Annotated in this window: 50 protein-coding genes and 1 pseudogene (1 of these 51 running past the window's edge); 39 read left to right on the top strand and 12 right to left on the bottom strand. The window is 49.7% G+C overall.

All coding sequences use genetic code 11. The features are described 5' to 3' along the window. From FFM79_RS00245 to FFM79_RS00210, 8 genes are all read left to right on the top strand, one after another. Positions 1–648, top strand: partial view of a glycosyltransferase family 2 protein gene (locus FFM79_RS00245; protein ID WP_137641479.1) — the 3' portion only. 297 nt of this gene lie to the left of the window's left edge; 648 of the gene's 945 nt are visible here — the last part of the coding sequence; its start codon lies off the left edge, out of view; it ends in the stop codon at positions 646–648. Between the two features lie 361 nt (positions 649–1,009). Beyond that, positions 1,010–2,134 (top strand): UDP-galactopyranose mutase, encoded by a 1,125-nt coding sequence (gene glf, locus FFM79_RS00240; protein ID WP_137641478.1) that lies wholly within the window; start codon positions 1,010–1,012, stop codon positions 2,132–2,134. A gap of 27 nt (positions 2,135–2,161) precedes the next feature. After that, the gene (locus FFM79_RS00235) at positions 2,162–3,262 is read left to right on the top strand and encodes a polysaccharide biosynthesis protein (RefSeq protein WP_137641477.1); all 1,101 of its coding nucleotides are present in this window, start codon (positions 2,162–2,164) and stop codon (positions 3,260–3,262) included. A gap of 14 nt (positions 3,263–3,276) precedes the next feature. Further along, on the top strand, positions 3,277–3,897 hold the full coding sequence (locus FFM79_RS00230; RefSeq protein ID WP_137641476.1) for a polysaccharide biosynthesis protein: 621 nt from the start codon (positions 3,277–3,279) through the stop codon (positions 3,895–3,897). Next, positions 3,884–5,143 (top strand): polysaccharide biosynthesis protein, encoded by a 1,260-nt coding sequence (locus FFM79_RS00225; RefSeq protein WP_225424337.1) that lies wholly within the window; start codon positions 3,884–3,886, stop codon positions 5,141–5,143. Before FFM79_RS00230 ends, FFM79_RS00225 begins: the two co-directional genes overlap by 14 nt. Before the next feature lie 13 nt (positions 5,144–5,156). Then, positions 5,157–6,233 (top strand): hypothetical protein, encoded by a 1,077-nt coding sequence (locus FFM79_RS00220; RefSeq protein ID WP_137641475.1) that lies wholly within the window; start codon positions 5,157–5,159, stop codon positions 6,231–6,233. An 11-nt stretch (positions 6,234–6,244) separates the two neighbouring features. Further along, positions 6,245–7,309, top strand: coding sequence for an acyltransferase family protein (locus tag FFM79_RS00215; protein WP_137641474.1), 1,065 nt, complete (start codon positions 6,245–6,247; stop codon positions 7,307–7,309). 160 nt (positions 7,310–7,469) lie between these two features. Continuing rightward, positions 7,470–8,246, top strand: a complete 777-nt coding sequence (locus FFM79_RS00210) for a DUF4422 domain-containing protein (protein ID WP_137641473.1) — start codon at positions 7,470–7,472, stop codon at positions 8,244–8,246. Positions 8,247–8,426: 180 nt separating this feature from the next. Here FFM79_RS00210 and FFM79_RS00205 read toward each other — a convergent pair whose 3' ends face one another. Beyond that, complete coding sequence (locus FFM79_RS00205; protein ID WP_137641472.1) at positions 8,427–9,842, bottom strand: flippase; 1,416 nt, start codon at positions 9,840–9,842, stop codon at positions 8,427–8,429. 381 nt (positions 9,843–10,223) lie between these two features. Continuing rightward, on the bottom strand, positions 10,224–10,892 hold the full coding sequence (locus tag FFM79_RS00200; protein WP_170177331.1) for a sugar transferase: 669 nt from the start codon (positions 10,890–10,892) through the stop codon (positions 10,224–10,226). A gap of 501 nt (positions 10,893–11,393) precedes the next feature. Between FFM79_RS00200 and FFM79_RS00195 the strand changes: the two genes are divergently transcribed. Continuing rightward, positions 11,394–11,699, top strand: coding sequence for a hypothetical protein (locus tag FFM79_RS00195; RefSeq protein WP_137641470.1), 306 nt, complete (start codon positions 11,394–11,396; stop codon positions 11,697–11,699). 60 nt (positions 11,700–11,759) lie between these two features. On the opposite strand, the gene FFM79_RS00190 is transcribed toward FFM79_RS00195, so the two are convergent. The 3 genes from FFM79_RS00190 to FFM79_RS00180 all read right to left on the bottom strand — a co-directional run bounded on the left by FFM79_RS00190 (position 11,760) and on the right by FFM79_RS00180 (position 12,920). Further along, positions 11,760–11,987 carry a DUF2922 domain-containing protein gene (locus FFM79_RS00190; protein ID WP_137641469.1) on the bottom strand — a complete coding sequence of 76 codons (228 nt, stop codon included), beginning with the start codon at positions 11,985–11,987 and terminating at the stop codon, positions 11,760–11,762. A gap of 26 nt (positions 11,988–12,013) precedes the next feature. After that, positions 12,014–12,226 (bottom strand): DUF1659 domain-containing protein, encoded by a 213-nt coding sequence (locus FFM79_RS00185; protein WP_137641468.1) that lies wholly within the window; start codon positions 12,224–12,226, stop codon positions 12,014–12,016. 145 nt (positions 12,227–12,371) lie between these two features. Continuing rightward, complete coding sequence (locus FFM79_RS00180) at positions 12,372–12,920, bottom strand: sigma-70 RNA polymerase sigma factor region 4 domain-containing protein (RefSeq protein WP_137641467.1); 549 nt, start codon at positions 12,918–12,920, stop codon at positions 12,372–12,374. 285 nt (positions 12,921–13,205) lie between these two features. On the opposite strand from FFM79_RS00180, the gene FFM79_RS00175 reads away from it, so the two are divergent. The 6 genes from FFM79_RS00175 to FFM79_RS00150 all read left to right on the top strand — a co-directional run bounded on the left by FFM79_RS00175 (position 13,206) and on the right by FFM79_RS00150 (position 18,371). Continuing rightward, positions 13,206–13,919 (top strand): competence protein ComK, encoded by a 714-nt coding sequence (locus FFM79_RS00175; RefSeq protein WP_137641466.1) that lies wholly within the window; start codon positions 13,206–13,208, stop codon positions 13,917–13,919. 126 nt (positions 13,920–14,045) lie between these two features. Next, on the top strand, positions 14,046–14,849 hold the full coding sequence (recX, locus tag FFM79_RS00170; RefSeq protein ID WP_137641465.1) for a recombination regulator RecX: 804 nt from the start codon (positions 14,046–14,048) through the stop codon (positions 14,847–14,849). 97 nt (positions 14,850–14,946) lie between these two features. Continuing rightward, entirely contained in the window at positions 14,947–15,495 is a 549-nt protein-coding gene (gene ntdP / locus FFM79_RS00165) for a nucleoside tri-diphosphate phosphatase (RefSeq protein ID WP_137641464.1), read from the top strand. A gap of 190 nt (positions 15,496–15,685) precedes the next feature. Then, a complete protein-coding gene (locus FFM79_RS00160; protein ID WP_137641463.1) occupies positions 15,686–16,063 on the top strand; it encodes a helix-turn-helix domain-containing protein in 378 nt (125 codons plus the stop codon). Positions 16,064–16,205: 142 nt separating this feature from the next. Then, a complete protein-coding gene (locus tag FFM79_RS00155) occupies positions 16,206–16,400 on the top strand; it encodes a type II toxin-antitoxin system Phd/YefM family antitoxin (RefSeq protein WP_137641462.1) in 195 nt (64 codons plus the stop codon). Positions 16,401–16,607: 207 nt separating this feature from the next. Beyond that, on the top strand, positions 16,608–18,371 hold the full coding sequence (locus tag FFM79_RS00150; RefSeq protein WP_137641461.1) for a putative glycosyltransferase family protein: 1,764 nt from the start codon (positions 16,608–16,610) through the stop codon (positions 18,369–18,371). A 489-nt stretch (positions 18,372–18,860) separates the two neighbouring features. Here the strand turns inward: FFM79_RS00150 and FFM79_RS00145 are convergent, their stop codons facing one another. Further along, a complete protein-coding gene (locus tag FFM79_RS00145; RefSeq protein WP_137641460.1) occupies positions 18,861–19,781 on the bottom strand; it encodes an L-lactate dehydrogenase in 921 nt (306 codons plus the stop codon). 198 nt (positions 19,782–19,979) lie between these two features. On the opposite strand from FFM79_RS00145, the gene FFM79_RS00140 reads away from it, so the two are divergent. Together FFM79_RS00140 and tagD are read left to right on the top strand one after the other, a co-directional pair. Beyond that, positions 19,980–21,164, top strand: coding sequence for an AI-2E family transporter (locus FFM79_RS00140; protein WP_137641459.1), 1,185 nt, complete (start codon positions 19,980–19,982; stop codon positions 21,162–21,164). Positions 21,165–21,503: 339 nt separating this feature from the next. Next, positions 21,504–21,905 (top strand): glycerol-3-phosphate cytidylyltransferase, encoded by a 402-nt coding sequence (gene tagD, locus FFM79_RS00135; protein WP_137641458.1) that lies wholly within the window; start codon positions 21,504–21,506, stop codon positions 21,903–21,905. A gap of 70 nt (positions 21,906–21,975) precedes the next feature. Here the strand turns inward: tagD and FFM79_RS00130 are convergent, their stop codons facing one another. Genes FFM79_RS00130 through gnd form a run of 3 tightly spaced genes read right to left on the bottom strand, consistent with a single transcriptional unit; the run spans position 21,976 to position 25,811 of the window. Further along, positions 21,976–23,331, bottom strand: a complete 1,356-nt coding sequence (locus tag FFM79_RS00130) for a gluconate:H+ symporter (RefSeq protein ID WP_137641457.1) — start codon at positions 23,329–23,331, stop codon at positions 21,976–21,978. Between the two features lie 42 nt (positions 23,332–23,373). Beyond that, positions 23,374–24,900, bottom strand: coding sequence for a gluconokinase (locus FFM79_RS00125; RefSeq protein ID WP_137641456.1), 1,527 nt, complete (start codon positions 24,898–24,900; stop codon positions 23,374–23,376). Between the two features lie 14 nt (positions 24,901–24,914). Next, on the bottom strand, positions 24,915–25,811 hold the full coding sequence (gene gnd / locus FFM79_RS00120) for a phosphogluconate dehydrogenase (NAD(+)-dependent, decarboxylating) (RefSeq protein WP_137641455.1): 897 nt from the start codon (positions 25,809–25,811) through the stop codon (positions 24,915–24,917). A 478-nt stretch (positions 25,812–26,289) separates the two neighbouring features. Here gnd and FFM79_RS00115 point away from each other — a divergent pair, with 478 nt between their 5' ends. From FFM79_RS00115 to FFM79_RS00105, 3 genes are all read left to right on the top strand, one after another. Next, on the top strand, positions 26,290–27,867 hold the full coding sequence (locus tag FFM79_RS00115) for a peptide chain release factor 3 (RefSeq protein WP_137641454.1): 1,578 nt from the start codon (positions 26,290–26,292) through the stop codon (positions 27,865–27,867). Positions 27,868–28,397: 530 nt separating this feature from the next. Next, the gene (locus tag FFM79_RS00110; protein ID WP_137641453.1) at positions 28,398–29,252 is read left to right on the top strand and encodes a GRP family sugar transporter; all 855 of its coding nucleotides are present in this window, start codon (positions 28,398–28,400) and stop codon (positions 29,250–29,252) included. A gap of 152 nt (positions 29,253–29,404) precedes the next feature. Next, the gene (locus FFM79_RS00105) at positions 29,405–31,237 is read left to right on the top strand and encodes a hypothetical protein (RefSeq protein ID WP_137641452.1); all 1,833 of its coding nucleotides are present in this window, start codon (positions 29,405–29,407) and stop codon (positions 31,235–31,237) included. 122 nt (positions 31,238–31,359) lie between these two features. Here the strand turns inward: FFM79_RS00105 and FFM79_RS00100 are convergent, their stop codons facing one another. Next, on the bottom strand, positions 31,360–32,385 hold the full coding sequence (locus FFM79_RS00100) for a MucBP domain-containing protein (RefSeq protein ID WP_137641451.1): 1,026 nt from the start codon (positions 32,383–32,385) through the stop codon (positions 31,360–31,362). 136 nt (positions 32,386–32,521) lie between these two features. On the opposite strand from FFM79_RS00100, the gene FFM79_RS00095 reads away from it, so the two are divergent. The 10 genes from FFM79_RS00095 (at position 32,522) to FFM79_RS00055 (ending at position 42,285) form a co-directional block, all read left to right on the top strand. Then, entirely contained in the window at positions 32,522–33,397 is an 876-nt protein-coding gene (locus tag FFM79_RS00095) for a LysR family transcriptional regulator (RefSeq protein WP_137641450.1), read from the top strand. 228 nt (positions 33,398–33,625) lie between these two features. After that, complete coding sequence (locus tag FFM79_RS00090) at positions 33,626–34,471, top strand: sulfite exporter TauE/SafE family protein (protein ID WP_137641449.1); 846 nt, start codon at positions 33,626–33,628, stop codon at positions 34,469–34,471. Continuing rightward, a complete protein-coding gene (locus FFM79_RS00085; RefSeq protein WP_137641448.1) occupies positions 34,471–34,848 on the top strand; it encodes a DUF1634 domain-containing protein in 378 nt (125 codons plus the stop codon). Before FFM79_RS00090 ends, FFM79_RS00085 begins: the two co-directional genes overlap by 1 nt. A 384-nt stretch (positions 34,849–35,232) precedes the next feature. After that, a complete protein-coding gene (locus FFM79_RS00080) occupies positions 35,233–36,882 on the top strand; it encodes a peptide ABC transporter substrate-binding protein (RefSeq protein ID WP_137641447.1) in 1,650 nt (549 codons plus the stop codon). A gap of 139 nt (positions 36,883–37,021) precedes the next feature. Next, a complete protein-coding gene (gene opp3b, locus FFM79_RS00075; protein WP_137641446.1) occupies positions 37,022–37,951 on the top strand; it encodes an oligopeptide ABC transporter permease in 930 nt (309 codons plus the stop codon). A 3-nt stretch (positions 37,952–37,954) separates the two neighbouring features. Next, a complete protein-coding gene (locus FFM79_RS00070) occupies positions 37,955–38,989 on the top strand; it encodes an ABC transporter permease (protein ID WP_137641445.1) in 1,035 nt (344 codons plus the stop codon). Between the two features lie 13 nt (positions 38,990–39,002). Beyond that, on the top strand, positions 39,003–40,082 hold the full coding sequence (locus tag FFM79_RS00065; protein WP_137641444.1) for an ABC transporter ATP-binding protein: 1,080 nt from the start codon (positions 39,003–39,005) through the stop codon (positions 40,080–40,082). Positions 40,083–40,088: 6 nt separating this feature from the next. After that, on the top strand, positions 40,089–41,042 hold the full coding sequence (locus FFM79_RS00060; RefSeq protein WP_137641443.1) for an ABC transporter ATP-binding protein: 954 nt from the start codon (positions 40,089–40,091) through the stop codon (positions 41,040–41,042). A gap of 503 nt (positions 41,043–41,545) precedes the next feature. Further along, positions 41,546–41,719: a hypothetical protein gene (locus FFM79_RS12575; RefSeq protein WP_170177330.1), complete on the top strand. Its 174-nt coding sequence runs from the start codon at positions 41,546–41,548 to the stop codon at positions 41,717–41,719. A gap of 173 nt (positions 41,720–41,892) precedes the next feature. Next, the gene (locus FFM79_RS00055; protein ID WP_137641442.1) at positions 41,893–42,285 is read left to right on the top strand and encodes a MarR family winged helix-turn-helix transcriptional regulator; all 393 of its coding nucleotides are present in this window, start codon (positions 41,893–41,895) and stop codon (positions 42,283–42,285) included. 303 nt (positions 42,286–42,588) lie between these two features. Here FFM79_RS00055 and FFM79_RS00050 read toward each other — a convergent pair whose 3' ends face one another. Then, entirely contained in the window at positions 42,589–44,811 is a 2,223-nt protein-coding gene (locus FFM79_RS00050; RefSeq protein WP_137641441.1) for an ATP-dependent Clp protease ATP-binding subunit, read from the bottom strand. A gap of 514 nt (positions 44,812–45,325) precedes the next feature. Between FFM79_RS00050 and ykzS the strand changes: the two are divergent. From ykzS to FFM79_RS00020, 7 genes and pseudogenes are all read left to right on the top strand, one after another. Then, positions 45,326–45,505, top strand: a pseudogene (gene ykzS, locus FFM79_RS12570) (protein YkzS); the annotation flags it as partial. A 151-nt stretch (positions 45,506–45,656) separates the two neighbouring features. Continuing rightward, the gene (locus FFM79_RS00045) at positions 45,657–45,923 is read left to right on the top strand and encodes a phosphocarrier protein HPr (protein ID WP_137641440.1); all 267 of its coding nucleotides are present in this window, start codon (positions 45,657–45,659) and stop codon (positions 45,921–45,923) included. Continuing rightward, positions 45,923–47,653 carry a phosphoenolpyruvate--protein phosphotransferase gene (gene ptsP / locus FFM79_RS00040; RefSeq protein ID WP_137641439.1) on the top strand — a complete coding sequence of 577 codons (1,731 nt, stop codon included), beginning with the start codon at positions 45,923–45,925 and terminating at the stop codon, positions 47,651–47,653. The genes FFM79_RS00045 and ptsP overlap by 1 nt, the downstream gene beginning before the upstream one ends. Positions 47,654–47,970: 317 nt before the next feature. After that, positions 47,971–49,149 (top strand): glycosyltransferase family 4 protein, encoded by a 1,179-nt coding sequence (locus FFM79_RS00035; protein ID WP_137641438.1) that lies wholly within the window; start codon positions 47,971–47,973, stop codon positions 49,147–49,149. An 11-nt stretch (positions 49,150–49,160) separates the two neighbouring features. Next, a complete protein-coding gene (locus FFM79_RS00030; protein ID WP_137641437.1) occupies positions 49,161–50,189 on the top strand; it encodes a glycosyltransferase family 4 protein in 1,029 nt (342 codons plus the stop codon). Beyond that, positions 50,186–51,244 carry a lysylphosphatidylglycerol synthase transmembrane domain-containing protein gene (locus FFM79_RS00025; RefSeq protein WP_137641436.1) on the top strand — a complete coding sequence of 353 codons (1,059 nt, stop codon included), beginning with the start codon at positions 50,186–50,188 and terminating at the stop codon, positions 51,242–51,244. The genes FFM79_RS00030 and FFM79_RS00025 overlap by 4 nt, the downstream gene beginning before the upstream one ends. Positions 51,245–51,289: 45 nt before the next feature. Beyond that, positions 51,290–52,534, top strand: coding sequence for a D-alanyl-D-alanine carboxypeptidase family protein (locus tag FFM79_RS00020; RefSeq protein WP_137641435.1), 1,245 nt, complete (start codon positions 51,290–51,292; stop codon positions 52,532–52,534). A 402-nt stretch (positions 52,535–52,936) separates the two neighbouring features. On the opposite strand, the gene FFM79_RS00015 is transcribed toward FFM79_RS00020, so the two are convergent. Further along, complete coding sequence (locus tag FFM79_RS00015) at positions 52,937–54,109, bottom strand: pyridoxal phosphate-dependent aminotransferase (protein ID WP_137641434.1); 1,173 nt, start codon at positions 54,107–54,109, stop codon at positions 52,937–52,939. Positions 54,110–54,298: 189 nt separating this feature from the next. Between FFM79_RS00015 and FFM79_RS00010 the strand changes: the two genes are divergently transcribed. Both FFM79_RS00010 and FFM79_RS00005 read left to right on the top strand, forming a co-directional pair. Next, on the top strand, positions 54,299–54,535 hold the full coding sequence (locus FFM79_RS00010; protein WP_137641433.1) for a YkuJ family protein: 237 nt from the start codon (positions 54,299–54,301) through the stop codon (positions 54,533–54,535). Between the two features lie 161 nt (positions 54,536–54,696). Further along, positions 54,697–56,904: an LTA synthase family protein gene (locus tag FFM79_RS00005; protein WP_137641432.1), complete on the top strand. Its 2,208-nt coding sequence runs from the start codon at positions 54,697–54,699 to the stop codon at positions 56,902–56,904. Positions 56,905–57,671: the final 767 nt, after the last annotated feature.

Raw genomic sequence — 57,671 nt, 5'->3', positions numbered from 1 at the left:
GAACCGGACTATTTCGAAAAGCTCATCGATTACCAACAAAACCACCCGGAACGGGCCATTCTTACCGGGAGCGTCTACGTGGCCGATGGCCGGCTACAAGCCGACCAGCGTAATCGTTTTAAGAGTTGGAGCACTTTTCAAACCAAGGCGGTGCCAGCTAGCGAGTACGCCGGCAACTTTGAATTTGACCAGTACACTTTCTGTGGCGTATTCCTTAAGACAGCAGTGCTGCGTAAGGTGGGAATCGCCGACGCTGGTTTCTTTATCTGGTGGGACGATTGCGAATACGCAGTCCGCACGGCCAGATTAGCCAAACCGGTTAATGTGAGTGCGGCTAAGTTAATCCACAAGACCTACTTACCATCATTGGATTTGAAAGAGAAGTTCATTCCGGATTGGCGACTGTACTACGGGTTACGCAACCGGTTTATCACGATTCGGCGCTGGCGGGCTAACGGGCTAGTTAGTTTAATCTGGCTGATCCTGTTCTATGGGCGCTTAGGACTGAAACTTTGTGGCCCATTTTACCGCGGCTATCGCGGGATGGTTGTTCGCGCCTACTATGAGTCATTCCGTGACGCACTTAAAGAGCGGGAAGGTTTAAATCCGCACTTTATGCCGGGACAAAAGTTTCCTAAGCACCAATAACTTAAAAAGATGAACTAAATTAACGACTTTTAGGGGTGACAGCTCCTAAGAGTCGTTTTTTTGCGCTTAATTACCAACATAATAAAATTTAATTTCTATATTATTGAATTAATACGTGCTTGTAAAAATCGTCAAACGCAATTGTTCTTTAAAAGGCTCCTCAGTTAGTTGAATTAAGTTAAGTGCTGAATTATCGACGCTTGTCAAATATTAGGATTGTTATTATTTTGATAATAAAGTTAATTTAACAGCGGCTTAAAATCAGCTAAATCAAGGTTAACCCGTACGCCACTGGGTTATTTCGCGATAATTGTTTGGTATAATTCATGCAAGTAAAGTTGATTTTTTGGGGGAAACTAACATGGATAAACAATATGATTACCTAGTTGTCGGCGCGGGCCTGTTTGGGGCGGTCTTTGCCCACGAAGCCGCCTTACGCGGTAAGCGGGTTAAAGTGATCGAAAAACGCGCGCACGTGGCTGGGAACATCTACACCAAGGAAGTCGCGGGCATTCAGGTGCACCAGTACGGCGCGCACATTTTCCACACGTCTGATCGTGAGGTCTGGAACTACGTCAATCAGTTTGCGGAATTTAACCGCTACACCAATAGTCCGGTGGCCAACTACCACGGCCACATGTATAACTTGCCGTTCAATATGAACACCTTCAGTGAACTCTGGGGGGTGCGGACGCCGGCCGAAGCAGCCGCTAAAATTGCCGAACAAAAGGCGGCCGCCAAGGTCAGTGGCCAGCCACGTAACCTGGAAGAACAGGCAATTGCCTTGATTGGGACGGACATTTATCACAAGTTGATCAAGGGCTACACCGAAAAGCAGTGGGGGCAAAAGGCGACCGAATTGCCCGCGTTTATTATCCGGCGCCTGCCAGTCCGGTACACCTACGATAATAACTACTTCAATGACACTTACCAGGGAATTCCAATTGGCGGTTACACGCAGATTGTCGAAAAGATGTTGGCCCATCCGGAAATTGACGTTGAAACTAACACCGACTTCTTTGCTAACAAAGCCCACTATTTAAACGCGTACCCGAGGGTGGTCTTTACCGGGATGATCGACCAGTTCTTCAATTACCAGTTGGGCGAACTCGCCTACCGCTCGTTACGGTTTGAGACCGAAACGCTCCCAGTTGGGAACTACCAAGGGAACGCCGTGATTAATTATACGGATGCTGAAACGCCGTACACCCGAATTATCGAGCATAAACACTTTGAATTCGGTAAGGGGGACCCGGAGCAAACGGTGATTACTCGTGAATACCCGGCCAACTGGCAGCGCGGCGACGAACCGTACTATCCAGTTAATAACCAGACCAATAATTCACTTTACAAGCAGTATGCAAAGTTAGCGGCGCAGGAACCGAACGTCATCTTTGGCGGTCGGCTCGGTCAGTACCGCTACTACGATATGCACCAAGTGATTCACGCGGCACTGGTGACGGTGGCGACCGAGTTTGATAAATAATCTTCAGAAAACGAGTGATGGTCCTTTATGAAAAAATGGCTTATCTGTGGGGCGGTGGCGTTACTGGGCGTTGTGGGTTATTCACTGTATGCGGCCAGTATTCAGCGCGGTCAGGACACCGTGGTGACGGTGCGTCAGCGTGATCAAAACGGGACGCCGATTAATTCGCCGGACCCGCTCCAAATTGTCAGTAAGGCCGGCCACCGCAACTTGTTTGATCCGACCATTACTGGTTACGAGCTAACGACGCCCAACCCGATGAAACGGCTACTACCACGTCACAACCAAACGGTGACGTTGCGGTATCGCTCAACGTGGTCAAAAGCGCAAGTTCGGCACGCCTTGGCCCACGCCCGCTATTTACAAGCGGGTACGCAGGTCACCGCGACCCCGTTTTTTAACGATACGCAAGTACAAAAGCAGCACGCCGGGTACGGCCGGATTAGCACTAGTCAGGATGGCTTGACTTGGAGCAAGTTACCCATCAGCTATCCTAACGTCGCACTAACCGCACCCAGCGTAGCTTATCACCACGGGCAGCTGACCCTGTATGACGGCCAGACACAGTACGTGACGAGCGACTTTGTCCACTGGCGCAAACACCCACTCAAATGGACTAACGCACCGTTCAAACGTGGGCAAATTGTCACGCCTTACCAACAAACGGATGGCCGGCTAGCTTTAATTGTCAAGACGCCGCAGTACCGTTACTACGTCGGTGAACTTCGGGGACACCAAGTTAAAACTTGGACGGCGCTCCGGTTACCACAGTCGCGGCGCGACCCGGTCATTGGTGTCAGTGCCGTGGACGGCCACGTGATGGCCGTGCAACAACGGCAACATCACGTTAGCTTGTATCGGGCCAGTGATCCAACGGCCCGCTTTCACCTGGTCGGCCACGTTAGCGTCCAACGGTCCCGTCACGAGCAGCTTAGCAATGCTGGCGTGCTGGCGCTCAAACACGACCGCTACCGCCTCGTCTTTAACTTGAAGCACTCGTCTGGAACGCAGGCGGGAACCTTTTACCGGGAGTTAACCGGGGCGTTTTCGGCGACCGGCTCACAGAAACGGTTAGTTCCCGACTACGTGTGGCGGACGTTTCAGTTAAGTGACGGTCAGCGCGAATGAAGGGGGCCCGCAGCATGAAATATACACCTAAGCAACGGTTGCGCTTGGCGTGGCGTTGGCTCCCGCTTGAATTGTTGGTTTTGGTGGCGTGCATCGCGGCTGGTTGGGGGATCAGCCAAGTAGGTGCTAAGCCAATCTACCACGCGCAGGTCGAACTTGCGATTCAACAACGGGTTAAATCGGGGACGAATAAAAATCAGCGCCAACGCAAACATCGTCAAGATGTGCGCAACGTCAAACAATTCATGGTTATGCCGCATCAAAGCGCGGTCCTTTACGCCGCTAGTACGTATGCTTATACGCACTATGGCACTTGGCAGGGCGTTCAGGATCTGAGTGAATCGGTCGTGGCCGATACCGTAGCCCACCAACCAATTTTACGGGTGACGGTTGCCAGCTCGTCGGCGCGGATTGCGCGTCAAAACGCGCAGGCGTTCAACGTTAGTATCAAGCAAGAATTACGGCGGACATTGAAACATTACCGCGTTAAGACCGTTCAAACGACGGTTCAACCAGCGGCCAACGCGATGCGGATGCCAGTTTTAAAACTGAGCGTCATGGTCGGCGGGCTGCTGGCGGTTTTAACGCCGTACCTGGTTGAAATGGGTCGTCGAAAGGAGCGTGAGCCGCATTAACACAAAGATTCAACGGGGCTACGCTTGGTTAGCTACTCATTTAGAAACATACTATTTGGCCGTTTTCGGGCTGTACTTGGCTTCGGTCACCTTGCAAACCACGACGTTTAACGTGTATTACCCGCACCGAATCGGGGTGGTCATTGAATTACTCGTCATGGGACTGCTGGTTATTAAACTGATTGGGTTTCAGGAGCTGACCCGCCGACAGATTGTGGGGACGGCGGGACTCCTAGCCCTCGTTGGTCTAGTTACGCTGATGGCCAAGCTACCGTACTTGGCCGTTACGGGCCTCTTGGTAGTGGGGGCGCGGGGAGTTGATTTTTGCAAAATTGTGCGCGTCTACCTCGTCATTGTTGGGGGAATTTTACTAGTCGCGTTTGTCGCTGCGGAATTGGGATGGATTCAAAACATCACTTTCCACACGACGGACGGGCTTCGCCAATCGTTCGGGGTCGTTTACACGACCGACTTTGCCGCCCACTTGTTCTACCTGAGCTGTGCGTACCTGTATCTACGGGCACGGCGGTTTCGGCTAGTGCATCTGATCTTACCGTTACTGGCGTTGGGGGTCATCTACGCCTTTACGAAGACGATGACCGATACGCTGGTAATGATTGTTTTACTATTCCTGTACGTCATTTATATTTATCGCCGGCAATTAGTCGCCGTTAAGGCTTTCATGGTCGGGTTACGGTATAACTTTTTGACGATGCCAATCGTGGCTGGGGGCATCCTTTGGCTATCGACAATTTTTAATTACCAAGACCGCGGGTTGTTAAAACTCAACGACCTGTTATCAACGCGGTTAGCTTTGGGGAATAACGCGTTGCTGGCTTACGGCGTCAAATTGTTCGGGCAGGCACCGATTCCAGTCAATGGCTGGGGCGGTGACCGGGTCAATACCTTTAAGAACGGGATGGGGGCCGTGACTTATTTCTTTATCGACTCGTCCTACTTGAACATGCTGATTGCTTACGGGCTCGTTTTAACGCTCGTCGTGGTTTGCGGGACCAGCTGGTTTGCCTATCACCGGGGGCAACAACACGATTACCTGTTACCGGTGATGCTAGCGGTGATCGCGTTGAGTAGCGCGTTTGACCAACACCTACTCGAAATGACGTACAACGTCTTTATCTTGGCATTCTTTGCTAAATTACCCACGTATCAAACGGTGATTGGGCCAGAATTTTCGGCCCCCGCTGTGGTTAAGTTTCATCGTGGTCAAGGGAAAATTGGGGTCTAAGGGAGTCGGTACGGTGAGTCGCATGAATGAATATCAGTTGTATCAATTTCAACGGCGACTCGTAACCTTAGCGGTCGGGTTGCTAATTTATGGTTATACGGGGGCGCGGGGGGTGAGTGCCTTTACGAGTCAGCCACAGAGCTTGTGGTTTTACCCGCAGTTTTGTTTAGCCATCCTCGTGACGAGTGCGCCACACTTACTCTTGATGGCCATCGGTGCGCGGGGGGGCCAAGTTTCCGGTTTGCAAAGTGGAACATCAAAGTACCGGAGTCGGTTCTTCGCGGGTTTCGTGGTCAGTGGTCTACTTTTAATCGGTGTGATAAGTGTCCAGACCCTAACGACGGCGGGAGTTTCGCTTAGTTGGGCGACCATGGGGGTGGTTTGTGACCAAGTGCCGGGGGGATTAGTAGCGATTTTCATTGGCTTGCTGGAATTAAGTTTACTGGCGCCAATTTTACGGCAACTTAGTCAACCGCAAGCCCGGGGGCCCGTTCAAATTGGCATTGGCTGTTATTTAGTCGTACTCAGCCTGGGACCCCTCGCAGGATTCTTTTTAACCGGGAACGTGCCAGCGGTGCGGGGACTATTATTCATCCTGATGGTTCCAATCGATGTCTTGATGGGAGCGTGGATCAGTCGCGGCAGCTGGCAAAACTGGTTAACACGGCAACGCTTACTCGGGCTTTGGTTGGGGACGGCCGCCTGCTTCGGGGGAATGCTGGCGGTCAGCATGTACGCCGTTAATTTGAACCATAATTACGATTTGATCTTGACGCAACCATTTACGCAGAGTTTACAATTTTTACCGTGCGTCACGATTGGCCTAACCGTCGCGGTGCGGCAACTCAACCGGCCACTACGCGCACCGCGACCACATAATTTTTTGGAAGGGGCTTACGGGGTACTGTTAGTGGCCGTGCTATTGCTTGAACCACTAGCTATCGTTGTTCCAGTACTGAGCCCATTGCTAGGTCACTGGCTCGCAACTTGGGTTTGGGTCGGCTTGACGGCTGTCTTTAGTGACTGGTGCGTGCGGTTGCTCCGCCTCTTTCGATGTTTTCGGTGGGGACTACCAAATTTATTTAAGTGAGGGGGACTTAAATGCGCCGACAAATTGAATGGGTCAACGTTGCCCGCGGCATCGCGATTTTAGCGGTGATCGTGGGCCATACGCTAGGACCTTATACCGGTCAGCGGTTCGGAAGTATTATTTTTGCGGTCCACATGCCGATTTTCTTTATTTTAAGTGGTTATTTGCACCACCAACGGCCACCGCGCCAAGCGCTACGACACGACGCACCAACGTTGTTGTTACCGTACGCGGCGACTGGGGGCGTCTTAATCGTTTTAAATTGGTTGGCCCAACGCCTACCGGCTAATCCGCTCCTAACAACGTATTTTCCGAATGGCCGGCACGCGGTCCTAGCGATTTTATACGGGGCCGGGTCGCCGGTTTTTGGGACTGGTCGCTTGCACGTCCAACCAGTGGGGGCTATCTGGTTTTTACTGTGTTTACTACTTGCAAAGCAGCTTTTTAACGCAATTTTGCAACTAACGCATGACTGGCGGCAACCGTTGTTCATACGCGTATTATTAATTGGCGGTTGTGGAATCCTTGGTGGCTGGCTAGGCCTGCACATTTACCTGCCATGGGCGCTCAACGCTGCCTTACTGGCTCAAGTATTTCTGTACGCGGGTTATTTAATTCGGCAAACGAAGCTGTTGCAACGCTTAAGTGACTGGTGGCAACTGCTGTGGGTCACCTTATGGGCCGGTAGTGCGCTTCAAGGCTATTTTTTGATGACGATTCCACGGGCGCCGCACCTCGTGATTGCGGTTGCCGGGGGAATTGGCGGGAGCCTCGTTTTGATTCGGCTCAGTCAACTCGCTTGTCATTGGCAGAGCAGTTGGCCAGTTCAAGCGCTGATTAAGTGTGGCCGTGGCTCGTTGATTATTTTATGTTTCCACCTCGTTGACCTGAACGTCATCGGCTTGGAAGGGTGGCTGTACGGCCACCTCTTACCCATGACCGGACCGCTTGTGGCGACGGTGGTGGGGATCAGTTACCGGACGCTCTTTGCGCTCGGCTGGCTGGTCGTGGTACCGCACTTACCAATGCTGCGGGTTTGTTTTTATCCGCGGCGATACTTGGCGCGGACCGACTAAATGCGTTGCATTTAGTCGGTTGTATAAAACTGGTAATAATTAGTTATTAAATAATCGAGTTAGGACCATAGTAAGTTAAGTGGCGATTAGATTAGCTGGCGCCGCCAGCTAGTCGTTAACGTGGTATATTAAATCCAGATTACCAGAGGGGGACTGGCACATGAAAGTAGAAGTATACGTAGCGGCGCATAAACCGTATCAAATGCCGCTCGATGAAACTTATCAACCAATTTTTGTGGGGGCGGCAATCAATGGGGCGTTGCCGCACGACTACCAAGCTGATAACGAGGGCGCCAACATTTCGGCGAAAAATCCGAACTTTAACGAGTTGACCGCGCTGTACTGGATTTGGAAGCACAGTGACGCTGACGTGAAGGGGCTAGTTCAGTACCGGCGCTACCTAGCCTGGAACCCGAAGGCCCGCTTGAGCGGTTTGCTGACGGCGGCTGAAATTACTCAGTTATTAAAAACGAAGGACGTCATTGTCCCTAAGAAGCGCCACTATTACATTGAAACCAACTATTCACATTATATTCACGCCCATCATCAAGAACCCTTGGACGTGCTTCGCCAAGTGGTCGCGGAAACGCAAGCCGACTACTTACCGGCGTACGATAAGGTGATGCACCGCACGTCGGCGCACATGTTTAACATGTTGATCATGCCGGCCAAGCATTTTGACGCCTACGCGGCTTGGTTATTCGACTGCCTATTTGAGGTGGAACGGCGCGTTGATATTTCGAACTACGACGCCCGTGAAGCTAGGGTTTTCGGGTACTTATCAGAATTACTGTTAGACGTCTGGTTAATGACCAATCATTTAAGTTGTGCGGAGGTTCCGGTAATGTACATGGAACCACAACAATTGCCGGCTAAGGTCTACAACTTGTTGAAGCGGAAATTCTTGCCGCGGGCGGTTAAGAAGACGCACTTTTAGCGTCGCGTGTGTGCGGGCTAGTACTTTTTGGTCTGAGGGTTAGTCTAATTAGCTGCTGAATGCGCTTTGAGCGTCTAGCAGCTGGTACAGTACCGCAAAGTTAATGAGACCAAGCACGATGTGATTATTATCATTCGAAGACGAAAAAAACTGTGATGAAAATCACAGTTTTTTTGATTACTAGCGTTGTTTTAAAGCCTTAATACTAGCGAAGATTGGTGGCCGTAAAACGAACAGCAATCCCACGTAGATCACCATCCCGAGTACAATTTGAAAGGCGAGGGTGATGGGCCTAACCGCCATGGTCGTGTTTAAGCGGTAAACGACCGTAAACATTGTTATTCCAGCTAACCAGTACTTCCAACTCCCCCGACTAAGCTGGTGCCAGCTTAAGTCCTGACGAGTCACCCAGAGTTGGTAGCCGGTCACGCAGGCTTCCGAAATCAAGGTAGCCAACATCGAACCGTGAACGCCCCAGACAATGATCAACGGTACGTTACAAATGATATTAACAACCGCACCAATCGTGACTGAAATCGTATAGGTCTTAGTCTGACGGGTCGGTAAGAGGTATTGTTGACCAAGCACGTTACTCATCCCAATTAGGACGATTACCGGCGCTTCAACCATCAACAACGTATCGACGGTTGCAAACTGACGGCCGAAAAACAACGGGGCCAGGGTGGTTGCGACCGCGGCAATCCCGAAGGTCATCGGAATGGCGATGCACAGTACGAAGTCAAACGACTTATAAAGGTAGCGTTTGACTTGATCGAGCTTCTTTTTCACGAATAGGTTGGCGATGTGTGGTAGCATAACGGTCCCCGTCGCGGTCACCAGCGCCAACACCAGTTTGACGAGTTTATCCGAATAATCATAGAACCCGGCCGCTGTAACTGAATCCAGCTTCCACAGCATGGTTTTGTTTAATGCTAAGTAGACGGTGGTTGCGATTTGCGGGATAAACAGGGCCAGTGACGGTCGTAAGTGCCGTAAACAGTGCAACGTGGCCCAATTTGGCCGGTGAACGAGCCGCTTTAAGTACGGCCAGAGAGTTAAGTTTCCCAGTACTTGTGAGCCAGCTAAAATTAAAATGTAGATGCCAGTATCGTTAGCGGTCTTGACGAAGGTGAAAATGGCAATCAACGAAATGATTTTTACGAAAGTGTTGCGGACGACCGTTTTCTTGAAGTCTTCCAATCCCATAAAGAACCAAGAGATGTCGAAGGCTCCGGCCACAATATAAAAAGATTGATAAAAGAAATAAAGTCGAAATTGATGCTCCCGACTGAGGAAGACCAGAAAGGCAAGGTAGGCGCAACTAATCGTGATGAACTGTAATATTTCAATTTCCCAAAAGGTTTGCGATCTTTTTTGCGGATCATCGCGAATAAAGGCAATTTCGCGGTTACCGTAGATCGTAATGCCAACCGTTCCAAACAGTAAAAAGTAGGTAATGACGGAATTGGTTGAGGCGTTAATGCCGACGCCAGTGGGCCCTAGTACCCGTGAAATGTAGGGCACCGTGAGTAACGGTGTCAATAAAATCAGGACGTTGTAGCCCGCAGTGTAAAAGTAATTTTTAATCAGACGCATAACCAAACCCCTAGTTTCAATTAGGTACTCACCGTTGAAGTCTTCAACGATCAATTCATTGTAGCATAGGCCGCGCGGGGGTTGGTAGCTTAGAAAATTGGCTGGGGTGCAATATTAACAAACTTGTTAGATTATCTAAAGACTATTAATAATTGGTAAATACGGCTGGATATTACTATTTTTGTTAAAAATATTATGTAACAATCAAGGTAATTCAATGCGAACGGATTGATTTGCAGGAATCGTACTTGGCAGTCGATGAAGCCAAATCTTAATTTCACAGTTGAGATTACGGGGTGGGGGCGTGAGCTCAAATCGATACTACGCTCCAAGAACCAAAAAAATCCGGCAACGCAGTAGCGTTACCGGATCGAACGGGTGTTAATAAGCCCCATTTGGTTTAAACATGATGACAACGGTCTTCAAGATGACGTACAAGTCAAACGACACACTCCGTTTAGAAATGTAGGTGAGGTCGATCTTAACCATTTCGTCGAAGCCGACACTGTTCCGAACGGTTGCTTGCCATAAACCGGTACAACCGGGTTTAACGGCTAAGCGTTGTTTATCGTACGGCGTGTATTCTTCAACTTCGCGTGGCAGCGGCGGCCGCGGACCCACTAAGCTCATTTGACCGAGTAGGACGTTTAGGAGTTGCGGTAGTTCGTCAATACTGTACTTCCGGATAAAATGACCAACCTTTGTAATCCGGGGATCGTCGTGCATTTTGAACATGGCGCCGTCAACTTCGTTATCTTTTAATAATTGTGCGAGTAGCTCATCAGCGTTTGAAACCATTGAGCGAAATTTATACATTTTGAAAGGACGTTGTCCTTCGCCCAAGCGGATTTGTGAATAAAACACGCTCCCCTTAGGATCTTCCACTTTAATCGCGATGGCCACGACTAGGAACAGTGGCGATAAAATAACCAGACCAAGTAGACTGGCAACAAAATCGAAGACCCGCTTGATAAAGCGGTAGCCGTAACGTTTATGTTGCATACTGATGTCAATTGTGATTGGTCGTATTTCTCGTTCTTTGTATTCCATAAATAACACCCTGTGCTCCTTTTAAAATTTCCCCCATGATCGTCGGTACGACTACGATAGGTTCAAGTCGCAATTGTACCCCAAAAAAGCAAACCGACGACGCTAATCTATACATTGTAAAGTAAAATTAGATTAAAGTAAACGTTGATTGCTAAATTCCATAAACCGACCATTTAAGCTCATTATACCAAAATTTTGTTAGGAAAAAAGGCCTATTTTTATAAGAAGAGATTTCAAGTTATTGATAGTAAAACCAAATGGTACTTAACCGTTCACCCAATAACTTACCAGTATTTGGTGGGATTTCAATTAATTACGAGAGCTAGCCCGACACTTTAAAAGAACTTAATAAAAGCCGGGTTTGGATACTAAACTAAAGCTGGATAGTATTTTAGTGAGAATCATGAGCGCCACCTTAGGATTTCCGTTTCTCGGTGTTTTTTTGATCAGTTTCACGCTACAATAAGAACGGATAAACTCTGAGTAAAGGATGTCGCGACCATGAATGACGATTGGATTAACGTTTTTCCGGCGGACTATAATAGTTCGTACCATTTGATCTTAAAGCGGGGGACCGAACACTTCGCTTACTACTATTTTAAGTTGGATAAGCTTGACCAACGAATCATCTTTTACGATGACGTCGAACGGACCGGGATTTCAATTAAGACACAGATTACGCGAAACTTTATGCGCAGTTTGATTCAGGCCCTCGACTGGCACCCGGTGGGGAACAGTATTATCGTTGAAATTTATAATTTACAACAAACGGCGACCCGGGCGACTCGGCTCGCCTGTGATATCTAAAACATCAGCGGAGCTGAGACGCGAACGTCCCAACCCCGCTGGTAGTAGTAGTGGCTTAAATTATTGCTTTGGTGCTTCGATCACGGGTGTTTCAACGGTTTCCACGTACTTCGCTGCGAGTGGTTCGGCGAGCAAGTTTTCACCGTTCTTACTAAAAAGTTTGGCAGTGACTAGGTCGGCCATGGCTTGTTGAACGACGGCGGGTGCTAAATTGTCGTTAGCGTAGTGGACCTTGAAGTGGTGCACCTTGTTTTGGCTGGTTTTAAAGCTCAAGTCTAAAGTTTTCATTTAATGACTCCTCCTTAAAGGGCTAGTTATTCAGCGGCTGCGCGGGTGTATTCGGTCGTGTCGGCTAAGTTGATCAGGAACAGGGAGTTGCCAGTTAACGTTTCTAAAACCTTGCTAAAAATGGCAATTTGTTCAGCGGTCACACCTTGATTAACGTTGGTGAAGGTTTGCTTCCGCAATTCACCGTTGTCGTTTTCCGTCTGAACGTTAAGGGCTGCTTTTAACCAAAAGTTTGTCATGGGTCATTCCTCCTAAAGGGTTTGTTGTAGGCTGGCCAGCTTACATTAATACAGACGGTTGAGCAGGCCAATTTGTGCACCTCATTGCAAAACTTTTTTGAAAAAGTCGCGGAACCGCATCCCAGGGGCTAAGTCCGGTTGCGATTTAGGTGCGGTGGTAATCCTGATACAGTTGGTGGGCTTTCTTAAGTAAACCGCTACGCCAGTAATAAACGGTCCGGCGGCTGACCCCGTAAGTCCGCATGATGGCGCTAACCGGCTGATCAGCGAGCAAGCCTTCCGTTAAGAAAATCCGTTCGCCGGGGCGCGCCTGAGCGTAAAGTTGCGTTAGCAACGTTTCTAATTCCATGTGCTGTTCCTGGTGGTGCATCGGGTCAACCGTCACGGTGGCGGCGTTATCGAGGTCGAGCTGGTGCTGGGTGCGTAGCGTTTGCTTGCGCAGGTAATCCAGGGTGCGCCACTTGATCAACCGGAAGGCGAACTGGCGAAACTCTGCCAAGTTGGCCGGTAGCTCCGGTTCGAAGTTTTGGTAGGCTGCTAGCCAGGTCAGGTGTGCGACGGTCACGCAGTCTTCGAATTGCGGGTGGTAGCGGGTGACGTGGGCGGCTTTCAGCGCGCCGTAAAGTAGGCGTTGGTGCTCGGGTTCGGCAAGCAGTTGAAAAGCAAGTTGGTTATCGAGACGGTCAGTTCGCATGGTTGGACACCTCATTAATTGGATTCCTCGGCCAAGGTTGAGTCTAAGGATAGTCGCTGGGAAGCTGGCGGGCGAGGTGGAATCTTGGGGTGTCAAAGCGACATTTTCGTTTAGTTATTAACGGTTACATTAGAATTGTTCAAATCAAGATAAAATACTTTTCAGTTACTACGTTCTACTGATAAAATAAGTTTGTATTGATTATCGGCATGGAATATTAGTTCAAAATATTAATTTACTAATATAGTTGATTGATACAAACTAAAACTGAAGGGACTTTTGCCAATGAATAATGCTTGGAACGAGTTACCAAATTATATTAATTTGTTAGCACCACTGTCAATGATCAAATTTGCCCGTTGTGAAGACCACGTGACTTTACAACTTTCACGGACAATATTACTCCTTGACATTTCTAATCATTCTGAGCACTATCAAGCATTAATTTTTGACACGGAGCGGGGACTCATGATGACGCCGCAATCGACGAATCAATTAATTAGACAAGTCCAGCATAATCTTCACGCGGAACAGGCCCGCTTAGTTCGGCGGGCTGCGAGTGAACTCGGTCATTCGAATCGTAAACTACCAATCGTTCACTTGAAGGACATTTTAATGCCGTTGACTGCGACTAGCCGTGGAAAAACGAGTTGGCTAAATCTGCGGTTTTTGACGGGAACCGCCGAGCACGCAGATTACTTAGCATTATACTTGGAAAATGGCTTAACGTTGCGGACCGACTTCCGCAGGCAGTCATTTAAGCAACAGGTGCGGCGCGCAGAAGAGATTGCCGCGCACGTCCAAAAGCAACTTAATCGGCAGCCTTCAATTGCCTTATCGCAATGTCCGGCGCCACACGCCTTACCCGTTAAACTGGCCATTGAATTATACATGGCGTTTGGCAAGGCGTTCTGTCAATATGCAGATTTACCGTATACGGACAAAGATATTTTGAATCTGGTCAAAAAGTTCTTAGGCGGTGACGGGCAATTGCTCTAAACGCTCATTCGGGTTAAACTTGATTTAATTGGACAACCTAGGTTGTCACTCAAACCGCCACTGGCAACAGTTGGCGGTTTTTCATCAACTCGCTCGGTAGGTTGCGAGCTTTGAAAGGATAATTCGATGACTAAAAAAATTACTAAGATTGTCGCCCAGAAACGGCCGGGGCGCTTCAACGTCTTTTTAGACGATCAGTACGCCTTCCCGATTAGTGAGTCGGTCATGATCAAGTACCGGGTTTTTAAGGGGATGGAAGTCGACGACCAGCTCAAAGCAGAATTGATTGCGGCTGACGACGTTGCGAAGGCTTACAGCCGGGCACTCGACTACCTCAGTCACCAACTTCGCACCGAAAAGGAAGTCCACGACAAGTTACGCGACGAAGACTTGGACGACGCCGTGATTGAGCAGACGCTGGCCCAACTACGCGGGATGCACTTATTGGACGACCAGCAGTATGCTGACGCCTACGTCCGCACCGCCAAACGCACCAGTGACAAGGGCCCTCGCGTCATCCGTCAAAAACTTCGTCAAAAGGGGGTCGGCGAGCAACTGATCGACGACGCGTTGGCCGGCCAGTTCAGTTTGGACGAACAAATCGAAAACGCCACGGCGGCGGCCACTAAATTGGCCCGCCATTATCACCGGCAAGCGTTTAAGACCCTTTTACAAAAGGTCCGGCAGGGGTTGATGACTAAGGGCTTTGGCAACGACGTCATTAGCGCCGCGCTGGATCAACTGACGCTTGAGCCGGACCCCGACGAACAGTGGCAAGCGCTCGTTGAACAGGGCACCCGCCTGTGGCGCCGCAACCGCAAATACGCCTTTGCCGAGCGCGCACTGCGAACCAAGCGCAGCCTCTATCAAAAGGGCTTTCTAATGGACGATATCAACCGTTTTATCGATCAACAAAGTACCGAAGCGTAAAAGCGACAAATCACTTCCCGCCTGGCCTAAAAATCTGTTATAATGTTTAGTGAATTTCGATTAAATTTTACCCTGTGTTTTAGAAAGTGGGTTAATCATGGCGCGCGAAGCTAAAGGACCTAAGGAAGGCGACTTCGTTACGATCAAAAGCTATAAGCACGACGGAAGTTTACATCGAACTTGGCGCGATACAATGGTACTCAAAACAAGCGAGAACGTCTTAATTGGTTGCAACGATCACACACTGGTCACCGAAGATGATGGCCGCCGGTGGGTGACCCGCGAACCGGCAATCGTTTATTTTCATAAGCATTATTGGTTTAATATCGTGGCGATGATTCGCGATAACGGCGTTTCATATTATTGCAACTTAGCGTCACCATACGTTTTAGATAAAGAGGCGTTGAAGTACATCGATTATGACCTCGACGTCAAAGTTTTTCCGGATGGTGAACGGCGGTTGCTCGATGTGGACGAGTACGAAGAGCACGGGGCGCAGTGGCAATACTCCGCGGAAACGGATCGGATCTTAAAGGCCAACGTTAAGGTGTTGGTCGATTGGATCAAGCACAAAAAAGGCCCGTTCTCACAAGCGTACATCGACATCTGGTACAGTCGTTATCAGGAATTGTCACGTCGGCAATAGTTCTGCTGGCGGATGCCAGTAGCGTAATTAAGCACCGTAAATGAGGTTGTGACTGTGGTCACAGCCTCATTTGTATCTCTGCAATATCGTGGAAATGTGTTCCAGACCAACCCGCTTGAACTTCACACTTTTTAACACTAGTTGCGTTTCTACTTTCTTTTCGCTAAGCTATTACAAACGAGGTGAAAGCATGGCTTTTTTAAAGTTAGATAATGGGGAACTACTGAAAAACATTCGCCGCTTCGCGAAAAAAAACGGCTTAACGCTAGCGGAAGTGGCGACGCTGGCCGGCCTTAGCGCGAGTGCCATTTATAGTTGGAAGAAACACACGCCGTCCGTTGGCACGCTCAAAGAGGTCGCCCAAGTTTTGGGGACGAGTTACACCAAACTCGTTGGTAAGGAACGCGAACCAAGTCCGAAGCGCGCCACTAAGGTGGCTGTTGACCTTAAAAAAGTCGTGGAGAACAAGAAGAATCAGTTTGAATACGACGGTCAGCCGATTACACCGGAACAACTCAAAATTATTCGCAACGTCTTAAAGTCGATGTTCAAGACGCCGCGGCGTTAAGAATTCGTTATGAGTGGGCGAAATTAATGCAAAGTTAAGCAGATTCGTGTACAATATTGGTCAGTTATTGTAATTGAAGATAAGTACTCCGCTTGCCAAGTTAATCAAGTGGTAAGCCGTAAACGGATTGGGAGGTGGGTGAATGAAAAAAGTCACCACAACGTTGGCAAAGAAAAATATTAACCAACTGTTAACGATCGTAAATCAGGGCCATGATACTATTGAGGTGGAAAATCCCAATACCCAAGATTCAGCGGTCATGGTCAGCATGAAGGACTGGCTCCAAATCGTCAGTCAATTGGCCAAAACGAACCACCACGACATGGAATTTAGTTAATTAAACCGGTGCGCCACTCGGGAGACGGCTCCCAGCGGCGCCTTTTTTATTCCTGTACAATACTGGAAATAATCAGAAAATTAAATTAATTATCTAACGGATGAATTTTTTGAAATGATGCGGTTGATTCGTGAGTGATGGCTAGGTACATCATCCGACGCGACTGACTATAATGATATTAATCTATGAACTTTGGGGGAAGTACGGATGCAAGCACGGATACGACAACTAGGAACGCACCGCTGGGTGGTGAACGGGGTGTTAATCGCAATGATGGTCTTGATTGGCCTCTTGGCGATTGCGCCTGGACGCCACGGCATGATTGTGGCGGATGGCGACTTCATTTACCATTTAAATCGCGTTGAGGCTTTCCGCCAATCAATTGTCGCCCACCAAGGATTTAGTCTACGTAATTTTGTGACTTTCAATCAAATTGGGGTGGCGAATAACTACTTTTACCCGTACGTCTTTATGTGGTTAGCGGCTTGGCCGTTTGTTTGGTTCAGTGACCCCATTACGGCTTATTACGTGGATCTGTTCCTTTTAACCATGCTGACAATTTTAATTACCTACGTTTGCACGTGGCTGTTTACACGGAACCGGTTTGAAAGTGGCCTTGTCACCGTCCTATACGTCACCGGGCCGTACCACGTTGTCATTGCTTATCAGCACGCCGTCTTTGCGGAAGCGCTCGGGTTTGCGTTGATTCCGTTGTCCTTTTTGGGCGCATACCGCTGGCTACGGGCGCCTAAGCGGGCGTGGTGGCTCGTAGCCGTTGCCTTAGCACTAACGACCTACGCCCATCTGATCAGCTTATTGTTTGAAATTGGGTTACTAACCGCACTCTATCTAGGGACGCTAGCTAAAGAAAACCGCCGGGGCGTCCGCTTTGTGAGTGGTCTGAAGATGGTCGCCCTTTATTTATTGCTGACGGCCTTTTTCTGGGTGCCGTTTATGCAACAATGGGCGACTACGGCGATTCAAACGACGGTCAGGCTACCACAAGTGGCGTGGCTCAACGACTTTGGTAGTTTACTAGTGTTAATGGCCAACAACGGCTCGGCCAACGGGTTGGTTGCTAATCCGGGCTGGTTTGCGTTAGTCGCGCTGGGTTTAATTGCCCTGACTTGGCGGCGGTTAGATCGTTGGTACCGCGGGATGGCAGTCATCGGCATGGGACTACTGGTACTATCAACCTCGCTATTTCCGTGGTACGCGTTGCCGCTCGCGCTTCAAAACGTGATTCAATTTCCGTACCGCTTATATAGTTTAGTCAGTTTCTGCCTAATAGTGGCGGGAGTTCGGGCGTTGGCGTTATTAGCGCAGCGTTTTTCCCAATCAGGGCACTACTGGTCAAATCGACAACTCGTAGGTGCCGCCGTCATCGGCTTTAGTCTGATGACTTTTGTCGGCCTTCTAAAAGTCAACAACTTACAGGCCGCCCAGTCAACTCCGTACACCGCGGTCAAACGGCCAACTTTGAAACACGCTTTCAACGTGCGGTTCAAACTCGATCGCCATAATTTTCGGACCCTGTTCGTCGCACCACGCAAGTTTTTTGGCACGATCGATTACGCGCCGCAAGTGACGTGGCAAGGCAATCATCAGGACACGCTGATTACCCACAAAGTCCTAAACGGTCGCCAACGCGTTGCTAGTCAGATGGATGCAAACGTGCGGCGTGTCCGTTACCAATTTAAGTTGAAACGGGCGGCCCAAGTAGACGTTCCGGTCTTGCATTACGGCAATGAAACGGTGCGGCTCAACGGCCGCGTCGTACAGGCAACCCAAAGCAAGCGGGGGAGCACGTTAGTTGTGGCTAAAGCCGGTCACAACGTCGTAACGGTCAGGGCACCACTGCCACTGACATGGAAAATTTTGACGCCAATCGCTGGGTTAACTTGGCTTAGCATATTAGGAATTGCTGGTTGGCAGTGGCGAAAGCGGACGTTATTGAAAACATCAATTTAGAGTAAGTTAAGAAGGGCGCCATCACGCTGATTGAATGCGTGGTGGCGTCCTTTTTAGATGGTGGAACTTTTTTAGCGGGCTTGTTATTTTGGTTGTGCTTTAGGTTTGTGGTAACTGGCTGTTTGCTTTACAGTTTTATAGCCGAAACGTGCTCATGCCAGACTGGCCTTACGGTTAGCTACACAAAGGGCCATATGCACAACCCGCATACAGCCCTTTGTTAGGCTAATCCTCAGACCAACCCGTCTGGAATTCGCACTCTTGAGTGAAACGTGTTCAACCAAGCCCTCTGCGCTTGCTACGCTAAGTCGCCATCGCCAAACCCGGGCGATAACGCCTTAGCTAGGCAATGCGTCTTTGCTGCAATATAGCCGAAACGTGTTCGGGCCAGCATGGTCCTGCGGTTAGCTACGCCACCGACACCATGCACAGCTCGCATAGCGCCGGTGGCTAGGCTAATCCTCAGACCAACCCGCTGGCCCTCACACTCTACAAACTCTCCGCAAACTTCGTCTTAATATAATCCGCCGAAATCTGCAACTTCTTCAATTCCTCATCCGTCAAATCCAACTGAATCTGCTCCACAACACCATCACGGCCGACAATCGCCGGGTACGACAAGTACACCCCGTACTCCTCACGGAAATTCGACACCGGCAACTCAGTCAGCGCATCGTTCAAGACCGTGTTCGCCAGCCGGACCGCCGCCGTCGCCACCCCGTAACTCGTGTACTTCTTGCCATGGAACACCTTGAAGCCACCTTCACGGGCCTGCTTATCCAGCTGTTCTAAGTCCAAATGCTTTTGTTCCGCAACTTCGCTAATTGAATGGCCCAAAACGCGAACCGTCGACCAAGCCGTGAACTGCGAATTACCATGTTCACCCAAGTTGTAGCCCGTCACGGACCGCGAGTCGATATTTAACTGGTCCGCAACCGCGTGCTTCATCCGGGCTGAATCCAGTAAGGTTCCCGTCCCGATTACGTGGTTCTTTGGTAAGCCAGTAATTTCTTGGTAAATGGAGGTAATCACGTCAACCGGGTTCGTGATGGCGACGATAATCCCGTTGAAACCACTCGCCTTAATCTTTTGTGCGACGTCCTTAACGGCGGCACTGGTGAAAGGCAATTCGGCAAACCGGTCGTTGTTGGGGTTATCCTGTAACTTGATGTTGCCCAGCGCCGAGATAATGACGTCGGTATCCTTTAGCGCCGCGTAGTCGTTGACGACAATGTTCGTGTGAAACGGCAGGTTCGGCATTGCGTCTTCAAAGTCGATCGCATCGGCGACGACCTTAGCTTCGTTCGGATCAATTAAAACCAGGTCGTCGGCGAAGCCGTTGGCAACAATGTAATGGGCGGCGGTGGACCCGACGTGGCCCATCCCGATAACAGCAATTTTTCGTGACATAAATAGAGGACTCCTTTAAGTTAATGAACGACTAGGGGGTTGCGGTTCCTAGTCATTTTTTAATCATTACTAACTAAATTACCATTATTCTCATAATTTTTAAATGGTTTTTAGCGAAAACGTTGAAATCGTATTCGTCAAATCGGAAATAGGGTATAATTGATGCATTCTTGAAAAGCGAGAGGGGAGGGCGCGCACGTGTTTAAGCGCTTGAAAAATTCCGCGTTAATTTTTTGGTCATTGGAATTATTGATCGTCGCGACCCTAATTTGGGTCTGCACCAACATTGGTTTTCTGTTTCAACCGATTGGCACCTTCCTAAGCGTTGTGTTCATGCCAATTGTCATTTCTGGTTTCTTATTTTACATGCTGAACCCTTTGGTGAAACTCCTGACCCGCGTACATTATAAGCGGTTTCGGATTTCACGAACGGGAGCGGTCGCTATCGTCTTTCTGTTACTGTTAGCGGTATTGGCTTGGGGCGCAATGTCCCTGATTCCCCGGTTGATTACCCAGGTGAGTCAGCTGATTTCGAGTTTGCCAACGCTAGCCAACGAGATCCAAAAGGCGGCCACTAAGATGATTAACAATAGTAGCGTACTTCAGAAAGTTGATATTAATAGTTACGTCAACCAGTTCAACGGTGAGTTGAGTAAGTACGCCCAGAACTTTTTGTCGTCGCTATCTAGTAGCATCGTGACCGTTATTTCCACGATTACCAGTGTCACCATCATGGCAATCACGATTCCGGTCGTCCTGTTCTACATGTTAAAAGACAGTGATAAATTTATTCCAGCCATTAGTCGCTTCTTACCTAAGCGGCAACGGCCTGAAATGATTGGGCTGCTACAAAAGATGGGGGATACCATTTCAAGTTATATCGGCGGGCAAGTCATTGAGTGCCTGTTTGTTGGGACGTGTACCGCGATTGGTTACATGCTGATCTCGCAACCGTACGGCTTATTGTTAGCGGTGATTGCGGGACTGGCAAACATCATTCCGTACCTCGGCCCCTACATTGGGATTGCGCCGGCGCTGATCGTGGCGTTTACGCAGTCACCCATTCAGGTGGTCTACGTAGTGATCGTGGTCGTCATCGTACAACAGGTCGACGGGAACTTGATCTATCCCAACATCATTGGGCGCACGTTAAAAATTCACCCGCTGACCATCATTATTTTATTGTTGGCGGCGGGGAACATTGCCGGCATCCTCGGGATGATTTTGGCAATTCCGTTTTACGCGGTCGTGCGAACGGTCGTCATCTATCTGTATAATATGATTGAATTGCGGAACGCGGAGGAGCTGCGGATGCAGACGACCGTGTATCAACCGCAACCGGCGAAGGCGACTAAGCCGACGGAAACTAAGAAGAAAAAGTGAATGCTTTAAATAAGTCTCAAGTCCGATGTGTAATTGGATTTGGGGCTTGTTTTTTGGCTACTTTTTGCTAGCTCGTGCGATCGAATTTATAAAATGTTGTACGAGGTGTAAAAAAATTATTCTGCCGTTGTATGAGTTCTTTATCAGGATAGCGTCTGGGGGCAATTAGGGGAGTACTACTTGATAATGTGGGACGTTAATTGCGTAGCATTCTTATTCCATAAGTACAGTACATCAAAGAATTTATGAAGGGCTTTTTAAAAGTGACACGTTAATAAATAAATTAATATGCTATAATGGACAGAAACATATTGACTTCAGGTCGCAGGGGGATCCATTTTGAAAAAAGTTATTACATACGGGACATTTGATTTATTGCATAAGGGACATATTCGGTTGTTAAAACGCGCGAAGGCGCTCGGCGATCATTTGACGGTTTGTGTTTCTACGGATGAGTTTAACGCTTTAAAGGGGAAAAAGGCTTATACCCCCTACGCAGATCGTAAGTATATTTTAGAAGCAGTTAAATACGTTGATGAAGTGATTCCGGAAAAGAATTGGGATCAGAAAATTAGTGATGTTGTTGATAATGATATTGATATTTTTGTCATGGGCGATGATTGGAAAGGTAAATTTGATTTTCTTAAAGATTATTGCGAAGTTATTTACTTGCCACGTACTGAGGGGATTTCATCCACAAAAATTAAGCACGATCTTGGTATGCAAGTTAATGCCAAATAGAAATTGAGAAGAAAAGCAGGCCTAATGTTACGTCGCTATAACGTAATATTAGGCCTGCTTTTATATGAATTTAATGGAAAAACGCGTTCAACACGAGTACCCCCGCCAAACCGCAAACGGCAATCAAGGTTTCCAACACGGTCCACGTTAAGAGTGTTTGCTTGACCGTTAAGCCGAAGTATTCGCGGAACATCCAAAAGCCGGCGTCGTTGACGTGCGACGCGGCAACGCTCCCGGAGCCGACCGCGATGACCATCAGGGCCGGGTCAATTCCGGCTTGGGCCATCAGGGGGGCGACGAGCCCGGCGGCGGTTAGGGCCGCAACCGTTGCGGAGCCCAAGGAGACCCGCAGGATGACCGCGACCAGCCAGCCGAGTAGGAGTGGTGAAATACTGCTACCGCTAAAGAGGTCGGCGACCGCCTTGCCAACACCACCGTCGATTAAAATTTCCTTGAAGGCGCCCCCACCGCCAATGATCAGCAGGAGCATCGCGATTGATTTGGTCGCGTTTTCGAGGGTGTTTTTTATCGCGTCAGCGGTTTTGTGTTGGTGAATCCCCATCGACCACAATGCGAATAATAGTGAAATTAACATGGCAATGCCCGGCGCGCCGATCAGGCTGATGATCTGATCGAGTAGTGACGGGTTTTTGGGCGTGTGGCCGTGGTTGATGACCAGCTCGTAAATGGTGGTGATCGTCATGAGAATCACTGGAAAGAGCGCGGTCAGGACGCTGAGGCCGAAGCCGGGCGCCTCTGAAACCTTGAATTGGCGCTTGGCGCCGGTGGTCGGTAGCTTGGGTTTGGCAGTAAAGGCGGCCGGTACGATTCGTTTAGCCCAGCGAGAAAAAAGCGGGCCGGCGATGTAGACGGTCGGGATGGCAATGATGATGCCGAATAGTAGGACCCGGCCGACGTTGGCGTTGAGAATCGTGGCAATCGCGGTGGGTGCCGGGTGCGGTGGCAGAAAGCCGTGGGTGACGGAAAGGGCCGCGCCCATTGGAATTCCGAGGTACAGGACCGGGACTTGGGCTTCAATCGCGATGGCGAAGACGATTGGCACGAGTAGGACGATGCCGACTTCGAAGAACAGCGCGATACCGATGATGAATGAGGCAATCACGATGGCAATTTGAAGGCGCTTACGACCAAAAATATCGATCAGGGTGGTTGAAATCGTGTAGGCGCCCCCGGCGTCGGCGACTAACCGCCCGAGCATCGCGCCGAAGCCGAAGACGAGTGCTAACTCACCGAGTTGGCTACCGATGCCAGTTTGAATACTGGTCGCGATTTTGTTGAGCGGCATGCCGAGGCCAATCCCCACGACCACCGCGGTCACGATAAGTGCGATGTACGTATTTAGTTTGAATTTAATGATTAATAATAGTAGTAATAAAATCCCCAAAGTAAGCACGATGAACGGCATGTGCAATCCCCTCCTAACTGATTGGTGCTGGGTGGTGCGGTGTTACTTTTCCGACCGGGTCAGCGCCGCTAGCTCGGCGTATAGGGGCGTCAAGGTGGCGGTGATGTGGTCGAAGGTTGCTTGGAGTTGTTGGTAGCGCGCTTGGTTGTGCGCTTGTGGTTGGTACGTGTGGGTGGTCCCAATCATTTGGTGGATGACGTCCAAGTTCGTGACGATTCCGAGGGCTTGAAAGCCGAGCACCGCTGCCGCCAAGCAGGAACTCTCAAAGCTGACCGGAATAGTCAGCGGCTGCCCCAACACATCGGCCAGCAGCTGGCACCAGAACGCTGAACGGGCGAAGCCGCCGGTCGCCCGGACGGCGTGCACCGGTTCGGCGTTCTTCGTCAGCGTTAGCACCGTATTCAGGTTCATGCTAATGCCTTCGAGGACCGCCCGGGCCATGTCGGCACGGGTGGTCGTCGGGGTGATGCCGAGCATCGACCCGCGGGCGTCGGCGTTCCAGAGGGGCGCCCGTTCACCGCTGAGGTACGGGTGAAAGAGCAACCCGTGGGCGCCGGCGGGGACTTGGGCGGCGAGGGCCGTCAAGTCGTCGTAGGGGTCGCGCTTAGCGGCCTTAGCCGCAGCACTTTCGGTTGGGTAGAGTTGGTCTCGGACCCAGCGGAAGACCTGGCCGCCGTTGTTGATCGGGCCACCGACGATCCAGTGGTTGGCGGTCACGTAGTAACAGAACAGTCGGCCATTAGGATCGAGGTAGGGGCGGTCGGTCATGACCCGGACCGCGCCGGAAGTCCCGATGGTGATGGCGGCGATTCCGGGTTGGTCGGCACCGACGCCGAGGTTTGAAAGCGCGCCGTCACTAGCGCCCATGATGAGCTTGACGCCAGCGGGGAGGCCGAGGTGCGCGGCCACCGCGGGCGTTAAGCCGTCAATAACGGCGTTCGTGTCGACCAGTGGTGGCAATTGTTGTTCAGTGACACCGGCAAAGGCGAGGGCCCGGGGTTCCCATGTTTTGGTGTGCAGGTTAAACAGCCCGGTCGCGTTGGCCATTGAATAGTCGGTTTGCAGTTGGCCGCTGAGGCGTTCGATGATGTAATCTTTAATGCCGACGACGTAGCGGGCGGCCGCGAAGGTTTCCGGCTGGGCGCGCTTGAGCCAGTGTAACTTGACCAGCGGACTCATCGGGTGAATCGGCGTACCGGTGGCTTCGTAGAGTTGTTGTCCTAGCGGCTCGCGTTTGAGCTTGGCGGCCACGGCGGCGGCCCGGTTGTCGGCCCAGGTGATGACCCGGGTTAGCGGTTGGCGGTTTTCATCCAGTAAAATGACGCTGTGCATTGCCGCCGAGAAGCTGATACCGGCAATCTGCTGGGTATCGACTGACTGACTAACGGTTTGGATCGTTTTCACGACCGCGGCCCAAATTTCGGCCGGGTCCTCTTCGGCCATGTCCGGCTGGTCATGGTAGAGCGGGTAGCCGACGTTAGCGCTCGCCACCACCCGTCCGAATTGATCGTAAAGCACCGACTTCGTGCTGGTGGTGCCGAGGTCGGTCCCAATCATATAAGTTGTCATTAAAAAAGTGCCTCCTATTCGTGATCCACGGCGTGGCCGCCAAACTGGTTGCGTAGGGCCGCAACGACTTTACCCGTAAAGGTGTCGTCACTCAGCGACCGGTAGCGTTCCATTAAGGCCATTGCGATGACCGGCGTGGCGACGTGCTGGTCGAGCGCGGTATCGAGCGTCCAGCGTCCTTCACCGGAGGAGTGCATCGTGCCCTTGATCTGGTCGAGGTTGCCGTCCGCGTCGAACGCGTTTTCGGCGAGTTCCATTAGCCAGCTACGGATGACCGAGCCGTTATTCCAAACTTTGGCGACCGCCGCGTTATCGTAATGATACGGGCTATTTTGTAGGACGTCAAAGCCTTCACCGATGGCGGCCATCATGCCGTATTCAATCCCGTTGTGGACCATCTTGAGGAAGTGCCCGCTGCCGGCGGGGCCGGTATATAGGTAGCCGTCCTTAGCGGCAATCGCCTTGAAAAGCGGTTCAACTTGTTTGAAGGTGGCTTTGTCGCCGCCAATCATGAAGTTGCCATCTTGACGGGCGCCGGCCTGACCACCGGACGTGCCCACGTCGAGGAAGTGGATCTGGTGTTCGGCAAGCTGTTTAGCGTGCTGAATACTATCTTGATAGTAGGAGTTGCCGCCGTCAATCACGATGTCGCCGGCGCTGAGCTTGGCAGTCAGTTGCTGGATCACCGCCGTCGTGGCCTTGCCAGCAGGGACCATGACCCACACGATCTTAGGTGCGGGCAGTTGGGCGAGCAGATCGTCTAAGTCCGTGGCGGTGGCTAAGCCGTGTTGGCGTGCCGCTGCTAAGTTGGCGGACTTTAAATCGAGACCGACGGCGACTTGCTCGTGGGCCTGCATGTTTAACGCGAGGTTCAAGCCCATTTTTCCTAAACCAATTAATCCGATTTTCATGTGAAAAACCCTCTTTGCTTTTGTATTCGTTTTCATTATCGTAAAATTATTTACAAATGTCAACCGATTTTATGTAAAAACTTTTCAACGTAATTTAATTCGCTAACCATTGCCGGGTCAAAAAGTTTCAACCGCAACCAGTTCAACCGCAGTTGGTGGCGGCTCCGCGTGGCACGGTCGACCCACCAGCTACGGCGCTAGTGTACCGCGTTGGCGGCCGGACTGTGGGTTTGCGGTTTGGGTTTCGCCGGCAAACACCCCGCAATCATTGGTAGGCCGGTATTGTTAAGTGAGTTACCGGAAACGACGGGGTGGCGGTTAAGCGCCTTTTTCCCCCCAATGCGAATCCGTAACCGGCAAGACTAGCTTTTTTGCGCAAAAATCAGTAAAATATGTAAGGCTATGGTTTTATGGTGGCGACGCTCGAACGTCGCCGATGATTACGTTTATATTAATGTTTGCATGAAAGGATTTATTAATGAATACAAAAGAACTTGCGGCCGCGGTGGATACCCGGCGCACCTTTGCGATTATTTCTCACCCGGATGCCGGGAAAACGACGATTACTGAACAAATGCTCCTATTTGGGGGCGTTGTGCGGCAGGCTGGGACCGTTAAAGCCCGTAAGAGCGGTAACTTTGCAAAGTCTGACTGGATGGAAATCGAAAAGAAGCGAGGAATTTCCGTTACCAGTTCGGTGATGCAATTTGACTACGATGGCAAACGGATCAACATTTTGGACACCCCGGGGCACGAAGACTTCTCAGAAGATACGTACCGGACGCTAATGGCGGTCGATTCGGCCGTGATGGTAATTGACTCCGCCAAGGGGATCGAACCGCAAACGAAGAAATTATTCCAAATTTGTAAAATGCGCGGTATTCCGATTTTCACCTTTATGAACAAGTTGGACCGCGATGGCCGCGAACCGCTCGACTTACTGAACGAAGTTGAAGAAGTCCTCGGCATCGAAACTTACCCAATGAACTGGCCAATCGGGATGGGGAAGGGCCTCAAGGGCTTGTACGACCGCTACAACCACCGCGTGGAGTTGTACCATAACGAGGCCCACGGTGAGACCTTCTTGCCGCTTGACCAGGATGGCAAGCTGGACCCAAGCGTGGAACTGACTAAGGACAGTATTTACCGGGATACCTTAGATGACATGGAATTAATTGAAGAGGCCGGAAACGCTTTCGACGAGGATAAGGTTGCGGCTGGAGAAATGACGCCGGTCTTCTTCGGTTCGGCGCTGACTAACTTTGGGGTGGAAACGTTCCTGAAGACGTACTTGAAATACGCGCCGAAGCCGTCAACGCATCAAACCCGTGACGACCAAGTCGTTCAGCCGACTGATGAACAGTTCTCCGGCTTCGTGTTCAAGATTCAAGCGAACATGAACCCGAACCACCGTGACCGGATTGCGTTTGTGCGTATTTGTTCCGGGGAGTTTGACCGGGGAATGGACGTGGTTCTGCAACGAACGGGCAAGAAGATGCGCCTAAACAACTCGACGCAGTTCATGGCCGATACCCGTGAAACGGTCGAGACGGCGGTGGCCGGCGACATCGTCGGACTGTATGATACCGGGAATTTCCAAATTGGCGACACGATTTATACGGGTAAACACGCTGTTCAGTTCGAAAAGTTACCACAATTTACGCCGGAGCTGTTCATGCGGGTAACGGCGAAGAACGTGATGAAGCAGAAGTCCTTCCACAAGGGAATCGAGCAGTTGGTTCAGGAAGGGGCGGTTCAGCTGTATACGTCTTATTCGACTGGGGATTACATCCTTGGTGCGGTTGGGCAGTTGCAGTTTGAAGTGTTCAAGTTCCGGATGCAAAACGAGTATAACTCGGAGGTTGTGATGGAGCCGATGGGGAATAAGACGGCGCGCTGGATTGATCCGGAGCAGTTGGATGAAAAGATGTCGAGTTCGCGGAACTTATTGGTCAAGGACCGGGCGGGCAAGCCGTTGTTCTTGTTTGAGAACGCGTTTGCGGAGCGCTGGTTTGCGGATAAGTATCCAGACGTGAAGTTGACGGCGAAGTTGTAAGAGTGTGAGGGCCGGCGGGTTGGTATTGAGCATTGCCTAGCTAAGTTGTTATCGCGGGTTATGCGATGGCGGCTTAGCGTAGCAAGCGCAAATACCAGTCGGCCCGAACACGTTTCGGCTATAAGGCAGGAAAGGGGCATTGCCTAGCTAAGCCATTATCGCGGGTTATGCGATGGCGACTTAGCGTAGCAAGCGCAGATGCCAGTCGGCCCGAACACGTTTCAAACCAGAGTGTGAAGTCCAAACGGGTTGGCCCGAGCACGTTTCGGCCATAACGCAGCCAAGCGAATGCCAACGACCGCATTTCACAAATCTAATCAACTATTAAAAGGGGAAAGTCGCCGGTGTGGCGGCTTTCCCCTTTAACGGTGGCTCAATGAGGATGGTGTTGGTCCCACCCGCTTGGTGCCGTTTTCAAATTTACGTGTTGCTCGAGTTAATATTGAAGAACGAACGTGTTAAACTAGAAGTACTGTTTGGCCCAACCGAGTGAGGGAAACGGGCCGTGAATTGATTTGGGAGGCATTTTTTTGAATATCTTAATTGCGTTGATTCCCGCACTTGGTTGGGGATTGAATCCGCTCATTATTTCCAAGATTGGTGGTAAGCCGGTTAACCAGACCCTCGGAACCGGGATGGGTGCGCTGGTGGTTGGTTTAGTCGTTCAGTTACTGTTTCGACCGAGCGTTGATGGCTGGACCTTCTTGCTGAGTGCGCTGTCGGGTGCGTTTTGGGTGCTTGGTCAAATTGGTCAATACACGGGTTACGCGAAGATGGGCGTCAGCACGACCATGCCGATTTCGACCGGTGTGCAGTTGGTTGGGACGTCCGTGATTGGCGTGCTGATTTTTGGTGAGTGGGGCGGCGCGACCGCTAAGCTGATTGGATTTGCGGCCATCGTTTTGATGATTATCGGGGTGGCTATGACGGCAATCACCGATAGTTCGGACCGCCGTGCGAGTCTGGCGAGCGGGCTGACGGTGCTGTTGCCGACGACGGTTGGGTACTGGATTTATAGTGCGTTACCGAAGGCGGTCGACGCGTCCGGTGTAGCCATCTTTTTCCCGCAAATGTTGGGGATGTGTTTGGCGGCGGTGGTGTACGCGTTGGTTGCCAGTCACGGAACCGCGTTTAAGGACGCAACGAGCTGGAAAAATATGCTCGTAGGCGCAATCTTTGGGGCTTCGGCGTTGGCGTACATTTTCTCGGCGAAGGCTAACGGGGTGGCGACCGCTTACGTGATTACCCAGTTGAGCGTGGTGATCTCCACGTTAGGTGGAATGTTGATTCTGCACGAACACAAGTCGCACCGGGAACTCCGCTGGACGCTCGTGGGCTTAGTCCTGATCGTTGCCGGTAGCGTGATGACTGCGCTCATTGGTTAACGTTAAAATGAATTTGAACTGTCCGTTCAGTTTTCAAACTGGACGGGCTTTTTTTTCGCGTTTTTTAGCTGATAAGCAGGGGTTTTGAACCGTTACCAGGTTGCTGAACGGGCTAAAATGGCCGATGAACTTTTAAATTTGGGGGGATTGGCATGCGAAGACACCAATGGGGATGGCAGTTACTAATTGGTGGTTGTGTGAGTTTGGGGTTAATTGGAGTAGTGGCGCCGGTGACGGCGAGTCAGCAGGAGTGCCGGGTGAGTGGTCAACCGGTACGGTTGTATCAACTAAGTGGTCGCGCAACCCATCTCCGGGTTCAAGCCCAGCGCCCGGTAGTGGTCAGTGCGAAGACGCGCTGGGTGCGGATTGGTCAGATGACGGTCACCCAAGCCGCCCGGGTGACAAGCTATGTGCATGTTCGCAATCTTCAGACCGGCTTGACGGGCTGGGTTCCGGCCGCCCGGGTGCACGCGGTATCGGTGCGGACGCAGGACCAATCACAGTCAAAGGTAAAGCAGGTGCGCCAACGGCCGGTGGTCGCACCCCGGCGCTCATCAGTGCCAATCTCACGAACTGAAGCATTGCGGATCAGTGATCAAACTGAACAGACGAAGACAAGCCGGGCGAAGGTGACCCGAACGCGAACCGAAAGTAGCCACGCAACGACTGAAAAGGAGACTAGTGCTACGACTAAGCAGTCACAACCTAAAAGGCGGCAAGTAACTAGTCAGAAGGCGCGGTCAAGGGTGGCGCGGTCAGTATTAACGCGGCACCCGGCAACCACTACGCGCCGGTCACGGCCAGCCCAGTCGAAGCGGCCGTCAGTAATCCGACCGCACCGTTCAGTTCAACCGGCGGTCAAAACGAAGCCTGCCGATCAGTCGGCGCAGTCAGGAACGGCTTTCCAACGGATTGTGCAGCAACAACCGGCATTAATTCCGCCCCGGGCTGATCAGTTCAAAATTGTACCGTTGGTCGGTAATGGGCGCTATACGACTAAAAAGCAACAATTTCGGGATACAGCGGCCTACTTGCGCACGGGGGGCTTTCAAACGCAGCCGGACGTGGTCCGGCGTCAATCGGGGTACTTGGATCAGGATGCGTTTAAGACGGCCTGTTACTTACCGATGAGTTTGGATGGTCGCGGACTCAATGACCCGCAAAGCGCGACCTTTTCAGCGGATGACCGCTATTTATACGTGCTGTATGTCGATAGTCAGCAAGCGGGTAATGGGACCCAAACGGGCTGGGTCGTCCGCTATGACTGGCAACGGTTGATGCAATTAGGTGCGGGGACGCCTGGAAAAATGGCCTTGTTACGACTAGCGGCTGCCCACCAACGTGAACACCGCCTAACCGCGCTAGACCGCGAAGTGCTTGCTTGCATTAAGGTGGGACCCAAGTTCAATTCCGGTCATGCCCAGTCCCTTAACCTGAACCCGGCGAACAACCAACTGTGGTTTATTCAGGATGGTGATCGTCGCACAAGTACGGTTGAACGCTTGGACCCCGAAACGCTAACGCCGAACGCCTCCGTTCAGTTTCGACTCGGTAGCGGCGTTAAGATGGGCATCGTCTTGACCTTTGACCGGCAGGGGCGCGCCTATTTCTGGACGCACCAGCAGGGCGCCACGGCGCAAGCCCCGGCCGGAACGGTCCGGTTGTACTGCGGCACGATTTCGACCGCGGGTGTTCAGTTCGAACAGCTTAACCAGGGGTTAGCGTTTCAACCGGGGTATTACGCCCAGTCAATGGGCTATAGCCCGACCCGTAACCGCCTGTATTTAGTATCGGATGGCAGCATTACTTCGGTGCCGGTTAGTCAGCTCGGTCATTTGACCACTAAGGAGATTGGTGAAAGTAACTATGCGGACGGGCGTGAATTTGAAGGGCTCGTCTTCATGCACCACTCGCCGGACGGCTTTTTATTGACGAGTCGCGGAGTGGAATTGATGCGGATGGTTCCTGCTAAAACGGTCCGTTAAATTAGGTGCGACCTCCTTGCCTACTTATTTTGGGTCAGGCCAACACCGGTTCAAACGGAGCCTAAATTAAAAGCTCGAATGGCGTTGTCGTGAGCGTCATTCGAGCTTTTGGTGTTCAGTTTTTAACAGTACGGTGGGTTTAAATTGGTGAGGTACCGCCCTGGCAAGTAGCCGCGGTCTTGGACCCGGTACCAAACGACCCCGTTGTCGTCGGCGAGTCGTTCAATCAGGTTGACCGTTTCGCCGTGGGTAACGGTCGTTAGGTAGCGGCCGTACGGTTCAATATAGGTGTGAACTTGTTTGCCCGGAACGAAACTTACGTCGCCGGTTTGTCGGACTTGGCGGTGGTTCTGCACGCGGTAACCGGCGGGCAGGTGTAGTTGCCCGACGATGCCGGTAGTCAACTGGAGGTTGGCTTCCGCAATCCACTGGTCGTCGCCAATGGCGTACCAAGTCGTATTATCAACGAGTTGAACGCGCATGTAGGTCTTATAGGTGCTTCCCGGTTGTAACTTAGTCAAATAATTAGTGGTTGTGGCGCCCGGATACGGATAAACCGGGGTGACGTGGCTAATTTGGACGTAGCCGGTACTGAGATCCGTTTTTTGCCAACTTTGATTGCGATAGAAAAAAAGCACCGTTTTGGCGGTCGTGGTGTATTCACCAGTAAGGTCGCCGACGGAGCGGAGAAGCTTGAAACCGGCGACGGTGGGGGCGACTACCTTGTAGGCCTGCCCGAGCGGTCCACGGTACATCGTGGGCCGACCAATTAGTTGACGTTGATCAATATCATAGGCGTAAACCCAGATGGGCTGACCAGCTTGACGTTCATAAGTCAGCGTGATCCGGGCTTGCGGCGTCGTAAACCAGCGCGTTAACCCGTCAATGTGCACGAGGTGGTAGCCGGCAATGGTCACAGCTGGTAAGTGAATCTCGTCGCCAACGGTCCCGGCAATCATGTCGGGGGCTTGGAGTTCGTTGCCCGCGGTATCAAGGTGGTGCACGATCAGCAGCGCGTCGGTTTGGTTGACGGCTAGGTCAGTGGGCGTTTCGGTCCCTTGAATGGGGTTCGCATGCGGATGGTCGCTAGTCGCATCGGCAGTGTTGAGCCCTTGGAGCATCGATTTGAGACGGTCGAAGAAGGACACGGGACCACTCCTTTCATTAAATAATTAATTATCCTTAGTATAACGCATTCCGGGCGTTTCCGGCACGGCTTTAATCAAATGTCACCAAACTTTTCGCCAAACCGCTATACTAAAATTGAATAGGGGGCTGATCAAGATGGAATTGAAACAATTACGGTACTTTTTAGCGGTGGCGGCGGCCGGCCAAATGACGGCAGCCGCCCGCCAGCTTCACGTGGCGCAACCGCCACTCAGTTATCAAATCAAGCAGTTGGAAAAAGAACTCGGGGTGACGCTGTTTAACCGCCGACCCCAGGGGGTAACGTTAACGGCGGCGGGGAAGCTGCTCGTTGGTTACGCGGAACAACTGACTGCCCTGGCAACGACCGCTGAGGATAAGGTTCGCGCGCTAGCCAACGGGGTAACGGGGACGCTGAATTTGGGGACGGTGTCGTCGTCCGCGGGGGTCATTCCAACCGCGCCCTTGCAACGCTGGCTGAAACAACATGCAGATGTGCGGTTGGCGGTTCGCGAGGGCAACACGTATGAGTTGCTGGACGCGTTGCACCGGCGGTTACTAGACGTTGCGGTCGTGCGGACGCCGTTTAACGCCCACGGGTTGACTTGCCATTACTTTGCCAAGGAACGAATGGCGGCCGTGCTACCGACGACTTACGCGCAGTTTGAACACCGCCGGCAGTTGCGGTTAACGGATTTAACCCCACTTCCGTTAATTAAATACCGGCGCTTTGACGCCTTGTTTCACGTCGCGTTCAATCAGCAGGGGCTGACGCCCAACTACGTCCTGACCTGCGATGACGCCCGTACGGCCGTTCATTGGGCTAATCAAGGCGTCGGCGTGGCGTTAGTTCCGCGGGGGCTGGCGACGAGTTATGCGGGGCCGGACGTCTGGGTCCGGTCGCTGGCTGACCGGCAGTTTACGACCCAGCTGGCGTTAGTCGCCACGCCCACTGCGGCGACCACGCCACTCGTGGCGAGCTTTATCGCGGCCTTTCCAGCGTTGGTAGACTAATTTTTTAATTGAGGTATCTAAAAATTAGATACCGCGTGACACTTAAATGCCGGAATGGAGCGGATGGTTTCGGTTACAACTGGAAAAGGTCGGTTATCCAGGTCCGGTGGCTAATCAGTGCTAAGGGCTTGGGACTGTAAGGATTAGCCCCGTGGTTCGCTATCATTCGAACCCGCTTCAATTAAATGGTACACTAACTATTGAATTGAAAAAGGTAGGGTGAAAAACGTGATATATTCATTATTATTAATGCTTGGCGTCGGGGCGCTCGCCGGGGTGTTTGGCGCAATTTTGGGAATTGGTGGTGGCATGATCATTACACCGGTGCTCACGCTGGGGCTCGGACTCGATATCAAGTACGCGATTGGTGCGAGCATTATTGCGGTGATTGCGACCAGTTCGGGGTCGACGATTGCCTATTTGAAGGATGACATGCTCAATTTACGGGTCGCAATGTTCTTGGAAATCGCGACGACGGTGGGTGCGGTTCTCGGGGCCGTTTTAACTGGGTTGTTCAACGCGACCTTCCTATTTTTCCTGTTTGGCGCGTTATTAATTTTTACCACTTACAATATGATCCGCAAATTGATGGATAAAAACGGCGAGAACCAAGCCGCCCAGGCCGACCGGATTGCAACTAAGCTGAATTTAAACGGGACGTATTACGATAAGGCGCTCGCAAAGCAGGTCGATTACCAGGTCCAAAACGTGCCCGGCGGCTTTACGATGATGTTTGGCGCCGGTCTCGCGAGTGGGTTACTCGGAATCGGGAGTGGGGCGTTTAAAGTCCTCGCCATGGATACCATTATGCACATGCCGCTTAAACCGTCTTCGGCCACTTCGAACTTGATGATGGGGGTCACTGCCGCCGCCAGTGCGATGGTCTACTTCTTTAACGGCTCGATCAAGGCTGGCATTGCCGCGCCACTCGCAATTGGGATTTTAATTGGCGCGTTGATTGGGACCCGGATCATGCAACACCTCAAGCCACGTTTTATCCGGATGATTTTTGTGCCGATTATGTTCTACCTCGGCTTGCAAATGATTCTTAAAGGATTTGGGGTGATGATCTAATGCGCAAACAACCAGTTAAAGCAGAAGAAATGCACGAAGTCGAACTCATGATTGGTCGGATTCTCCGAATCGGGGTGGTCGTTTCCGCCATTGTGATCGCACTGGGAATTATTTTAATGTTGATTCAGGGGACCGGGGGCTATCCAAACGGCGTGGAGCCGCACGGTTTTGGAACCATCATGCAAGGTGTTCTGGCCCTTAAGCCGTACGCGGTGATGATGCTGGGACTCTTTCTCTTGATTTTAACGCCGACGTTACGAGTCGTGGTTTCAATTTATGCCTTTGCGTTGGAACGCGACCACCTGTACGTTTGGATTACCACAATCGTGCTAATTATCTTAGTGATTGCGTCAATCATCGGTTATTTAGGTCGTTAAACTATTAATTAATAAGAAAACGCTGAAAAAAAGTGATTCAGCGTTTTTTTTGTTGCGTTTTAGCTGTTTTAACTAACCAAAAATAACCGTTTTTATGAGTGAAAAACGATAATTTGAATTATTTATTAAGAAAATGAACCAGCGGTTATTGTGACCGCTTTCATTTGAATGTCATGTCTACAAACACTGTTATCAAGCCGTTCTTTGGCAATGATAAAATCTATAATTTGCCTTTTTAAGTTGATTAATAAACTCAATTATGATGATTTCATGATAAAAATTAGAATTTAGGATTGATTTTAATTTATTTATAATATACAATAGCTTTAACTTTTCGAGGGAAAAGCACACACAAACTAAAAAAGTTAGAGGGGTTGGGTCTTTATGAATTTGAAAACAGCTGCAAAAGTTACCGCGGTCGCCGGTGCTTCGTTGCTATTCTTAGCTGCTTGTGGATCGAAAAATTCATCGTCATCTTCAAGTTCTAAAAATACGGCAACCATGGCCGCGCAAGCTGAACTGCCAACGATGGACTTATCAAAGTCGACCGATGTTTGGAGTTCTAACATGTTAAATAACACCAACGAAGGGCTATACCGAATTGGCAAGAACGGGTCCATTAAACCGGGGATTGCTAAGGACACGAAGGTCACGAATGGTGGTAAAACATATACATTCACTTTACGTAAGAATGCAAAGTGGAGTAACGGGGATAAAGTTACGGCCAAAGATTTCGTTTATGGTTGGCAACGAACCGTTAATCCAAAGACTGCGTCACAATACGCATACTTATATTCAGGAATCGAAAATGCTGATCAAATCGTTGATGGCAAAAAGCCCGTTTCTAGTTTAGGAATCAAGGCCGATGGTGACTACAAGTTAGTTGTTACCTTGGAAAAGCCAATTGCTTACTTTGATAAGTTGATGGGCTTTGTTAACTTCTTCCCACAAAACGAAAAGGTTGCGAAAAATTACGGTTCTAAGTACGGGACAACGAGTAAGGCAATGGTTTATAACGGACCATACAAGATGTCTGGCTGGACCGGGACGAACTTATCTTGGAAATTAACTAAGAACAACGACTATTGGGATAAGAAAGCCGTTAAGATGGATACCATCAATTACCAAGTTGTTAAGGATAACTCAACTGGGTTAAACTTATTTAACTCTGGTAAGATCGATGATACCGTTCTTTCAAGTCAACAAGTTAAGAACTACAAGACTAATAAGAACTACAAAGTTCGCCAAACTGCTTCAACGTTCTACGTTGAATTCAACCGTGCGGATAAGGATGCTAAGCTTGCCAAAGCCTTTAAGAACAAGAAGATTCGCCAAGCATTATCATACGCTATTAACCGGCAACAATACGTTAAGAGTACGCTTGGTGATGGCTCAACCGTTTCCAAGGGCTACGTTTCTCACAACTTAGCAAAGAACCCAGAAACTGGGGCTGACTTTACAGCGGATGCTGCGGTACCTGAAGCAGTTAAATACGATCAAACTAAGGCTAAGCAATTGTTCAAAGAAGGTATGAAAGAAATCGGTGAAACTTCATTGAACATCAAGTTGCTCTCTGATGATACGGAAGGTGCTAAGAAGTCTACCGAATTCGTTCAAGGGGCATGGGAAAAATTACCAGGCCTCAAAGTTACGAACCAAAACGTGCCATTTAAGACCCGTCTTTCACGGTCACAAAATGGGAACTTTGATACTGTAATTTCTGCTTGGAATGCTGACTTTACTGATCCAATTTCCTTCTTGTCATTATTTACTTCGGATAACTCATACAACAATGGTAAGTATGATAGTGCGGAATATGACGAATTGATTAAGAAGGCTGAAGGGGCCGACGCTAATAATAAGAATGCTCGTTGGACTGATATGGTTAACGCTGAAAAGCAATTGATGAACGACGAAGGTGTCATCCCGATTTATCAAAAATCTGAAGCTCACCTCACTAGAACGAGCCTGAAAGGGATCATCTGGAATACTGCGGGTACGAACTACAACTTGAAATACATGTCCGTAAAATAACGTTTAATGTGTGTGCTTCAACTGAACGAATGTGAAACAAAGGGGTAAGGATTGACACATTGTTAATCCTTACCATTTTGTTTTATAATGAGATGTCATTATTTTTTAAGGCGAATTTAATAGAATGTGAGGAATTCTAATGAGAAAATATCTCCTAAAGCGGATATTTTACTTGATTCTGACATTATTCATTGTGGCTACCGCCACCTTCTTCCTAATGAAATTAATGCCAGGGACGCCACTTCAAAACGAAGCGAAGTTGACGCCAAGTGAAAAGGCCGCCATTCTTGCCCAGTACGGGTTAGACAAGCCCGTCTGGATGCAATACTTCATTTACATTGGTGGGATTTTTAAGGGGAGCCTCGGGCTATCCTTCCAATTCTCCGACCAAGCCGTTAGTTACTTGATTGGGAGCCGGATGGGCCCATCAATGCAATTAGGGGGCCAAGCGATGGTTATCGGGGTTGTCTTCGGGATTATCCTCGGGGCCGTTGGGGCCATTCGTAAGGATACCTGGGCTGACCGAATTGCCACGATCATTTCGATTCTCGGGATTGCGGTTCCAAGTTTCGTGTTAGCCATCCTGTTACAGTTCTACTTAGGACTGAAAACGGGCTGGTTCCCAGTTGCTGGCTGGCAAGGATTCCTCTACACGATTTTACCAACCTTGGCGTTGGCAGCCAGTCCGCTGGCCGAAACGGCCCGGTTTATTCGGACCGACATGGTTGACGTGCTGAGTTCCGATTACATTGAACTCGCCCGGGCGAAGGGCTTATCCAAGTTTGGGATTGTTTATCACCACGCGTTGCGGAATAGCCTAATTCCGATGGTCACCTTGATTGGACCGCTGGCCGCCGCGTTGATGACCGGGTCAATGGTTGTTGAAAACATTTTCTCGGTACCCGGGATTGGGGAACAATTTGTTAAATCGATCCTTGTCAACGACTACCCAACCATCATGGGTGTGACGATTTTCTATTCGGCACTTCTATGTGTACTACTCTTATTGACCGACATTATCTACGGAATTATTGATCCGCGGATTCGTTTATCTGGAAATGGGGACTAGCTAATGGCAGATAATCCAAAAGAATATCAAATTCAGCCAGGCGACTTTGCGCCGTTAGATAAGCAAGCGGGTCCCGACAATGAACACATTGCGGCGCCCTCGCTAACTTTCGGCCAAGACGTTTGGCGGCGACTGAAATCTAATAAGACCGCGTTTACGAGTTTTATTATTTTAGTTCTGCTCTTCTTAATGGCCTTTGGGGGCCGGGCGATCTATCACCAAAACCCCAACGAGCAAGCACCGCGGTACGCGAACTTGCCACCGAAGATTCCGGGTGTTAACTTGCCCGGTTTTAACGGCCACATTAAACAGTCTGGTCAAGACGTTGACGCCTACGCTCAGGCTGGGGCCGGTAAGGACGTGCACTATATCTTAGGGACCGACTATTTGGGCCGGGACTTATTAGCCCGGATTATGTACGGGACCCGGATTTCGCTTGAAATTGCATTAATTGCCACCCTAATTGACCTGGGAATCGGGGTCACCTTCGGGATTATCTCCGGTTGGAAAGGTGGACGAGTGGACTTATTCATGCAACGGATCATTGAAATCCTCTCGTCCGTCCCTTCCTTAGTTGTCATGGTCTTAATGGCGACCGCCTTCCAGAAAACTGGGATGGCTTCGATCATTGCCGCGTTAGCGTTGATCAACTGGACTACCATGGCCCGGCTGACGCGGGCGCAAACGCTCCAATTGAAAAATCAGGACTTTATTTTAGCTGCCCGGACGTTGGGTGAGTCGGCACCGAAGATTGCTTGGAAGCATTTGCTACCAAACTTATCCAGTGTCATCATCATTCAAACGATGTTTACGATTCCCAACGCGATCTTCTTTGAAGCGTTCCTGAGTTATATCGGGATCGGGATTAGTTCACCGCAAGCGTCACTGGGGACTTTAATCAATGATGGGCAGAAGAACTTCCAATTCTTACCTTATCAAATGTGGTACCCAGCCATCGTCTTGATTATTTTGATGTTAGCCTTCAACTTACTCGGTGACGGGATGCGCGACGCCTTCGATCCGAAATCAAAACGCTAGGAGGGTGGAAAATATGGATCAAGCTGAAAATATTATTGAAGTCCGTAATTTAAAAATTGATTTCCACACCTACGCGGGTGAAGTTAAAGCGATTCGCGACGTGAGCTTTGATCTCCGTAAGGGGGAAACCTTAGCCATCGTTGGTGAATCTGGTTCCGGTAAGTCGGTGACGACCCGTTCCTTAATGGGCTTATTAGCACCGAACGCCGAAATTAAGGGTGGTAGCATCATGTTCCACGGCGAAGACATTATTAAAAAGTCGGAAAAGGACATGCAACACATTCGGGGGAAGGATATCGCGATGATTTTCCAAGACCCGATGACTTCGCTGGACCCGACAATGCGGATTGGGATGCAAATTGCCGAACCCTTAATGAAGCACAAGGGTTTAAAGAAAAAAGAAGCAATCGCGCAAGCCTTGGAAATGTTAAAACTGGTAGGGATTACTGACCCTGAAGGCCGGATTAACGACTATCCGTACCAGTTCTCCGGTGGGATGCGTCAACGGATCGTGATTGCGATCGCATTGGTCTGCTACCCCGAAGTGCTCATCGCCGACGAACCAACCACTGCGTTGGACGTGACGATTCAAGCGCAAATTCTTGATTTAATGAAGGACCTGCAAAACCGGATCAACACCTCGATCATCTTTATTACCCATGATTTAGGGGTCGTTGCGGGGATGGCTGACCGGGTAGCCGTTATGTATGCCGGTAAAATTGTTGAATACGGGACGGTTGATGAAATCTTCTTCAACCCGCAACACCCGTATACTTGGGGCTTGCTTAACTCGATGCCGACCTTGGATACGGCCAGCGGTTCGTTGTCCGCCATTCCGGGGACGCCGCCCGACTTGCTGGATCCACCCGTTGGGGATGCCTTTGCGGCGCGGAGCGACTACGCCATGAAGATTGATACCGAACAGGAACCACCGTTCTTTAAGGTGTCTGATACCCACTACGCGGCCACTTGGTTGCTTCATCCAGACGCACCGAAAGTGACGCCACCAGCCGAAATCGTTCGGCGTCAGAAAAAGTTCGCGGCGATGCAAAAACCGGCTTCACCCGTGAAGCCCGCCGCAGCAAAGGAGTAGTTGCACATGCCTGATGAACGTAAAAAAATACTAGAAGTTCGCCATTTAAAGCAGTACTTTAACGTTGGCAAACGGGATGAAGTGCGGGCCGTGGACGACGTCACCTTTGACATCTATGAAGGAGAAACGTTTGGGTTAGTTGGTGAATCCGGCTCCGGTAAAACTACGGCCGGCCGGTCAATCATCCACCTCTACGAACCGACTAGCGGGACCATCATTTTTGATGGCCAGGACGTGTCGAAGTTACACGGTAAAGCCCAGATGCACGCGTTTCGGCGTAAGATTCAAATGATTTTCCAAGACCCGTACGCGTCGTTGAACCCGCGGATGAAGGTCAAGGACATCGTTGCGGAAGGCATCGACATCCACGGCTTAGCCAAGGACGACGCTGACCGGACCAAGCAGGTCGAAGACTTACTTGAAACCGTTGGCTTGAACAAGGACCACTCTAGCCGTTACCCGCACGAATTTTCCGGTGGTCAACGTCAACGGATCGGGATCGCCCGGGCACTGGCCGTGGAACCGAAGTTTATCATTGCCGATGAACCGATTTCCGCGCTGGACGTGTCGATTCAGGCCCAAGTGGTCAACCTGATGAAGGAGTTACAAATTAAGCAAAACTTAACGTACCTCTTTATTGCCCACGATTTATCGATGGTTAAATACATCAGTGACCGCATTGGCGTGATGCACTATGGTAAAATCTTGGAAATCGGCCCCGCGGATGAAGTTTACAACCACCCGCTTCACGATTACACCAAGAGTCTGATTTCCGCCGTACCGGTGCCAGATCCCGAGTTTGAACGCAACCGGATTCAAGTGCCGTACGATAGTTCTAACGAGCTGGCGGATAAGAAGCGCCGGATGGTTGAAATTGCACCGGGCCACTTTGTCCGTTGCAGTGAAGACGAGGTTGCGATGTACACCCAACGTGCGGTGGACGCCGGCCTAACAACTTAATTAGGACTTAATAGTTTTAATCGCTCGACTGAACGTAGAATACGCGGTCGGGCGATTTTTTTGCGTGTTACTGATTAGTGGATGTTCTGTACCAATTGGTGCTGATATGTCGCCAGCAGCGGATGTAACCGGTTGGCTGGAACACTGCGGGCATCGATTTGAGCTCACTCAGAAACCCACTGAGTAATCTCAAATTCGAGCCTTATTCTAAGCCGGAAGAACTTCACTTCCGCCTAAGAATAATTTCGCAGTTGAGCCATGGTTACATCCGCTACTGGCTAGATTTACCTTATTATGAGGTTTTGCGGCCAAATTTAGTCAGCTTCAGTTGGTGAAACTGGTTCTGCTAAACGGTTACTAATTAAATTAAGCGCAACCATGCCTGCTTATTCTGGCAAGCATAATGAATTCTCTGAAAATTCAACTGACATTTTTTAGCAGATCAATACCATATATCATAGAGCCCATTAGTATGGCGGGGTGCGCTGCCAAAAAAGATGCTGATGGTCATCTTAACACCAATTAGTATGGATACCGGTGATCACGAGGACGGTACCCGGGAGTGGTGGTTCATCACGATTTCGAACCACCCAAATTGGGGGTTGCCAAGCAGTTCCGAGTTCTTTAAAATTATAATGCGGTATGAACATTACCGGATTGTGCCGGGTCGCGACTAGCGAGGATGTTTGTATTAAAATAGTGATTGTGCAATAATGAAAACGTTAATAAAGATTATTAACGAAGGACATGATTGAATTCGATAATTGATTGGTTTATGGGCAGTATTAATCCGGTTTAAGATTCCGATGGCCGTTCAATTGGGAATTCACTGAAAGGATGCGCTTAACGCATGAAACAATCGATTAATTATATTATGAATCTGATGCACCTCGAACGGGATTTAAAACGGTTAACGTCTAAGTGGGCGGCGACGACCGGTTTAAGCCTTAACGAACTACGTATTTTAGTGTACGTGGAACAAAATCCAGAAATACAAATCGGCGACGTTGCCGAAGCGCTGAACGTGGCGAAGGCCTCCTTAGCACAAAACATTGGGACCTTGATCCAGCAAAACTGGCTTCAAAGTGAACCCATCAAGCAGGACCGCCGGCTACGGGTCCTGACCCTGACAGAATCCGGTCAGGAGCGCATGCAGGCGATTGACGAACAGTTGGTGACTTCCTTAGATAGTCAGCCGGCTAAGCAGTTGGCGGCCCAATTGGCTGCTTTACAACAGAAATAGGGTAGTATACGAAGCCAGCTAGTTTAAGCGTACGTTTAACAAGCATCATCAGGAGACGTAAATGGGACCGTGGTAAACAATCGCGGTCTCATTTTTCTTATGGTTCTATGATATATGGTGTTGATCTGCTAAAAGGTTACCGTTGAGTTTTCAAAAAAGCTCATTATGAGTACCCGCAGTGTTCCAGCCAACCGGTGACACCCGCTGTTGGCGGCAGCTCAACACTATTGGTACAGAGCCAAAAAAGGGCCACTCATCCGGCAAAACGGATGAGTGGCCCTTTGTGACTGATTTTAAAATGAATTATTCGGTTTTGGTTTCCGCGGTTAAGACGATCTTACCGTCTTCAACTTTAGCAACCATGTTCTTAACGTCACTGTGGTCCAGGTAGAAGTCGGCAATCCGGTCTTCAATCTGTTCCTGGATAACCCGCCGTAACGGCCGGGCACCCATTTGTGGATTGTAACCAAGGTCGACCAGCTTTTCTTCAACTGGTTCGGTAACGTGAACGTGTAATTCTTGGTTAGCTAACATGCTGTTGACGTCTTCGATCATTAAGCCCACGATCTTCATCAAGTTTTGCTTGGAAAGGGCGTTGAACTGAATGATGTCGTCAAAGCGGTTCAAGAATTCTGGCTTGAAGTAGTCGGTCAAACGGCTCGTAATGTCGTGAGTCTTACCCGCGGCAGCCGCACCGAAGCCGACGTTTGCTTCGCTGTCCCCAGTACCGGCGTTTGAAGTCATGATGATGATCGTATCCTTGAAGCTGACCGTGCGGCCCTGTGAGTCGGTTAAACGGCCGTCATCAAGAATTTGTAAGAACATGTGCATGACGTCTGGGTGCGCCTTTTCAATTTCATCCAAGAGGACGAGACTGTACGGGTGACGCCGAACCTTTTCGGTCAACTGGCCGGCTTCTTCATAGCCGACGTAGCCAGGCGGTGACCCAATCAACTTCGCCACTGAGTGTGGTTCCATGTATTCACTCATGTCGAAGCGAATCATGGCATCCTCGGAACCAAAGAGTTCCTTAGCCAATTGCTTAGCTAATTCGGTCTTACCGACCCCGGTAGGCCCAACGAACATGAACGAACCAATCGGCCGGCCAGTCCCGTTTAAGCCGACCCGGTTGCGCCGGATGGCCCGGGCAACCGCTTGAACGGCTTGGTCTTGGCCAATGACGTGACTTTCAAGGTCGGGTGCCAAGGTCTTCATTTGGGCTTGTTCCTTGGCTTGTAATTCACCAACTGGAATGTCGGTCTTTTCCTCGACGATTTGTTGCATGTCGTCAACCGTCACGGTCGCAGTGTCGTTGGCGTGGTTAGCCGCATTTTCGTCGGGCTTGGCCTTTTCCAACTTCGCCACTTGGTCGCGGTAATAGGCTGCTTTTTCGTAGTCTTCCTTCTTCAAGGCCGCTTGCTTTTGCTTTTCGGCTTCGTCGATCTTTTGTTGAATCGTCTTTGGATCAACCGTCTTCAAAGTTAAGTTCTTCCGTGAACCGGCTTCGTCCAAGAGGTCGATCGCCTTGTCGGGCAAGAAGCGGTCCTGAATGTAACGGTTCGAAAGCTTGACCGCCGCTACGATCGCATCGTCAGTGTACTTAACGTGATGGTAATCTTCGTACTTCTTTTGAATCCCCTGTAAAATTTTAATGGATTCATCCACGCTCGGTTCGTCAACCGTAACTGGTTGGAACCGCCGGGCGAGGGCGGCGTCTTTTTCAATGTCGCGGTATTCATTCAGGGTAGTTGCCCCAACTAATTGGAAATCACCACGTGCAAGCGCGGGCTTCAAAACGTTCCCGGCGTCCATGCCACCCTCGGCATTGCCGGCACCCATGATTTCATGGATTTCGTCAATGAAGAGAATGATGTTCGGGTTCGATTGAACTTCCTTCATTAGTTGTTGCATCCGTTGTTCAAACTGACCCCGGATTCCCGTTCCTTGAACGAGGGAAGCCACGTCTAAACGGATAATTTCTTTATCAAGCAGTTTTTGGGGAACTTCACCAGAAACGATTTCCTGTGCCAAGCCTTCAACGACCGCCGTCTTACCAACCCCGGCTTCACCGATTAAGACCGGATTATTCTTCGTCCGGCGGTTAAGAATCTCGATGACGCGGTTGATTTCGTTATCCCGACCAATGACCGGGTCAATTTTGCCTTGCTTGGCTTGTTCCGTCAAGTTATAGCCGTATTGACCGAGCAGCCCGCCACCGCGGTTACCGCCGCGGCGATTGCCGCCAGGACCAGCTGGTTGGGTCGGGGGGGTCTGTTGCTGCTGCCGGTAGCCGGCGTTTGGATCTACGCCGCCGCCTTGCATTGCACGGAAAATGTCGTCAAGACCGCCAAAACCAAATGGATCTTGTGCCATATTAGTACCTCCAACTCCGTTATTTGGTTGCTGTTCCTGATTCTTTAGCTGTTGATAGCAATTCTGACAAAGATTGATTTGTCGCCGCTGACCGTTGACGTTCGTATATAAGTGAATCGTCGCTTCGTTCTTATGGCAATTGTCACAAAGCATTATGCTGTCACACCTTTCGCATCAGAAATATAACTAAATCGATTAGGAAAATAGTTAAAGGTTCAAAAGCTGTCTGACCTTTGTTGACCTTTGACTATTAGTATAGCGATTTTATTAAACGTTGCAAGTCAAAAGCCTCAACCTCAAAACCGGACGTTGATTGACCGTTCGCCTAACTTCGCCGGGTGCGTTAATCGGTTTAATTTTTTCCGAAGAGTCTGGATGGTCATCAGCGCGGATAGCTTGTCTTGAAAGGGGATTCGTTGTATATTAAGACCCTACGTCAAAACGAGTTCGCGTTGACACCGTCTAGCTACATTATAGTACAAAGCGGTTGTTTTGCATGTTAAACGGACTGACCAGTTTTGATGTTAATCCGGCTACGCAGGGCGTTAAACGCCGGTCTGACCAGTCTGCATCTTGGTTGGGCGTTCAACGAACTATCCGGTTGAATATAAATGCTTTCATATTATAGGAAGCACTTAACGAGGAGGCGGTTACGACGGATTATGGTCAATTAATGGAGGACTTACGCACCGGAAAGCGTGAAAGTTTTACCGTTGACCCGGCAGACTTCATGGCTTTTCAACAAGCCTATATGCAGTACGAATATCGCAAACGGATTATTGGTATGGCGGACTTGGAAGGACACGTGGTTTACCATTTTGAAAAGGATGGTAAGGCTACCAATTAATGGGTTTAGGCCGAATGAAAGGGCTTGTATTTTAATTGGATAATTGCTATCATCTTAACTAAGGGCTCTAGAGGATACGTGTTGGCGGCAACTCGCTTTGACTCGGAACCAATTTTAAAAACTCTACATCTTTGAAGGAGATCGAATAGATATGGAAAAGAAAGAATTTCACGTAATCGCAGACACAGGTATTCACGCACGTCCAGCAACTTTGTTGGTTCAATCAGCAAGCAAGTTTAACTCAGAAATCACGTTACAATACCAAGACAAGTCCGTTAACTTGAAGTCAATCATGGGCGTTATGTCCCTTGGTGTTGGTAAAGACGCTGACGTTACGATTTCTGCTGAAGGTGCCGACGAAGCCGACGCCATCGCAGCTTTATCAGAAACGATGAAGAAAGAAGGATTATCTGAATAATGGCTAAAAAGGTACTCAAAGGAATTGCAGCCAGTGATGGGATTGCAATTGCTAAGGCCTATATGCTAGTTGATCCAGATTTGTCATTCGAAAAAACAACGGTTTCTGATCCAGAAGCCGAAGTCCAACGGTTACATGACGCTTTTGATGCCTCCAAGGCTGAATTGCAAGTCATTAAAGACAAAGCGGTTCAAAATTTGGGTGAAGAAGAAGCCGAAGTTTTTGAAGCGCATATCACCATTTTATCTGACCCTGAAATGTTAGGACAAATTGAAGGTAAGATTAAGGATGATAAAGTCAATGCCGAAGAAGCAACGAAGGAAGTTACCGATACTTTCATCTCGATGTTTGAAGCAATGACGGATAATGCATATATGCAAGAACGTGCTGGTGACATTCGTGACGTTACTAAGCGGGTCTTAAGCCACCTGCTAGGGGTTACGTTGCCAAGTCCAGCCCTAATTGATTCTGAAGTTGTCGTGGTGGCCCACGACTTAACCCCTAGTGACACGGCCCAATTGGACCGGAAGTTTGTTAAGGGCTTCATTACTGATATTGGTGGCCGGACGAGTCACTCAGCTATTATGTCACGGACCCTTGAAATCCCGGCCGTAGTTGGTTCTGAAACCGCCACGACGGATATCAAGGATGGCGACACGGTCGTCTTAGACGGAATCAACGGTTCTGCCCTGGTTACGCCAACTGACGACGAAGTAGCTGACTATAAGCAGCGAGCTGCTGACTTTATTGCTCAAAAAGCTGAATGGGCGAAGTTGAAAAACGAAGCGACCGTTTCTAAAGACGGGAAGCACTTCGAATTAGCTTCTAACATTGGGACACCGGACGATATGGACGGGGTCTTAGATGCCGGTTCTGAAGCAATTGGGTTATTCCGTTCAGAATTCTTGTACATGAACAGTGCAGAATTGCCAGACGAAGATACCCAATTCAACGCCTACAAAAAGGTTGTCGAAGGCATGCAGGGCAAGCCAGTAATTGTTCGGACCATGGACATCGGTGGTGACAAGCACTTACCTTACTTGCCATTACCTGACGAAATGAACCCATTCTTGGGTTACCGGGCGATTCGGATTTCCCTTGATCGCGACGACATTTTCCGGACCCAGTTGCGGGCCTTATTACGGGCTTCACACTATGGTCAATTACGGATTATGTTCCCAATGATCGCGACCTTGGATGAATTCCGGCAAGCTAAGCAAATCTTCCTTGAAGAAAAAGATAAGTTGGTTAAGGCCGGGACCCCGGTTGCCGACGACATCAAGTTAGGAATCATGATTGAAATCCCAGCGGCCGCGATTTTAGCTGACCAATTTGCTAAGGAAGTTGACTTCTTTAGTATCGGGACGAACGACTTGATTCAATACTCGTTTGCTGCTGACCGTGGTAACGAACAAGTATCGTACTTGTATCAACCATACAACCCATCGTTGTTACGTTTGATCAAGCACGTTATTGATGCGGCGCACGCCAATGGTAAGTTCACCGGGATGTGTGGTGAAGTTGCCGGTGATCAAATCGCCGTGCCATTATTAATGGGCTTAGGATTGGATGAGTTCTCAATGAGTGCAACTTCCGTTCTGAAGACCCGTTCATTAATGAAGAAGATTGATACTAAGGAAATGGCGAAGTTAGCTGACCGCGCGTTAAACGAATGTGTCACTAACGAAGAAGTCAAAGAATTAGTTGAACAAAACGTCTTCAACAAATAAATACGCATAAGAGAGGTTTGACGCTGGTTTTAGACTGGCGGCGAGCCTCTTTTTTTGTCCGATTGAGGATTTACCACCAGCAAGGGATTGTGAGCGGCTGGTGGGATATGTACGGTGAGTTTCGGTGAAGCCAATGGTCGGGCGCCAACGAAACTCTTAGTTTGTGTTAAGATTATTTGCAACGAGGATAATGAACCAATATAATTGTTATAATTAAGCGTAAAGAGGTTATCGCACCCGTTTCGCCGGTAAAGCGTACCGGGAAGGGTGCCGAGCAAAGCTGGGCTTGCCCAGCGAGAATTAAGGGGAGAATCTACGTGAACATCGGGATATTTACAGATACATACTATCCACAAGTTAGTGGGGTCGCCACGTCGATCAAAGTATTGCGTAATCAACTCGAGCGGGCTGGTCATCAAGTCTACATTTTTACGACCACGGATCCCCATGTTGATAAAAATATTTATGAACGGAATATTTTCCGCTTTACCAGTATTCCGTTCGTGTCGTTTACGGATCGGCGAATTGCGGTTCGCGGTCTGTTTAAGGCTTATCAGGTTGCTAAGGACCTCGGTTTGGACATCGTGCATACCCAGACTGAGTTTTCGATGGGCATGATTGGTAAGTTTGTGGCCAAGCAGCTGAAGATTCCATGTATCCATACGTACCACACGATGTACGAGGATTACTTACACTACATTGCTAACGGGAAGATTTTGAAGCCGTACCACGTTAAGGAGGCCACCCGGGCTTATTGTTACCATTTGAATGGAATTGTAGCGCCGAGCCAGCGGGTGTCTAAGACGCTGAAGGGGTACGGGGTCAAAGCCCCAATTCGGATTATTCCGACGGGGATTGATATTAATCAGTATGAGCAAACGCCCACTGTCGATTGTCGTAAACAGTTAGGGTACGCTGCGGATACGCCCGTATTGCTGTCGCTAAGCCGGTTGGCGTACGAAAAGAATATCCATGAAGTAATCGCCGCCTTACCCGCAATCTTGGAGCAGGTTCCGAATGCGCAGTTAGTGATCGTCGGTGACGGGCCAGCGCGGGAAACGTTGGAAAACCAAGCGCAAGACGCGGGCCTAAGTGACCACGTTCAGTTTACGGGTGAGATCGACAATGATGAAGTCTATAACTATTATCAGATGGCCGATTTATTTGTATCGGCGTCGAATTCAGAATCACAGGGGTTAACGTACATCGAAGCGATGGCCGCCGGACTTAAGACGGTCGTGGCGTCGAGTCCGTATACGGATCAGTTGTTAGACGATCCGTCACTGGGAACGACCTTTACCAGTCAGGCAACGTTAGTCAAAGACGTTGTGCGCTATTTACAACATCCGCACACCTTTGATGATCCAAAGCCACGGCAAAAAAAGTTGTATCAAATTTCGGCGGAGTACTTTGGTAAGCAAGTGATCAACTATTACCAGGACGTCCAGTTGGCTTATTCCGAACCAGACGATAAGTCGGCAAAAATCAGTAACTAAGGGGACAAATTATGCTAAACATTACCATGTTTTCGAAGGCTGACTCGGTGAAGGGTCAGGGTGTCGGTAGTGCCTATCAGGAATTGATGCGGCTGCTACGGACACATTGGCAAGACGAATTCAACGTTCAGGTGAACCGGTATGGTCGCGCTGCGATCTCGCATTACCACACGGTCAACCCAATGTTTTATCTATCGACCTTTATGCCGAATCGCGGCCGCAAAATTGGTTATGTGCATTTTTTGCCGGAAACCTTAGCCGGAAGTTTAAAATTACCGCGCCCGTTTCAAGCGATTTTTAACCGCTACCTGATTGCGTTTTATAAGCGGATGGACCACATTGTGGTGGTCAATCCGACGTTTATTCCAAAGCTGGAAGCCTATGGTATTCCACGTACGGATGTGACTTACATTCCCAACTTCGTTAGTAAACGGGATTTTTATGAAATGACGCCCGCTAAACGCACCCGGCTGCGGAAACAGTACGGTTACGATCAACAGCGGTTCATGATTATTGGCACTGGCCAAATTCAGGATCGCAAGGGCGTGCCGGACTTCATCCGGCTTGCCAAGCAGAATCCCGACATTCAGTTCGTGTGGGCCGGGGGCTTTTCGTTTGGCCGCATTACGGATGGCTACCAAGCACTTAAAAAAGTGGTGGATAATCCACCGGCGAACCTGAGTTTTCCGGGGATTGTTGACCGTGAAAAACTCGTCGACTACTACAACATGGCCGACCTATTCTTATTACCGTCGTATAACGAGCTCTTTCCAATGTCGGTGCTGGAAGCCTTCAGTTGCGGCACGCCGGTGTTATTACGAAATCTGGAACTTTATCGCGCCATCATTGACGGTTATTACCAACCAGCGGCCGACGTGGTGGACATGCAACGTCAAATTGAGCACTTACGGCGCGACCCGCAGGCCCTTAAACAACTGCATGATCAGGCTGTTTTGGCCTCAAAAGACTATTCGGAGGCCCGCTTAGCGCAGATTTGGCATGATTTCTATCGTCAACAAGCTAAAGAGGGCGCGCGATGACACGAAAAAATATTTGGTCGCTATTAGCGATGGTGCTCGTTGGGATTGGCATTTCGTGGTATTCCTTACGCAACGTTAAGTTAAGCAATCTTAAAAACGATATTTTAACGCTGAACTGGTGGTGGCTGTTAGTCGCCCTGGGATGTATGGCCCTTTACTTTGGGCTCGAAGCGCTGGTCGTGCAAAAATTTGTCCGTCACCGCTACCGGAAGTTTTCGTTTAAGAGTGCCTTACGGGTGCCGCTAGCCGAGCAGCTGTTTAACGGAATTACACCGTTTTCGTCTGGTGGGCAACCGGCCCAAATTTTCGTGATGGCGCAATCCGGCATTGACGCTGGCCGGGCGAGTTCGGTCGCGTTAATGAAGTTCGTCGTCTTTCAAGCGATGGTCGTTCTAAACTTTTTAGTGGCGATGATCGTGGGGTTTCAGTACCTAGCGTCTAAACTCAGCTACCTATCACTGTACGTCTTATTTGGCTTCTTGATTCACTTTGCGGTGATTGTCGGTTTACTACTCGTGATGTACTGGTACCAGTTTACGAAACGGGCGGTGCGAATCGTCTTAATTCCAGTCGGTTGGTTCATGAAGGCCGAGCGGTTCGAACGCTTTCAAGCTAATATTAATTTAAAAATTGACTCTTTTTACGAAGAGAGTCTCCGAATGACAAAGGATTGGCGGATGTTGGTCGAGGTTGCGGTTCTAACCTTTTTACAATTGTTCTTTTATTACCTGATTCCGTACTTTATCATGCGGGCCATGGGCTATCACGGCCTGAGTATCATTATGGTGACTAGCCTGAACGTTTTAATTTTCTTAGTGACGTCACTGTTTCCGATTCCGGGTGGGGCCGGGGGTGCCGAATTCGGGTTTACTGAACTGTTCGCGAAGTTTATTCCGAGCCACAGTAAATTAATTTTAGCCATGTTGATTTGGCGGATTCTGACCTACTACTTGGGGTTATTCCTGGGAATGATTGCGATGGCGATTCGTCCCGAAAAAGCAGAAGAAATTCCTGCCGCTGAGCTACCGGCTAATGCGCAGGGAACCAAAAAATAAAACGCTAGCGCGAGCCAGCGTTTTTAGTGTAAAAAGGAAGATTTTATGTTGAAACGAATTAATCCGCACTGGGGCCTATTTTTAGCGGTGCTGATGGCGGTGACGTTTGGCAGCCAGGCGGTTGTCGCGCACGCGGCCACCCCTAAGGCTGACCAAGTCAAGGCCGCATACATCATTGATGCACAGTCCGGCCAAGCGGTCTATGCCCAAAACCCCGATGAAAAACTGCCAATTGCGTCGTTAAGTAAGTTAATGACCCTTTACCTGGTAGAGCAGGCCATCAAGAAGGGCCAAATCAAATGGTCCGACCAAGTACCGCTCAGCAAGGGCGTTCGCAAGATGGCAACCAGCGCGACGCTATCCGTCATGCCGATGCCAGCCAAAGAACAGTTTACGGTTAAGGAGCTTTTTGCCGCTACGCTGGTCGGGTCGTCCAATAGTGGGGCGATTGCACTGGGTGAGTACGTTGGCGGGGACAACGCCAAGTTTGTTAAGCTGATGAATCAGCAGGCCAAGCGCTGGTCACTGGATGCAACCTTTGTTAGTGCTTCGGGGTTGGATAACACCGATTTGAGTTCGTACGGTTACGACCTGCCGGGAACCGACGAGAAGGCGCAAAACCTAGTTTCAGCCCGGGCGATTACGACGATTGCGCGGCACTTGATTAATGAGTTTCCGGACGTACTCAAGGTTGCAAACCAAACCAGCGTTAAAATTCATAAGTACCGCGTCCCAACGTCCGTTCAAATTTTAAAGGGACAGAAGTACTATGATCCGGACGTTCCGGTCGACGGCCTTAAAACCGGCTATACGAATCAGGCCGGGGGCTGCCTGGTCGCTACTTATCGGCAGGGCGGTCGGCGAATGATTGCCACCACGCTGGGCGCGGAATGGAAGTTCTCCGCGGACCACAATTTGCGGTTAAAGCTGAAGCAAACCGAGCGTTTCCACACCGTCTTACCAAAAACAATCAATTACCAAGTTCCCGGCACGCAAACAAAGGTGCGGTTGGTCACTGACGATCAACGGGACTTATGGGAAAATCAACGGCAGCCGTTTTTGCGGTCTGAACAGCCGGTCTGGCCGCTGCATCGGACGCAACCAAACTATCTGGCAGCGGGCACGGCCGTACTGCGCGTGCGGCTCAGTGATCCGTTATCCGGAACTAGCCACACCGTCACGTACCGGACGCCGCAAGCCGTCACGCTACTGGGGCCGCTCCATTGGGCAACGACCACGCCTAAGCAGGTTGAAGCGCCATTGGCGGGGGCGTTTGCGCTTGCTTTTTAAGTAGTAAGTAATAAGTAGATAGTAAAAAATGGGGTGATGACAACTGTCATCACCTCATTTTTTGGGTGCATGTGAGGTAGCCGAAACGTGTTCGGAGCGGCTGACGCTTGCGCTTATCTGCAATATAGTCGAAACGTGTTCGGGCCAGCTGACACCTGTGCCTACTACGCTAAGTCGCCATTGCAAAGACCGCAATAACGCCTTAGCTAGGTAGTGCTCGATGTCAACCCGCTGGCCCTCACACTCTAAACGTGCTCGACCAGACTGGTATCTGCGCTTGTCTGCGATATAGCCGAAACGTGTTCGGGCCAGCTGACGCCTGCGCCTACTACGCTAAGTCGCCATTGCAAAGACCGCAATAGCGCCTTAGCTAGGTAGTGCTCAGCATCAACCCGCTGGCCCTCACACTCTCTGCATATAAGCCGTCAAGCGGTCCATCGCCTTATGGAGCTTCTCCATGCTAGCCGCGTAGCTCAACCGCACGTAGCCTTCACCTTCCTTACCGAAACCAGTCCCGGGGATGATGGCCAGCCGCTGCTTACGCGCCAAGTCCTGACAAAAGGCCATCGAATCCTGATTAAAGCCGGCCGGAATCTTCGCGAAGATGTAAAAGGCACCAGTTGGGCGAGCAATCTTGAAGCCTAATTTTTCCATCGTCTGGTAAACGAAGTCGCGACGTTCCTGATACTGTTCCTTCATTGGTAACGCGTCGTCAATACCATTCGTCAACGCTTCGATCCCCGCCTTTTGGGCAATCGTAGTAGCAGCGGTGACGTAGTATTGGTGCACCTTCTTCATTTGCGCGGTCATTTCCTTCGAAGCAAACAGGAAACCAATCCGCCAACCAGTCATGGCGTGGGATTTAGACAACCCGTTAATTAGAATGACTTCGTCAGGAATGAACTTGGCAATCGAAACGTGGGTACTACCGTAAGTTAATTCACTGTACACTTCGTCAGAAACAACCCAGAGGTTATGCCGTTTGAAGCAGTCAGCCAACGCTTTGATTTCGTCTTCCACGTAGGTCACACCGGTCGGGTTGTTCGGGTAGTTCATGATGATTCCCTTGAAGTTGGCTTCCGGGTGGGCTGCGATGAAGTCATCCACCATCTTAGGCGTAATAACGAAGTCGTTAACCCCCGTATCCATGAATAACGGGGTTGCCCGCGCTTCTTGGATAATCGGAATGTAGGCGGGGAAGATCGGTGACGGCACGATAATCGCGTCGCCCGGATTACAAATCGTCGTTAAAGCGGTCGCGATGGCTTCGGTCGCACCAACCGTGACGAGCACCTGGTCTTCGGCATCGTAATGAAGCCCATATTTTTGCGCTTGGAAGTTAGCGGCGGCTTGCCGGAGTTCTAACAGTCCCGCCATCCCTGTATAGTGTGACCAGTTATCATCGATGGCCTGTTTCGCCGCGTTTTTAACGTGTTCGGGGGTGTTAAAATCGGGTTCCCCCAGCGTTAGTTTAACCATGTCAGGAATTGCGCTGACCGATTCATCAAACTGGCGAATCGTCGAGACTTGAATCTGGCTGATGGTGTCATTAAGATCATTTCTAAATAATGTCATAACCGGAGCTCCTTTTAATTTATAAGTTGTTCTAATTTTAGCACAACTTATGCCCGTCTTAGCAGGCAGATAGGGTATAATTGTAATTGTAAAAATTCACTAAAAAAACGGCTTTCTGCCAAAAAAACGTGTTATTAACGGCTTTTTTTGCTAGAATGAAAACAAAACTTAAGGAGCGAGATTAGTATAATGGATAAATCTGAACTATCAGCAATTCTCAAACGATTAGAAGCCATGCGGGCAACTGAATCGACCGAAGTACAATCACGGCGGTTCGAAAAGGAAGGCGTCGAACGCGGGCAAGTCGCATACGATCCCGCAACTTCGACTTACACGTTACAAGAATTCAACCCTAACCAAACCTTTGAATTTGATAACATTGACCTAGTGGCAATTGAGTTGTACGACTTACTAACTGATAACTAGGCGTTCCCCCAATTAGAATATTTTTCAGATGGATCCATATTATGAATGCGTTGCCTGTCGAATGTTGAAGAATTCTTGAAGAAAGCTTCAATAGATTGCGAACTAGTCGTCAACCGTTATAATATGGATTTGTTAATAGCAATAACGGAGGAAGAATTACCATGCCCAAATTTTTAAAAAGCACGGTCGGGAAGGTCAACACCACGTTTGGCTTTTTTACCCTAACCGTTGTCTTGTTTTGGCTGAAGACGTATATCGCCTATAAGACTGAGTTTACGCTCGGGGTCAAGGGTCCGGTTCAAGAGTTCATTTTATTCTTAAACCCGTTCCCAACCGCGATCGTCTTACTCGGGATTGCGCTGTATTTCCGTGGCCGTTTGAAGTATTGGCTAATGATGATCATCGACTTCTTACAAACGAGTTGGTTGTTTGCCAATATCCTGTATTACCGCGAATTTTCTGATTTTATGTCGGCGGGGGTCATTAAGAGTTCCGGTGCGGCTAGTAATAATTTAGGGAAGAGCCTGACGCAAATTATCCACGGGACCGATTTCTTGGTCTACGCGGACGTCATCTTACTGATTTTGTTATTAGCGTTTAAGGTCATTCGGATTGATCCGCGGCCGTTTAAGTTGCGCTACGCGGCGACCTTAACCATGATTGGGGTGGCACTGTTTGCGGTGGACCTGGGAATGTCCGAGCACGATCGTTCAGACTTGTTGACGCGGACGTTTGATAATAACTACATTGTGAAGTATCTCGGCTTAAACACGTACGCCGGTTATAGTTTTTATCAGACTGAAAAGGAAAGCGCGACCCGGGCGAAGGCTAGCAGTAGTGACATGAAGAGTGTCCTGGCCTACTTGAAGAAGAATCAAGCGGATGAAAACGTCCAGTACTTTGGCAAGGCTAAGGGGAAGAACGTCTTTATCATTCACTTGGAAAGTTTCCAGCAATTTTTGATTGATTACAAGTCGGACGGGAAGGAAGTTACCCCGACCCTCAATAAGTTCTACCACGATAGTAGTACGCTGAGTTTCGATAATTTCTACCACCAGGTGGCGCAGGGGAAGACCTCGGATGCTGAAATGATGATGGAAAACTCCCTGTTCGGGCTTCCAACCGGCTCAGCCATGACCCAGTACGGGTCTTCAAACACGTTCCAAGCGGCGCCGGCCATTTTAAGTCAGAAGGGCTATACGACGGCTGCGTTTCACGGGGACGTTGCGAGTTTTTGGAACCGGGACAACGCGTACAAGTCCTGGGGCTATAACTACTTCTTCTATTCATCCTATTATAAGGAGAAGTCGGACTATTCAATTGGCTACGGCTTAAAGGACAAAATCTTCTTTAAGGACTCGGTCAAGTACCTCGAACAGTTACCGCAACCGTTCTATGCGAAGCTGATTACTTTGACCAACCACTACCCATACACGTTGGACAAGCAAAACCAGACGATTGCGAAGACCAAGACCGGGGACTCGACCGTGGACGGGTACGTGCAAACGGCGCGCTACCTCGACCAGGCCTTTGCGGAATTCATTAGCTACCTGAAGAAGGCCGGCCTCTATAAGAATAGTATGATTGTCTTGTACGGGGACCATTACGGGATTTCGAACAACCACCGGCCCGCAATTGCGGAACTGTTAGGTAAGAAGACCGTTACGAACTACGACCTCGCCCAGTTCCAGAAGGTACCGTTTATGATTCACGCGGACGGTATCAAGGGGGGCGTCAACCACACGTACGGTGGCGAAATCGATGCTTTACCAACAATTTTTGACTTGCTGGGAATTAAGAACAAGGGCTACATCCAGTTCGGGACCGACCTACTGTCGAAACAACACAATCAGACGGTTGCGTTCCGAAACGGGGACTTTGTCTCCCCAACCTATAGTAAGATTGGGAGCACCGTCTACGATTCGAAGACCGGTGAGAAGCTGACGGACATGACTGCTGAGCAGAAGCAGAGTGTCAAGCAGATGCAAAATCACGTCACAACCGAACTGTCACTGTCTGATCGGGTTATTCAAGGGGACCTCCTGCGCTTTTACACGCCGAAGGGCTTTAAGAAGGTCGACGTTTCGGATTACAGCTATAAGGTCAACAAGACCCTTCAATCGCTGAAGGACGTCCAGAAGCAGAAGAAGACCAGCGTCCTCTCTAAACGGGATGGCAAGTCATCGGAGAGCCTCTATAAGACGGATGCACCGGAACTGTCTGATAGTGATAGTAATAGCGATAGTAGCAGTAGTTCGAGTGATAGCTCGGATTCCAGCTCTAATTCGGATTCCAGTTCGGATGCTAGTTCAAATAGTGATAGTAGTACGAGTTCAAGCTCAAGTGCGGAGAGTAGTAGTTCAAACTAAGCACTAACTTGATCAGAAGGATGATTGCCAATTCGGCGGTCATCCTTTTTTTGCGCTTTTGTCGCTGTGCAGCCGCGATGGTGATGCGGAACTAACGGACGGGCGTGAGCTTGGAGGATTACGCGGTGATTAGGGTGCGAGCGGGCGTCGCTGGTCGGCAATGGCCCGCGGCGGTTCTCACTAGTTAAGTGGTGATGACTAATTTAGCCGGCGTGGTTGGGTGGTAACGGAAGTGGTGTGACGGGGCTTGCTGGTGATGCGGAAAGCTGAAGGGGTGGACGCGAGTGGGGTGATTGGTGGGGGCGGTTTGGCGGAATCCAGGTCAGTTTGAAAAAGTGGGTGAAAAATCGAAAAAAAGACTTGACCTGCATACTAATACTTGCTAAGATATATCTTGTCGCTGCGAGAGTGCTAGTAAATCAAGTGCTTAACGGCGGTTGAACGATTCAATTGGATATGAAGCTTAATGAATAAATATTCAATTTAATTGAAAAAGTTGTTGACAGTTTTAGACGCTGATGATAAGATATTTCTTGTCGTTAAGCGCATCGCTTCCTAAGCGATGGTGGCCAACGACGAGTGATGGCAAGTTGTTGATAAACAGTTAAATAACTTCTTAAAAAAAGTTGTTGACACCTTAAAAACGAAATGCTATCATGTAATAGTTGTGTTGAGGTAATCAACTTAACAAATTAGACCTTTGAAAACTGAACAAAGTTTCGACGAATCAAATGTGTAGGGTCTCTTGATTTTGAATCGAGAGCAAA

The sequence above is a fragment of the Lactiplantibacillus modestisalitolerans genome (genome assembly GCF_005405425.1).
Lineage (GTDB): Bacteria > Bacillota > Bacilli > Lactobacillales > Lactobacillaceae > Lactiplantibacillus > Lactiplantibacillus modestisalitolerans.
Note: the sequence above shows the minus strand (reverse complement) of the source record. Positions and strands in the feature narration are given on the sequence as shown.

What these genes read in the sequence shown, in the direction of transcription:
- FFM79_RS12575 (WP_170177330.1), top strand. Translation starts at nt 41,546, where the DNA reads ATGGTCATCTTAACACCAATTAGTATGGATACCGGTGATCACGAGGAC.
- FFM79_RS00060 (WP_137641443.1), top strand. Translation starts at nt 40,089, where the DNA reads ATGCCTGATGAACGTAAAAAAATACTAGAAGTTCGCCATTTAAAGCAG.
- FFM79_RS00215 (WP_137641474.1), top strand. Translation starts at nt 6,245, where the DNA reads ATGCGCCGACAAATTGAATGGGTCAACGTTGCCCGCGGCATCGCGATT.
- gnd (WP_137641455.1), bottom strand. Translation starts at nt 25,811, where the DNA reads ATGAAAATCGGATTAATTGGTTTAGGAAAAATGGGCTTGAACCTCGCG.
- FFM79_RS00190 (WP_137641469.1), bottom strand. Translation starts at nt 11,987, where the DNA reads ATGAAAACTTTAGACTTGAGCTTTAAAACCAGCCAAAACAAGGTGCAC.
- recX (WP_137641465.1), top strand. Translation starts at nt 14,046, where the DNA reads ATGACTAAAAAAATTACTAAGATTGTCGCCCAGAAACGGCCGGGGCGC.
- FFM79_RS00180 (WP_137641467.1), bottom strand. Translation starts at nt 12,920, where the DNA reads ATGCGAACTGACCGTCTCGATAACCAACTTGCTTTTCAACTGCTTGCC.
- FFM79_RS00030 (WP_137641437.1), top strand. Translation starts at nt 49,161, where the DNA reads ATGCTAAACATTACCATGTTTTCGAAGGCTGACTCGGTGAAGGGTCAG.
- FFM79_RS00050 (WP_137641441.1), bottom strand. Translation starts at nt 44,811, where the DNA reads ATGCTTTGTGACAATTGCCATAAGAACGAAGCGACGATTCACTTATAT.
- FFM79_RS00005 (WP_137641432.1), top strand. Translation starts at nt 54,697, where the DNA reads ATGCCCAAATTTTTAAAAAGCACGGTCGGGAAGGTCAACACCACGTTT.
- FFM79_RS00025 (WP_137641436.1), top strand. Translation starts at nt 50,186, where the DNA reads ATGACACGAAAAAATATTTGGTCGCTATTAGCGATGGTGCTCGTTGGG.
- FFM79_RS00130 (WP_137641457.1), bottom strand. Translation starts at nt 23,331, where the DNA reads ATGCCGTTCATCGTGCTTACTTTGGGGATTTTATTACTACTATTATTA.
- glf (WP_137641478.1), top strand. Translation starts at nt 1,010, where the DNA reads ATGGATAAACAATATGATTACCTAGTTGTCGGCGCGGGCCTGTTTGGG.
- FFM79_RS00145 (WP_137641460.1), bottom strand. Translation starts at nt 19,781, where the DNA reads ATGTCACGAAAAATTGCTGTTATCGGGATGGGCCACGTCGGGTCCACC.
- FFM79_RS00020 (WP_137641435.1), top strand. Translation starts at nt 51,290, where the DNA reads ATGTTGAAACGAATTAATCCGCACTGGGGCCTATTTTTAGCGGTGCTG.
- FFM79_RS00185 (WP_137641468.1), bottom strand. Translation starts at nt 12,226, where the DNA reads ATGACAAACTTTTGGTTAAAAGCAGCCCTTAACGTTCAGACGGAAAAC.
- FFM79_RS00205 (WP_137641472.1), bottom strand. Translation starts at nt 9,842, where the DNA reads ATGCGTCTGATTAAAAATTACTTTTACACTGCGGGCTACAACGTCCTG.
- ntdP (WP_137641464.1), top strand. Translation starts at nt 14,947, where the DNA reads ATGGCGCGCGAAGCTAAAGGACCTAAGGAAGGCGACTTCGTTACGATC.
- FFM79_RS00015 (WP_137641434.1), bottom strand. Translation starts at nt 54,109, where the DNA reads ATGACATTATTTAGAAATGATCTTAATGACACCATCAGCCAGATTCAA.
- FFM79_RS00115 (WP_137641454.1), top strand. Translation starts at nt 26,290, where the DNA reads ATGAATACAAAAGAACTTGCGGCCGCGGTGGATACCCGGCGCACCTTT.
- FFM79_RS00080 (WP_137641447.1), top strand. Translation starts at nt 35,233, where the DNA reads ATGAATTTGAAAACAGCTGCAAAAGTTACCGCGGTCGCCGGTGCTTCG.
- FFM79_RS00160 (WP_137641463.1), top strand. Translation starts at nt 15,686, where the DNA reads ATGGCTTTTTTAAAGTTAGATAATGGGGAACTACTGAAAAACATTCGC.
- FFM79_RS00210 (WP_137641473.1), top strand. Translation starts at nt 7,470, where the DNA reads ATGAAAGTAGAAGTATACGTAGCGGCGCATAAACCGTATCAAATGCCG.
- FFM79_RS00125 (WP_137641456.1), bottom strand. Translation starts at nt 24,900, where the DNA reads ATGACAACTTATATGATTGGGACCGACCTCGGCACCACCAGCACGAAG.
- FFM79_RS00235 (WP_137641477.1), top strand. Translation starts at nt 2,162, where the DNA reads ATGAAAAAATGGCTTATCTGTGGGGCGGTGGCGTTACTGGGCGTTGTG.
- FFM79_RS00195 (WP_137641470.1), top strand. Translation starts at nt 11,394, where the DNA reads ATGAATGACGATTGGATTAACGTTTTTCCGGCGGACTATAATAGTTCG.
- opp3b (WP_137641446.1), top strand. Translation starts at nt 37,022, where the DNA reads ATGAGAAAATATCTCCTAAAGCGGATATTTTACTTGATTCTGACATTA.
- FFM79_RS00200 (WP_170177331.1), bottom strand. Translation starts at nt 10,892, where the DNA reads ATGGAATACAAAGAACGAGAAATACGACCAATCACAATTGACATCAGT.
- FFM79_RS00095 (WP_137641450.1), top strand. Translation starts at nt 32,522, where the DNA reads ATGGAATTGAAACAATTACGGTACTTTTTAGCGGTGGCGGCGGCCGGC.
- FFM79_RS00070 (WP_137641445.1), top strand. Translation starts at nt 37,955, where the DNA reads ATGGCAGATAATCCAAAAGAATATCAAATTCAGCCAGGCGACTTTGCG.
- ptsP (WP_137641439.1), top strand. Translation starts at nt 45,923, where the DNA reads ATGGCTAAAAAGGTACTCAAAGGAATTGCAGCCAGTGATGGGATTGCA.
- FFM79_RS00175 (WP_137641466.1), top strand. Translation starts at nt 13,206, where the DNA reads ATGAATAATGCTTGGAACGAGTTACCAAATTATATTAATTTGTTAGCA.
- FFM79_RS00155 (WP_137641462.1), top strand. Translation starts at nt 16,206, where the DNA reads ATGAAAAAAGTCACCACAACGTTGGCAAAGAAAAATATTAACCAACTG.
- FFM79_RS00105 (WP_137641452.1), top strand. Translation starts at nt 29,405, where the DNA reads ATGCGAAGACACCAATGGGGATGGCAGTTACTAATTGGTGGTTGTGTG.
- FFM79_RS00065 (WP_137641444.1), top strand. Translation starts at nt 39,003, where the DNA reads ATGGATCAAGCTGAAAATATTATTGAAGTCCGTAATTTAAAAATTGAT.
- FFM79_RS00010 (WP_137641433.1), top strand. Translation starts at nt 54,299, where the DNA reads ATGGATAAATCTGAACTATCAGCAATTCTCAAACGATTAGAAGCCATG.
- FFM79_RS00045 (WP_137641440.1), top strand. Translation starts at nt 45,657, where the DNA reads ATGGAAAAGAAAGAATTTCACGTAATCGCAGACACAGGTATTCACGCA.
- FFM79_RS00085 (WP_137641448.1), top strand. Translation starts at nt 34,471, where the DNA reads ATGCGCAAACAACCAGTTAAAGCAGAAGAAATGCACGAAGTCGAACTC.
- FFM79_RS00150 (WP_137641461.1), top strand. Translation starts at nt 16,608, where the DNA reads ATGCAAGCACGGATACGACAACTAGGAACGCACCGCTGGGTGGTGAAC.
- FFM79_RS00055 (WP_137641442.1), top strand. Translation starts at nt 41,893, where the DNA reads ATGAAACAATCGATTAATTATATTATGAATCTGATGCACCTCGAACGG.
- FFM79_RS00230 (WP_137641476.1), top strand. Translation starts at nt 3,277, where the DNA reads ATGAAATATACACCTAAGCAACGGTTGCGCTTGGCGTGGCGTTGGCTC.